Raw genomic sequence first — 57671 nt, forward strand, 5'->3', positions numbered from 1 at the left:
CAATATTGAGCCTACCTTTAAGCTGGTCAATGGAAAGCTCACCAAACTCTAAGTGGTAGTCAATTTTGTCCACTCTCAGGGATTCGATATGAATGTGTGTATCCTCTGAGACAGGTGAAGCTGGCGCAGACATTTTTTGCTCAAGAGCGGTGAGTCTTTTTTCCAGCTCGATGACAGATGGGGCTGGACTGGATTCCATTTTTTTAAAGAGTGATTGAATGAAATGTTTCAAGTAGACCACAACCTTTTCTTCGCCTTGCTCTAGTCTATGGAAAAGCTGCCCGGTATATACTTATAGAGATGACAAGAAAGGGGAGAAGCACATGCTGCCTACTCAGATTCACATTGCCCATATGAAAACGAATTCGATTGGCCCAGGATCATCTATGACGTTTGGCTCGACGTTTGTTCGCAATCATTGCAGTACGATCAAACGAAACAATGGCTTTGGGGAACAGAATGCGGATGGCGTGATCACGATCCTTCCGATTGAAACAATTGATGATCGTGATCAAATAGACGCAGTGAGTATCAATATTCGTCATCTATGATGATAGCAGTTGCTTTTCCTTCATCCTTTTGCAGGCGGATGTAAAGTACACCGTCTTTAAAGGCAGCATTCATTTGACCAAGAATCATTTCTGGAAGGCGGATTTTCTTTTCAAACGGACCATACTTCCCTTGCTTTTGGCGAAAGTCCTGCTCGTTAAAAAAGGAAACACGGTGTCCTTTCACAACCAAATATTCACCATATGATAACACCTGTACATCTTCCTTTCGGTAGCCAGGTAAATAAATTAAGTACTGAATTTCTGTAGGGGTTTCCACCATGTCGATTGGTGGAAACGACGTATCAGTTCCTCGCTGATCTTGCTGCGAGAATGTAAAGGGAGACGGACCATTCGCCATAAAGGGAGATCTTTGCTCATCATCGAATATCATTTTCCAAAAATCATCTCCATGCATTTGCTGGGCAATGTCCATCCACTGCTTCATTTTTTCGAAGTCCATGTGAAGACCTCCTGTTAACATACTTGATGGGTGCTTGCATATACCTATAAAAAGGAGGTTTATCTGTGGTTCAACCAACTCCGTATATCAATATTAATATTTTCATGTTAAAAATTAATTCCTTTGAAAATGCGTCGGCGGTGAATGTCGGACAAAATTTGTTAGCAGAGTGGCAAAACTCAGATAAAAAAAATCAGGGGTACGGACAGAATTTTGGAGATGCCAGCGGTTTTGTCGGGACAAAAAGCCATGTAGATGATCGAGATCAAGTGGACTCACCTGCCTCTTTTTCGCCAGCAGCTAAACCCATTCAAAGGAAGTGACGTGTGATGTTATTCTCACCCTCAGTCGTCAATGTCGGTGCTTTTAAGATCAATGCAATGGATCGGGGGGCATCACTGACGCTAGGTCCTTATCAGCAGGTCGATTATTTTCTCTCCATGAAACTGAACCAAGGCTTTGGAGAGGACAATGGAGATTGTTCACCGCTTGTCATTCCGATTTCAAGCGTATTAGATCCAGATATGATCGACTCGAATTCAGTTAAAAACAGCGTGATTTAGGCAAAAAAAAAAGAGACCGGGAATCCCCGTGTCTCTTTTCTAATGTGTTTGATTGAGATGGCTTTTTCGTCTTGCATAGGTGAAATAGACAACAACACCAATGGCTACCCAAATGAGGAAGGCCCGCCAAGTCTCCCATTTCAGTGTGGCAGCCAATATCATACAAATGACCGCACTGATTATTGGAAGAACAGGTACAAATGGTACTTTAAAGGCTGTCTTCATATTCGGATGTTTTTTCCGTAGTACGATCACAGCGATAGAGATCACCGTAAAGGCCGCAAGTGTCCCGATGCTGACTAAATTAGCAAGCGTTGATAAATTGACAAATCCTACGATACAAGCTGCAACAGCGCCTGTCAGCCAAGTGTTGGCAACCGGTGTTTTCGATTTTGGATGAACGTTTGAGAAAATTTTCGGCATGAGTCCATCTCGGCTCATCGCAAAGGTTAAGCGAACCTGCGCATAGACAAGTGCAATCAAAACCGTCGTGATCCCGATAATCGCACCGGCGGATATAATGCCAGCGACACTATTCAGGCCAACCACTTGAAGAGCAAAAGCGACAGGGTCACTGACATTCAGCTTCGTATAGTGAACCATGCCTGTTAAAACAAATGAAACACCGATGTATAAAATGGTACACACACCGAGCGCACCAATGATTCCGATTGGCATCGCCTTTTGCGGGTTTTTGACCTCTTCTGATGCATTGGCGATTGCATCAAATCCAAGGTAAGCAAAAAAGACAGTTGCTGCCCCTGCAATCACGCCATGAAAGCCCATTGGCATAAAGGGTGTCCAGTTTTCAGGTTTGACGTAAGCGAAGCCTGAAATGATAAAGAGAAGGACAATGGCGATTTTGATCAGCACGATGATGTTATTTAGCTTTGTGCTTTCTTTCACGCCTCTTGAGACAATAAAGGTAATGAGTAAAATAATGAGCGCGCCTGGAAGATTAAAGACGGCGCCATCAGCGGCTCCAGGTGCAGCCGATAAAGCCTTCGGTATGTGCAGGCCGAATCCACTGAGCAGTGATTGAAAATAGGACGACCATCCACTTGCCACAGCAGAGAGCGCGACAACATACTCAAGCATTAAATCCCAGCCCATTAAAAAGGCGAGGAACTCTCCAAGTGTTGCGTAAGAATACGTATAGACGCTTCCTGACACTGGAATGGATGAGGAAAATTCAGCGTAGCAAAAAGCAGCAAGGGCGCATGCGATCGCAGCCAAAATAAAAGATATAATAATCGCAGGTCCCGCATCTTTCGCAGCAGCAACCCCTGTAATCACAAAAATTCCAGTCCCGACCACACAGCCAATGCCAAGCAAGATTAAATCAAATGTATTCAAAGAACGGCTCAGCCGCTTCGTTTGACTTTCAAGCATGAGCTGGTCGAGAGACTTTTTTCGAAATAAAGAACTCATGTTGACCTCCTAATGGATAAATCTTTTCGTAAGACGAATGTTAGTATATGCGTAAATGACAATTTAGTCAATTGGTTGAAAAACGCTTTAAATCACTAAAGTGTTAAATGTCACAAACGAAGCAGCGTACAAAAAGAGACATCCGCCGGCAAGCTTTCGAGCGGATGCGGTAAAGAATGATCTATGTCTGTTCAGCAAATATTTTTTCATTGTACAGCACACTCGGATGAGTCGGATAATGGGCGGAGGAAGCAAGGTGATGTGTTTTGGCTTGATCCAAATCGCCAAGCTGATAATAACAATAGCAAAGCTGAAGGTGCGGGTACCACGTTTTATATTGTATGAGGGTAAAGGCTGTATCGTTTTCAGGAGCCTTCAGAGCGTGTTCATACCAAAAGATCGCAGCTTGATGTTTATGTTGCGCTTTGAAATGATCCCCGATTCGGCAGCAAAATTCTGGGCGGGGCTGATCATATAAGAAGGAGCGTAATAATGAGGATAAGGCCGCTTCCTCGAAGCCTACCGCATAATAGCAGTCCGCTAAATAGAGGCATGTGCGAATTTCATCCTCAATCCAGCACTGTTTTGTGGCTAAAAATTCATGATAAAAACGTATCGCCCTGACATGCTGCTTATTGTCTCTTAATTCATTGGCAAAGTAAAAGAGATCACGAGGCGTCATTTTCTCTCCTTTAGCCAGCATGTTTTCATAAATTCGCAGGTTGCGTCCAGGCTCGCCAGCGGTTGTTTTCTTACGCTTTTGATGGGTGACGGCTATATCGGCTGGATGGATGTTCCCATACACCTGAAGAAACTCATGAACGGCCCCGTACCACTGAAAGTTTAAGGCACGCTTCACGAGCCGGTTTCTTCTATATTTAAAATTCACCCGGCCATCCGCATCAAATCCAACGTGATAAAGCATAGAGACGGCATCTACTGCGGGATCAAGTGTCTGCTTGAGGTGAAGAAGTTTTTTCTGGTCTTCTTCAAGCAGGACATCGTCAGCATCGAGCCATAAGATGTACTCTTTGGTTGCATGTGAAAAAGCGAAATTGCGTGCTTTTGCAAAGTGCTGAACCCACTCGAAATCCAGCACCTTTGCTGAAAAGGAATGAGCCATTTCCTTCGTTCGATCTGTTGATCCTGTATCAACGATGATCATCTCATCGACAATGTCTTGAACAGAAGAAAGACAGTCCGCTAAAACCTCCTCTTCATTTTTCACAATCATACATAAGCTTATGGTTATCACCTTTAGATCACCTCTTCATAGTGTATCGAGCATCAAAAGGAAACATTCTTTTCAGCCGCTGGTTTTTTAAAACTAGTTTTCTGCTACTGGCTGATTTAAAATAAAGGAAGAATCTATGTAAGGGCTGATAAAATGAGTTTATTGAATGTAGAAGGATTATATAAAACCTATGGCGAGAAAACGCTGTTTGATCATATTTCTTTTCATATAGAACCAAAGGAACGAATCGGATTGATTGGACCTAATGGAACAGGAAAGTCAACGCTCCTAAAGGTCATCGCAGGTCTCGAATCGTTTGAGGAGGGTGACATCACGAAGGCAGGGACACTTGATATCGAATTTCTCGAGCAAGAGCCTGAAATGGGCGGGAATGAAACGATTCTTGACTACATTTTTTCTGGAACGGCACCAATGATTCAAACGATGAAGGCGTATGAACAGGCGCTCGCCGAATTAGAGCATGATCCGCAAAATGAGGCAAAACAAGAAGCGCTGATGCGCATGCAAAATCGAATGGATCAGGAAGATGCATGGGATGCGAACCTTTCAGCAAAAACGATTTTAACAAAGCTTGGTGTCAAAGATGTAAGCCGCTCTGTTCATGCGTTATCAGGCGGACAGAAAAAGCGTGTCGCGATTGCTAAAAACTTAATCCAGCCTGCGGGGTTGCTGATTTTAGATGAGCCGACCAACCATCTCGATAATGCAACAATCGAATGGCTTGAAGGATACTTAAGTCAATATAGCGGTGCTGTCATTCTTGTGACACATGATCGTTATTTCTTAAATCGTGTCGCCAATCGGATTTATGAATTAAATCAAGGGCAGCTCTATACGTATAAAGGGAATTATGAAGTCTTTTTAGAAAAAAGAGCGGAACGAGAAGCAGAAGCTCAGGTGAAAGAAACGAAGCGTCAAAACCTGCTTAGACGAGAGCTTGCATGGCTGCGGCGAGGAGCAAAAGCAAGAACGACAAAGCAAAAAGCACGCATCGGTAGAGTCGAAGAGCTGAAGGAGCAAAAAGGGCCAGATGCGAAGGGAGAGCTTGATTTTGCTATCGGCTCACACCGCCTAGGAAAACAAGTGATAGAGGCAGAAGACTTGTCGATTTCATTTGCTGGCCAGACCCTTGTGGAGCGGTTTACTGATTTAGTCGTGCCGGGTGACCGTATTGGCTTGATTGGACCGAATGGAGTCGGCAAAACCACTCTACTTAACTGTCTAGCGGGTAACATTGAACCGACCACCGGACAATTAACGATTGGACAAACAGTCCGCATTGGCTATTACACGCAGGAACATAAAGAAATGAATGAAGAGCTGACCATCATTGAGTACATCAAGGAAACAGCAGAAATCGTCAAGACATCTGATGGCGCCATAGTGACAGCAGAGCAAATGCTGGAACGGTTCCTATTCCCAAGATCCATGCAGCGTACTTTTATACGCAAGCTGTCAGGCGGAGAGCGTCGCAGATTGTATTTATTGAAAGTTTTGATGGAAGAGCCGAATGTTCTCTTTTTAGATGAGCCGACGAACGATCTTGATACAGAGACGCTCAGCATTTTAGAGGATTATTTAGAGCAGTTCCCAGGCGTTGTCATCACGGTGTCGCATGACCGTTACTTCCTAGACCGAGTCGTTCATCGCCTGCTTGTTTTTGAAGGAAATGGACGCATTTCACACTTCCAAGGCGCTTACAGCGATTACATGGAGCAAGAAAAGGAAGAGAAGCGAACAGAGGCAAAGCCTGCTGAAAAACAAGTGGAAGCAGCACCTAAAAAGAGAAAAAAACTTTCCTACAAAGACCAGCTTGAATGGGACGGGATTGAAGACCGGATTCAGGAATTAGAGGAAAAACATCAGCAGCTTGAAGCCAGCATTGCTGAAGCTGGCAGTGATTTTGGGAAAATTCAAGAGTTGATGGACAAGCAAAAAGCAGTCGCTGAAGAATTAGAACAAGCGATGGACCGCTGGACAGAGCTGTCGCTGATGATTGAGGAATTAGAAGGGTAATGAAAAAAGGATTGAAACAAAAAACTGTAGAGTTGCTCTACAGTTTTTTTGATAAGAGCATTTGGCATAGGCATCATGCTGGTGAATGGACTCCTCATTTCGACACTCGACTTGAAAGCCTCTGATCCATTGCTGTTCATATAATTCGATGGCAATTAACCTTGTGACATCTTCTACAAAGCGTGGATTTTCATAAGCCTCTTCTGTTACTTTCTTTTCATCAGGTCTTTTGAGAACGGGATACAGCGGTGCACTCGCATTAGACTCCATGATATGCAAAAGAGCGGCTTTCATATCGTCAGGATGCAATGTGTGTTCAAACAACTCTACTTGAATGGAAACAGATCCGCGCTGATTATGTGCGCCGTATTCACTGATTTCCTTGGAACAAGGACATCATGTGGTGACCTGTGCATCGCAGCCAACATGACAGGTCCATCCGTGCTTTTCATGAAAATGGACGTCATATGTCATAGTCGCGTGCATCAAGCCTGATTTCCCAGTGACTGGGCTCTTTTTTTCTATGTACCAAGGGAAGGAAGCTTGAACTGAGGCAGATGACTGATTCATTTGCTGGGCAAGCAGTGCTGTCAATTCTTTTAAAGAATTCATATCAAGCGGCTTGCCGCTCTCATAAAACGAGTGCAGGTGTTCGGTGAGGCGGCTCATATGAATCCCTTTTTGATGAGCTGGCAAAGATGTACTTAGTGCAAAGTCAGCGGGAGTGGTTTGGTGCTGTGGTGCCGTTTTAGAGACGATATGTACTGGATAGGACATACGGCAGATGCCCACTTGTTCAAGATCAAAATAAAAGTTCTGCTCAGTATTCTGTATGTCAGTCATGTCCTCTTTTTGACAAGGCTTCGTTCCAAGGCTTGGTGGTACAGATCCAAATAGCTGATGACGGTTTTTTTTAGGCGGGAAAGAAAACATGTCATGCCTCCTTTAAATCGAAATGATTACTATTTATTTTGCATTAAATGATAAAGGAAATCAATATCAAATACTTTAACGTTTACGTTAAGGTTATGGAGGTGTATAATAAAATATGAATTGATGAGCAGGAGGCACTGGCGATGGAATGGATGAAAATTGATCAAGTGGCGAAAAGAAGCGGACTGACAAAACGGACGATTCGTTTCTATGAAGAGATTGGTTTATTATCAGCACCAAAGCGAACAGAGGGCGGCGTCAGACTTTACTCAGAGGACGACATGGAAGAACTAGAGAAAGTGATGCAGGCGAAAGAGGTACTCGGCTTTTCTTTACAAGAGCTTCAATCGTTTATGGAAATAGGAAAGCAGTTAGAGCTGAATAAAGAAGGTTACTTGCTCTCACTTGATCCGAAGGAACGATTAGAGAAGCTGTTAGATATTGATGCGCAGCTGAACGAACAGCATCAATTGATTACAAAAAAACTTGAAACGATTCAATCCTTTAAAAAGGACCTTGAAACGATGAAGGAAAGAGCGGCTCATGCGATTGAGCAATTACAAAAATAAACACCTCTGCGTGTTTATTTTATTTTGTCAACAATTGAAGGAAAGGTTCTGATGGAATGAAGGAAGAAGAAGTATTGAAACAGCGTACAAGTCTGCTTAGGCAGCCAAAGGCCGTTTGGGCTGTTGCCTTTGCGTGTGTGATTTCGTTTATGGGAATTGGGCTCGTAGATCCGATTTTGCCAGCCATTGCCTCACAATTACACGCATCTCCAAGTCAGGTCTCTCTTCTATTTACAAGCTACTTGCTTGTGACCGGCTTTGTGATGTTTTTTACCGGCTTTATTTCTAGTCGTATTGGGGCGAAATGGACGTTATTAGTTGGACTTATCTTTATTATTGTCTTTTCTGCTCTAGGCGGTACCTCTTCAACGATTCATGAATTAATTGGTTTTAGAGGTGGATGGGGTATTGGGAATGCCCTATTTATTTCAACTGCACTCTCTGTCATTGTTGGTGTATCTGTTGGAGGAAGTGCAAAGGCCATTATTTTATATGAGGCTGCTCTAGGTCTTGGGATTTCGGTTGGACCGCTCCTTGGCGGTGAGCTTGGAACGATCTCATGGCGCGGCCCATTCTTTGGCGTTGCGGTGTTAATGCTCGTCGCTCTTTTAGCCATTACGTTAATGCTTCCACCCGTGCAGAAGCCTCAGAAAAAAGTGAAATTATTCGAGGCGGTTGGGGCTTTAAAATATAAAGGGCTTTTAACGATGGCATCTGCCGCTTTCTTATACAATTTCGGTTTCTTTGTTCTTTTAGCGTATTCGCCATTTGTGCTACATCTGGATGAGCATGGTCTTGGTTATGTCTTTTTTGGATGGGGACTATTTTTGGCTGTGACATCCGTTTTCTCAGCGCCGGTTATTCATCGCAAGCTTGGAACATTGACTTCCCTTGTGGTTCTTTTTGCTTCGTTTGCTGTGATTTTATTCGGTATTGGGGTATGGACTTCGCATATTGTGGTCGTGATCTGCGGAATTGTCATTGCTGGGGGAATTCTTGGCATGATCAATACAGTACTCACGACGGCTGTAATGGGGTCTGCACCTGTCGAGCGTTCAATTGCTTCATCCTCTTACAGTGCTGTACGGTTTATTGGAGGCGCCATTGCTCCTTGGATTGCCGGCGTACTCGCTGAAGCCTACACAGCAAGCACGCCATATTATGTAGGGGCTGCTGTTGTGCTCTTAGGAATGATCATCCTACTCCTTGGACGTAAGCATTTGGTGAATATACAGGCGGGCCATTAAATCAAGAAAAGCCTTATATCTTATGAAGATATAAGGCCTTTTTGTGATTACAGCACTTTTGTCGTCCAAGATTCGCAATTCCAAGTTTCAGTTGCAACATCCTGATAAAATTCAGGTTCGTGGGAAATCAATAAGACACTGCCTTTATATTCTTTTAACGCACGTTTTAGTTCTTCTTTGGCATCGACATCTAAGTGGTTTGTCGGCTCATCGAGAACAAGCAAATTCGTTTCTTCATTGATCAGCTTGCAAAGACGAACCTTTGCTTTCTCTCCTCCGCTTAAAACAGACACGCGACTTTCAATATGTTTTGTCGTTAATCCGCATTTTGCAAGAGCGGCTCTCACTTCATATTGCGTGTAAGAAGGGAAGGTACTCCACACCTCTTCAATACAGGTGTTGCTGTTTTGCTCTTTTACTTCTTGCTCAAAGTAGCCAATGTGCAGGAATTCTCCTCGTTCCACCTCACCAGAAATTGGCGTGATTTCTCCAAGAAGACTTCGCAGCAACGTCGTTTTCCCGATACCGTTTGCACCGTATAACGCAATTTTTTGCCCGCGTTCCATTTTCAAATTCAATGGACGAGAGAGCGGCTCATCATAACCAATGACCAAATCTTTCGTTTCAAAAATCAGTTTCCCGGAAGTACGTGCCGGCTTAAAGTGGAATTCTGGTTTTGGCTTTTCTGACGCTAATTCAATCATGTCCATTTTATCCAGTTTCTTTTGACGAGACATGGCCATATTTCGAGTGCTGACACGTGCTTTGTTTCTCGCGACAAAATCCTTTAATTCAGCCACTTCCTGCTGCTGCCTTTTATAGGCTGCTTCTAGCTGCTGCTTTTTCACTTCGTACACTTGTTTAAATTGATCATAATCACCAACGTATCGCGTGAGTTCTTGATTTTCCACATGATAAATCAAGTTAATGACACTGTTTAGGAACGGAATATCATGTGAAATGAGGATAAACGCATTTTCATATTCCTGCAAATAGCGCTTCAGCCATTCAATATGCTGTTCATCTAAATAGTTGGTCGGCTCATCGAGAAGAAGAATTTCAGGCTTTTCTAACAGCAATTTCGCAAGCAATACTTTTGTACGCTGTCCACCGCTCAGCTCCGTCACATCACGGTCCAGCCCGAGATCCGTTAACCCAAGACCTCTTGCAATTTCCTCTACCTTGGAATCAATAATATAAAAATCATTATTCGTTAGGGCATCCTGAATGACACCGACTTCTTCTAAAAGCTTTTCCAGCTCATCAGGATCTGCTTCACCCATTTTTTCGTAAATGTCATTCATTGCGGCTTCCATGGAAAATAAATAATGGAATGCATCTTGAAGGACTTCACGAATTGTTCTTCCTTTTTCAAGCACGGTATGCTGATCAAGGTAGCCGACACGGACATTTTTCGCCCATTCGACCTTTCCTGCATCTGGCTCCAGCTTGCCAGTAATAATATTCATAAACGTTGACTTTCCTTCACCGTTGGCGCCAATTAAACCGACATGCTCGCCTTTTAATAAACGGAAGGAGACTTCGTGAAAAATGGCTCTGTCGCCAAAGCCATGGCTTAAATCTTTAACAGATAATATCATTTTTTACACCTCAAATAGTTTCAAAACGGCTAGTGCCTCTCATGATTATATCGAACTGTTCGGCTCGATAAAAGCATCAAAAGAAAAATTGCGTTTCAAAGCTGATTTTGAGATACTTAAGGATAGATTGAATGAGGATAAAGGAGATCGACATGACGGAAAATTGGGCATTTTTGAAAGAAGCAAAGCCATTTATTCAAGAAAACTTTCAAGCGGCTGGCTTCGAAAAACCAACAGCTATACAAGAACAAACAGCAGAATGGATTACGGAAAAACGTGATGTGATCGCAGAATCACCAACTGGAACAGGGAAGACACTTGCGTATGTGTTGCCGCTTTTAAATAAAATTGATGTGAATATCAAACACCCGCAAGTCTTAATCTTGGCACCTTCAAGAGAGCTTGTGATGCAAATTTTTGATGTCGTGCAAGCGTTCAAACAAGGATCAGACATCAAAGCCGTCTCCTTGATTGGCGGAGCGAACATCAAGAAGCAGCAGGAAAAGCTAAAGAAACATCCGAACATCGTGGTGGCGACACCTGGCCGCGTACAAGAATTAATCAAAATCAAGAAACTGAAAATGCACGAAGTCAAAACGGTCGTGTTAGATGAAGCAGATCAGCTTCTTGTGCCAGAGCATATGAAAACGATCCAAGCGATCATTAAGTCCACATTAAAAGAAAGACAAATCCTTTGTTTTTCTGCGACTTTGAAAGAGGAAACGATTCAACTAATCAAAGAAATGACATCTGAGCCAGAGGTATTGAAAATTGCTAGAAGTGAGGAAGAAGCGCAGAAAGTAGGTCACTATTATCTGTTATGTGATCAGCGTGATAAAGTGAAATTACTGCAAAAGCTATCACGAATTGAGGCCATGCATGCACTCGTTTTTGTGCGTGATATTACGAACTTAAGCATTTATGCAGAGAAATTAGCGTATCACCATGTCGACCTTGGTGTGCTTCATAGTGAAGCGAAAAAGGCTGAGCGTGCTGTCATCTTAAAAGCATTTGAACAGTGTGAATTCCCGCTTCTTTTAGCAACAGATATTGCAGCAAGAGGTATTGATATTGATGATTTGCCATACGTCATTCATGCAGATTTGCCAAATGAAGAGGGCTACATCCACCGTTCAGGTAGAACCGGACGCGCAGGAAAAGAAGGGGCTGTTATCAGCCTTGTCACACCTCAAGAGCAATCAATGCTGAAGAAAATGGCGAAAAAGCTGAATCTTTCGCTTGAGGAAATTGTTTATAAGCAAGGCCAGCTCCAGCTCGTTCCGCAGCAGGCATAAGAAAAGGACCCTTCCGCATGAAGGTCCTTTTAGCGTGTAGACAGACGCTTGCATTGTCAGTCCTGCGTGCCGTTTTTCTAGATTTCAAAGATTTTCATATCACGCTGAAAAGAAGAAAAAGGGCTGAAATCAAGATCATTTCAGCCCTTTTTCGTTATGAAATTTTGACAAGCTGTTTTCCGACATTTTCACCTTTGAATAATCCAAGGAATGCATCAGGAATGTTGTCAAAGCCTTCAATGATTGTTTCTTTATATGTGAGTTTGTCTTCTTTTACCCATTGTGCGAGATCCTTCGCTGCCTCTCCAAAACGATCTGAATAGTTGCCAACGATGAAGCCTTGCATCAATGCGCTTGTTTTGATAAGTTTTGTTTGCACACGCGGTCCGATGTCCTCGCTTGCGCTAATGTTATAAGAAGAAATAGCGCCGCACACTGGAATACGTGCAAAGCGGTTCAAATGATTCATCACGGCATCAGAGATTTCGCCGCCTACATTGTCAAAATACACATCGACACCGTTTGGACAGGCCTTTGCAATGGCATCATCTAGATCATTTGTTGTTTTATAATTAATCGTTTCATCAAAGCCCAGCTCTTTTAAATAAGCCAGCTTATCATCAGATCCGGCAATTCCAACGACGTGTGCGCCTTTGATTTTAGCGATTTGTCCAACAACGGAACCAACGGCACCTGCGGCTCCAGAAATGACAACGGTCTCGCCTTCTTTTGGCTGGCCAATTGAAAGAAGTCCAAAATAGGCTGTTTGCCCAGGCATGCCCAAAATCCCTAAGTAATAGGATAATGGCGCAATGGATGGATCAATTTTTGTCAGCGACTCAGCCTTGGCAGTCGAATATTCCTGCCAGCCGAGGAATCCAAGGACAAAATCACCTTTTTCAAATTGAGGCGATTTTGACTCGACGACCTCTCCGACAACACCACCCTGAATCACTTCATTTAGCTTGAACGGAGGTGTATAGGATTTTGTATCCTGCATTCTTCCTCTCATATAAGGGTCTACAGACACATATTTCGTTTGAATCAAGACTTCGCCATCTTGCGGCACAGGTATATCAACTGTTTCAAAATGAAAAACATCTTTTGTAGGTAATCCTTTTGGACGTTTGGCTAATTGAATTTGCTTTTGCTGACTCATGTCAAATCCTCCCTTTCACTTGCATCCTAGATTTACATTAACATGATGCTTCTTTTCATTCAAAACATACGGTCTTTTCAAAACACATACAAAAAAGCAGCCACCATCTAAAAGAATGGGACTACTTTTTTTGAAAAGAGACAGAGAGGAGCGGCGGGAGACAACCCAACAGCTGATATACGTCCGCATCACGTTCTTTTAATAAATATTCATTGGCATTTTGCATGGAGGCTTTTATCATATCGCGTGTCACAAAAGGAAAAAGGATATTCAAGTATGAGGACAACAGGTCTTGTGGATCATGTTCAATCGACTCGATATCTCCAATGTTAATAATGATGGAAAAGAGATAATCAATGGAGATGCAAAAGTGCTGTTCAGCAAACAATGTAAGCGGCTGTGCTTTTGCTTCTTCGGGCTTCCACTTTTGAAAAAGCTGTTTGACCAAATCACTGACTACCCAAGCATTAAACTGCTGCTCAGCTGAAAAATAATACATCAGCGCTACCTCATTTCTAGCCTCCAGTATCAAAATTGTACAACAAATCAACAGGAATGAACATAATATTTCAGAAAATTTAGTCATTTTTACAGAGATTTTGACAAAAATAAGTCAATAGGCACGATCAATCCATGCGGCAAAATGGATGTGCTGTTTGAAGGTTTAATGACAAAAGTGATGGGTAAAAGATTCGTAAGACATTAAAGGAGGAATATTAAATGAAACCTGTTGTAAGAGAGTATTCAAATGATGAAACACTTCAAAGAGATGTAGAGCAATTAAAATCACTCGGTGTTGCAAGAGAGGACATTTATGTTCTGTCCCATGACGATGATCGAACAGAACGAATTGCAAGTAATGCAGATGCCAATACGATAGGTCCAAGAGAAGTTGGACTCAAACATGCTGTTGGGAATATCTTTAGTAAAAAGGGCGATGAACTCCGCAATAAAATTCATGAGATTGGATTCTCTAAAGAAGAAGCGGAAACCTTTGAAGAACATTTAGACGAAGGAAAAGTTCTTCTATTTGTGACAGATCATGAAAAAGTGAAAACCTGGGCGTAAACGCCAACTTTAAAACGCTTTTTTGCTAAAGGGCTAAAAGGATGCTTTCGTTTAACTCTTTGGCATCCTTTTCAGCGTAACATGAGTACCTTTTCAGTCTAGGAAAGGCGAGCACCGGAGCAAAGCGAATGGCACATTCGTGAGCACTGGACCGCGAGACCTAACAAAGAATACGAGAGTTATCTATACACTGAGCCTCTTACTTTTGTAAGGGGCTTTTTTTCATGTCATCATGTCTTTGATCAGAAACCCATCTTTTTTACCATAATAAGAAAGGTCAATAGATTGGAATAAACAGTCAAACATTCTAATTGAAAATGTAGAAATACCAAAGGGAATCATTAAAAAACAGAAAAAATAGTTAAAATATCACAAAAAATCATTCGGGAAATAATCATTATATCTTTCACATTTGTCTCAAAATGAAATAAAAATCTTGTGTAATTTAGTAGATAAATTTCTTAGTTCTATTGGTGTAAGTTGTATTTTTGTGTAGAAATAAGTGTTTTGAGGTCAAAAAACCACGAAAAATACCTGTATTTTCAATTAGAAAATTCATTCTAATGTTTAGGAAATAATTTGTTGACAAAATAATCTAAAAACAATATATTTGGCTTAATCCAGTCATTATGGAATTAGTTGTTAAAAAACTGGTGGGTTTACTCGATGTGTATTTTAGTGAAAGGTGGTGCGTGCAGCAAAGGGGGCAAGCGTTTCTGAAAGATAAACATGTTCTACTAAACCAGAGAAAATATCTTTTACTTGAAGAAGACATGAAAGAATAATAGTTTTTCTAAACAATAGCTTGACCTTTCTACTATGATCAATTTGTAAGAGGTATCAAAAAAATGAGCGTTCTTGTAAAAGCTGATCAGAGGATTATAAAAGAGAAAGCGGTTTCAATAAAGCCTTTGGAATGATCGAACATTGAAGGAGGTGAACTCATATGAAAAAAAGAGACAACAAGCTGAGGCGCCGTATCTTTCGAATCGCTGCATGTGAGGGTGAGTGCTGAAAAAGAAGAGTGAACATGTGGGGTGCTTCTCTTCTTTTTCAGAAAACAGATTTCCTAAAAAATCCATCTTCCATTCTATCATAAGGCTTTTTGCTTGAAAACCATCTCTGCCAGAAAAGATGATTTTGAATTGAAGGAGGTCCCGTGATGAAAAAGGCTTTGTACCATGAAGACAGTGGGTTGTATTTAGAAAAAATGCGTACGGCATTTCAAGAGCATTATGAGCAAAGAACAGATATGTGGTCCACTGATCCGTCATTAACGGACGCAGCTGTGATGTCATTAAAGGCATGGCGCTCAAGGGAAAAGGATGCACTTGCTTCTGTGCTGGATATCGGGTGCGGGAACGGCCGGGCACTTGAACATTTAAGCGGGCTCTCTCTATATGTCGGCATTGATCTGTATGAGCATGAGGAGTGGGAAGGGTTAAAGAAAAGAGAAACAGTTCCTGTCCATTTTGTTCATCAAGATTTTATGTCATGGTCAATGGATCAGGGGCGCGGGATGCAGTTTGATTTAATTTTAGATCATGGCTGTTTTCACCATCAACATCCTGATGATCACGAACGTTACTTAAAGCAGGTATCTTCTTTACTTCATGAAGGTGGCGTCTTTTCACTTGTTGTATGGGGAGAAGAGTGGAAAACAGGATTAATCGGAGAAGATGGCCGATTTCATTTTTCATTTTCAGATTCTCAGCTTGGAGAAAGAATTTGTACATCAGGTCTTGAGCTTGTATCGATTGCACCATTAAAAGCAAAGGCTGGAATCAGCCAGCATCATGTCATTGCCGTCAAAATCTAGTACAAAGGAGGATAAACGCGAAGCATGAGGTGATGGTTCAAGCGAGTTAAGTGATGCAATCCTACTAGCTAAAAAGAAGTATCATCTGTTCATTAATGATGAATGGAGAGCTTAGATGGGACGCATTGATGTGACCAAAAGCATTCGAAGAACCAGCGCTTCTAGTAAAAGATAGAAAGCAGCTCGAAGCTTACGGAGGTATTCTTTTAAGAAAAAGCATGCATGCTCCATTCAGCAATCACCGGATCGTGTCACTGCTTTTACAGAGAATACAGTGTATGAAGCTCGATTTCTGCTCCTTTGTACTTGACACTGGACAAAGGCCAGATCGTAAGTGAAATCGTCAGTTCTTCAGGCATCAAAAGAAGTGAAAATGAAGATTCTTTTACGAAAATAAAGGTACTAAACGATGAGAGGCATTGTGCATCCATGGAGCGAATGTATGCAGCCGGTATTTGTACAGGCATTTTCTCATAAGGCGTGATTGCAGCTGGAAACGGGTGCCCAGGCTATGGGAGTGCGTACACATATTCATCACTCCATCACTGCGCTGCCAAAATCGAATTGGGTGCAGTGATGAATAGGGGGGAGACAAATGAACAAGTTTGTAGCTGAATTGCAATCGATGATTCATCAATTTTCATTTCAAGAAAAAAACTATTTGCTCGTGGGGCCAGTGAACCTGCCGATCTCTATTCAACATGAAGAAGTGCTGTTTAAATGGTACGCCTTCACGCCTGTTGAACAGGATACAAAGCCAACGATCGAATCTATTGTACAAATGAGTACCATGCAGCAAACATTTTCCTCTTGTCTCCTATTTGGTGACTTTGAAAATGAGGTGCCGCCACTTGTGCGCATTCATAGTGTCTGCCAAACAGGGGATGTGTTTGGGTCACTAAAATGTGATTGCGGTCCGCAGCTGGCGTTATCGCTGAAGAAAATCACAGAACATGGAAAAGGGATGCTCGTGTATATGGCCAATCAAGAAGGACGGTCCATTGGGCTGATGGCTAAAGCACTGACGTATAAATTGCAGGAAATGAACCTCGATACATTTGAGGCCAACCGCCTGATCGGCTGCGGAGATGATGATCGGCATTATGAGGAAGCGGCGGCTGTATTGCACTATTTAAACAAAGGGAAACCAATGCACCTCCTAACAAACAATCCTGATAAAGTCGACTCCATTGCGGCTTACGGTCTTCCGGTTTTACGGTTTGATCATACGGTAGAAGCCTCACTCTATAACGAAGCGTATTTAAAGGCAAAAGCAGCCTCAGGACATATGGTCGATGAGAAGAAATTAATTAATCAGTAGATGAGTTTATTTAAAGAAGGCGGGAGAAAAACGTGAAACCTGATATCAATTGGATTCAAATCCCAAGCGGCTATGCAACGATTGGAAGCAACGAAGAAGATATGAAAAAGGCATCAGAATTTTGGAAGGACAAGCTACTCAATCCAACCTACGGCCGTGAGAAAAAGTTTCAAAAATGGCTGTACAAAGAATTTCCATCGTATCAGCCGTATATCAATGAATTTTTTATCTCAGATACGGTCGTCACCAATGAATGGTATCAAAGCTATTGTGATGAGACAGGCAAGACTTATCCGGAAAGCTTAACAAACGGGGAGCTTGGCGGGGGCAAAGATCATCCAGCTTGGGGCATGGACATTGAGGAAGCCTTTTCGTTCTGTCAGTGGCTGAGCGGCAAGCTTGGATATGACGTTTCAATCCCTACTGAAGAGGAATGGGAGTATGCTGCCCGGGGCAATACGAGAAATCAATACCCGTGGGGAGATGAGTTCGATCCTTCTTACTGCAATACGTACGAATCACATATCGAAAAAACGACACCTGTCCGTCATTACGAAAAGGGCAGATCCCTATTTGGGCTTTATGATATGGGAGGCAATGTCGAGGAATGGGTCAACACCAAATATCATGTATATGAAGGCGGGATCGAGGTCGTAGATGATTTAACGGAAACACTCGGCAGCGATTACTACATTCTAAAAGGCGGATCCTTCGCAAGAGGCGGAGATTTATGCAGAGTCGCAAGAAGACACGGGAAGCATCCGGACCCCGTTTTTCGATTTACTGGTTTTCGTCTAGTTACTCGTCAAAAATAACATATGAAGATAGGAGTGTAAAACCATGCATAGAGGACCAATTACATCTGTTTTATCAACTCAGCATGATCAAATTGTCTACACTGGCGGTTATGACCGCTGTATTTATAAGTGGGAACGAGGAACAAGAGAAGGAACGTTTATTGGCAGTCACGAGCATATCATCAACTCTCTATCACTTTCTGAAAATGGAAAATACTTAGCGAGTGCATCGTCAGACTATACCATTCAATTATTTGATACGGACACTCATACTCGAATTCGTACACTATATGGTCATGCGGATGATGTGGAAGCTGTCGCCTTTGCCAAACAGGATACCTTGCTCGTATCGGTATCAAGAGATAGAAGATGCTTAGTCTGGGATATCGAAACGGGAGCGATTTTAAGAGAATTTCATGGACATAGTAAGGATGTATTAGCTGTATGGATACATGGGGATAAAGCTTATACAACAGGTGATGATGGTTATGTCCTTGTTTGGCTGTATGATACAGGAGAAATTGTAGGGGAAATTGGACCGTTTGATTATGAGCTGGACACCATCAGTGGAAGCAATCAAAAAGAAGTGTTTGCACTTGGCAGAGATGATGGCACCGTCATCATTTATGATGCTTCAACTTTACAGGAGAAAAAAATCATCAAAGCCCATTTACAGGGCGTCAAGCGTGTGAATTTTTCACCAAGCGGAAATTACTTGCTGACAGCAGGCTATGACCATTTAATTAAGCTGTGGAATTATGAAACGGGTGATTTAGTCGATACGCTACTGCCTCATAAATATCAGTGGGAACGCTCGCTTGTCTGGACGGAGGATGAGAAGTCAATCCTTGGAGCCAGCTTTGGAAAAACGTATTGTGAATGGTCGATAGAAGAGGGGAAAGTCGTATCTGATGAAATCGAAATGGCGACACCGTCTATTAATGATATTGCGTTAACTGATGCGGGGGATATCATCACAGCATCAGATGACGGAAAATTCAGAAAGAACGGGATCGAAATTGCAAAATCGACAGGTGTTTTAACAAATGGAGTGGCTGTTGCACGGGATGGAAGCTATTATGCATGGGGAGATCATGCAAGTCAGGTGCATATTGTACACGAATCATTGCAGCAAATGGTCTCTTTTGACCTCAATACAGGGCCAGTCAACAGTGTGTATTTCCACGAGGAAGACCGGCAATTCTATATTGGGACTTACGGTGGTTATGTGCATGTGATTTCGACAGAGCACTTAAAGGAAATCGGCCGTTCCAAAGCACATGATTGTGCTGTCAAAGCATTAAAGGTAGAAGGAGATCATATCATCACAGCCGCTGTTGAAGGAACCATCTGTCTTTTAGATAAGAAAAGTTTGTCCTTAAAAGCGGAATACATCGGTGCGACAGAGCTGCTCAATGATGTCTTTATTGATAGCAAAAGAGACCGTATTGCCATTGTGAGCCGTGACAAGAATGTCAGATTGTTTGATTTGCATACAGGTAGAATTTTAGATCAGCACAATGAGCATCAATATTCTATTAAATCAGTCACTGTCACAGATTCTGGCTATATTGTGAGCGGAGATTATTGGGGATACATCGTTGTATGGAATCCAGAGCTAGGTGTCAATACAGGACCAATCAGAATTGCACAAAATGGGATTAGTGCCATCAGACAATTAGGAAATGATGTATATGCAAGCTCATATGATGGCGGTATTTATCACATTCGAGAAGATGGGACGCATACGGAAGTACTGCGCTTATTTGAACAATTTCCGAAAGAAGTAATCTCTCATTAAGAAAAAGAATGTAAGCGGGGGATTCTCATGATAAGTGTTTGCAAGGAACATATGAAAAAGGGTCTAACTGTACTCAATTGTCCGCATGTGCTCCTCATTAATAAATATGAATGTCGCAAATGCTGTTTTTGTAAACAACGAGCATCGTATAAACTTTTTTATTCCTTGCCTTACTATGATCGATCTGAAAAGAAACGGATGGAAAAAATATAGCACATGAGAATAGAACTCCTTCATACCCTGAAGGAGTTCTTTCCCTTGAAAGAGAAGAAAGGAGACTCACATGAAAGACGATGTTTTTTATATGAAGCTAGCCATTGCTAACGCAGAGGCCGTAAAAGGACAAACCTCGCCAAATCCGCTTGTCGGTGCAGTCGTTGTAAAGCGTGGTGAGATCGTTGGAATTGGTGCGCACCTGAAGGCAGGCGAGTCGCATGCTGAAATTCATGCGCTGCAAATGGCAGGGGAAAAGGCGAAGGGAGCTGACATGTATGTGACGCTCGAACCTTGTTCGCATCATGGGAAAACAGGCCCTTGCACAGAAGCCATTATCAAAAGTGGTGTGAAACGTGTAGTCATTGCGACGCAAGACCCAAATCCGCTTGTAGCAGGTAAAGGGATGACCATGTTGAAACAAGCAGGGATAGAAGTAGAAGAAGGAATATGTAAACAGGAGGCGGACCGCTTAAATGTGCCCTTTTTTCATTTCATTCAATCAGACCTTCCTTATGTCATATTAAAAACAGCTATTTCAATAGATGGGAAAATTGCAACAGCGCATCAAGAAAGCAAATGGATCACAGGAACAGAAGCCAGAAAAGAAGTGCAGCGATTACGTCAAGAAGCAGATGCCGTGGTTACAGGAGTTGAAACGATCATTCAAGATGATGCAGGTTTAATTGTGAAAGATTCATTCATGACCCAGCCCATTCGTGTCATTTTAGATTCAACATTAAGGATTCCACTTCATGCAAAATGCTTAACAGATCATATGGCAGAAACCATTATTTGTACTTCGCAAAACTACGATCAAAAAAAGTATCATCAGCTGATAGAAAAAGGGCATCAAGTATTTGTCACAAGCGGAGAACTCCGGACAGATCTCCATGATGTGTTACACATGTTGAAGAAGCGCGCTGTGATGTCAGTACTTGTAGAGGCAGGAGGTAGTGTAAGCGCGTCATTTTTAGAAGCGTCCCTTGTGAATGAAGCCGTCATTTATATGGCACCTTTATTGATTGGTGGAAAGGATGCACCTACTTTTTTTGAAGGAGAAGGTGTGAAAAAACTAAAAGAGGCGATCCGTCCAGCGGATATTGAATATAGTATGGTAGGAAAAGATTTAAAAATGACGATGAGATTTTAAAAAAAGAAAGACCTTGTGCATGGAGCGCAAGGTCTTTTCGATCTACCTAAATAAAAATAAAAATGGACATACACCTTTCTAAGATAGGCTGAATACGATGGATGGGGGTGATTCTATGCGAAGATGTAGACAATGTGGAAAAACCTATCCGACTCATCCTAAAAGTCGTTACCAATCAGAAAGCTGGTACGATGCGTATAAGGATGATGGATGGGAGTGTGATAGTTGTAAGAAGGGGGAATCTGGAAAATCGGTGGAAAATCCTTGCTGCGGAAAAGACCCGTGTGTTTGTAGAATACAAGGTCTTTCAGAAGGGATAGGAAGAAGAAAAAGTCAAGTAGGCCCTCTGGGGCTAGCAAGTCCGTCAGGCGTAGGGATAACTGGTATTGTGGATTTCGATCCAGCGGTAGCAGCGACCTATCCAGTAGGTCAAATTGTGACATATAATGGTAGTACATATGTAGTAAATAAAGCACTGCCATCAGGAACGCCAAGTACATCAATTGATTACACGATATTAGCTGCTGGTGAAACAGGTTTAGGTTTAACTGGCATAGTGGATGTTGATCTAGTGGCGGGTTCGACACATCCGTTAGGTCAAGTGATGACATACAATGGCAGTACGTACGTATTGAATACATCGCTGCCAATGGGTATACCTGACACATCACCAGACTATACGTTGTTAGCAACAATGGGAGAAACAGGAGTGTCAGAAAATCCCGGAGCAACGGGAGTAACAGGGGAAACGGGAGATACGGGTGCAACAAGAGCCACGGGAGATACAGGTCCAACGGGAGCGACCGGAGTCACGGGAGCAACAGGAGCAACCGGAGATCCCGGAGCAACAGGGGCCACCGGAGCAACAGGAGATACGGGTCCAACGGGAGATATGGGTCCAACGGGAGCCACGGGAACCACGGGAGCAACCGGAGCCATCGGAGATACGGGTCCAACAGGAGTAACCGGAGTCACGGGAGATACGGGTCCAACAGGAGTAACCGGAGTCACGGGAGATACGGGTCCAAAGGGTGCTACCGGAGCCGCGGGAACCACGGGAGCAACAGGAGCGACCGGAGATACAGGTCCAACAGGAGTAACCGGAGTCACGGGAGATACGGGTCCAAAGGGTGCTACCGGAGCCGCGGGAACCACGGGAGCAACAGGAGCGACCGGAGATACAGGTCCAACAGGAGCAACAGGAGCGACCGGAGATACAGGTCCAACAGGAGCAACCGGAGCCACGGGAGATACGGGCGCAACCGGAGCAACCGGAGTAACCGGAGCCACGGGAGATACGGGTGCAACGGGAGCGACCGGAGATACAGGTCCAACGGGTGTGACAGGATCGAGTGCAATAATCCCATTTGCATCAGGTACTCCTGCTGTACTGACGACAATTGCCGGCGGTCTCGTTGGAACAACTAGTTTGGTCGGATTTGGTAACTCAGCGACAGGTGTCAGTATTGTAGGTGGAATCATTGATTTAACAGGGGCCGCAGGAACATTACTAAACATGGCGTTCTCTGTTCCGAGAGCTGGAACCATTACGTCATTTGCCGGCTATTTTAGTACGACAGCAGCCCTTTCTTTAGTTGGCACGAGTATTACTGTTACAGCTAGTCTGTTTGCTTCACCGACACCAGATAACAGCTTCACTCAGGTAGCGAGCGTCACATTGGCCCCAGCGTTAACCGGCATTTTAACGATAGGCGCTATTTCAAACGGCATTGCTACGGGTCTGAACGTACCAGTCACACCGCAAACAAGATTGCTTGTCGTATTCTCTGCAACAGCTACGGGTCTTTCCTTAGTGAATACCGTAGCAGGCTATGCGAGTGCTGGTTTATCGATCACGTAATCAACACAGAGGGATGACTTGATTTTAAGTCGTCCTTTTTTGTTTGAATGAATTTTTTCTTAACTTAGTGAGAAAAAATGATATGATTTTCTTAGAGTCTATTCGGGTGAATCTACATGAATTAGGGGTTGTGGCGGTGAGGATGGGCAAAAGGAAAGTCACTTTACAAACGAAAATTTTGGGGTTAATCATCGGGCTTTTGCTTGTTGTCATTGCGTTATTGACCATTTGTTTTGGTTTTATGCAGACCTCAGAAAGACAGCGGCAAGCTGAACAGCTGGCGGTGCAAACCGCTAGAACGATCTCATATATGCCGCCTATTAAAACATCGGTGGCCACATCAGCATCACAAAATGAAGAACAGGCAGTGCTTGAGCAAATGAAGGAGCAAGTAAGAGCACATGCCATCTTCATTACCAATCAAAAAGGCAAGGTCCTTTTTCATACGAATCATGAGCATGTTGGGACAACCATCAGTGTATCTGAAGGAAGAAGTACTCTCCTATTTGGAGGAACCTCCATATCGACTGGTGATTCTGATGGTGAAACCGTTGTCAGAGGCAGTGCCCCGATTATGAAAGAAACAGGACAGCATGAAGAAATTATTGGAACAGTCACCGTCGAGTTTTTAAAAAAGGAAATTGACCAAGCGACAGCTCATCAACTAATCAGACTAAGTTATATCGCTCTTCTTGTTTTGCTGCCTGGTATATTCGGAGCCATTTTTTTAACAAGGAGCATTCGCAAAGATACATTAGGGCTTGAACCGCATGAAATTGCTTCACTATTTCGAGAAAGAGAAGCGATGCTACTTGCCATTAAAGAGGGGATCATTGCGTTTGACCGCAAAGGTGCGATGACGATGATGAATACATCAGCCGAACACATGCTGCGCGTTTCATCAGAGCTGCCGCTTCATATTGATCAAGTCTTGCCAAATGCTAATCTCCTTTCCTATTTAAAGGAAGAGACGATTGAACCTAACATTGAAACAGTCGTCAATGATAAAACCTTTGTGTTAAATGTGAAAAAAGTGGTTCAGGACAATCGGGTATTCGGAGGAATTGTGAGCTTCAGGGAAAAAACAGAGCTGACGAAGCTGCTTGATACATTAACAGAGGTCAGTCAATATTCAGAAGACCTTAGAGCTCAAACACACGAGTTCTCCAATAAACTGTACGCCATTTTAGGCTTACTTGAGCTGAAACAAGTGGATGAAGCCATTGACTTAATAAAGGAAGAATATACGCTGCAAAATCGTCAGCATGATTTACTCATGAAGCAAATTCGTTCTCCTAAAATACAAGCCATCTTACTCGGAAAGCTAGGAAAGGCATCTGAGAAAAAGGTTCAATTCCACATTGATGAAAATAGTTCATTGGAGCCACTTCCAGCTCATTTGAGTCTATCTCACTTTATCACCATCATTGGCAATCTCGTAGATAATGCCTTTGAGGCCGTCTTAAATAAGGAGAAGCGAGAGGTAAGCTTATTCATCACCGATATTGGATTTGATATTATCATAGAGGTTTGTGATTCAGGTGATGGGGTGAATGAAAAAGAACTGTCACATATTTTCACAAGAGGTCATTCGTCAAAGGGAGAAGGGCGAGGCTATGGGCTAGCGAATGTGAAAGAAGTATTGGACGAACTTGGGGGCTGGATTGAAGTCGCAAACCAAAAAGAAGGCGGTGCCATCTTCACTGTATACATACCGAAAGGCACAAAGGGGGAATAGATGGTGATTAAGGTACTCATTGCAGAGGATGATTTTCGAATCGCTGCCATTCATGAATCCTATATCCAAAAGATACAAGGCTTTCAAGTCGCTGGAAAGGCAAAGAATGCAAAAGAAATGTGGGAGGCGCTCGAAAATGACCAGGTCGATCTCATCTTGCTTGATGTGTACATGCCCGATGAGCTCGGTACAAACCTGTTACCGCTTTTAAGAGAGCGCTATCCTGGAGTAGATGTAATCATTATTACCGCTGCAACGGAAACGATGCTTCTAAGAGATGCCCTTCATTATGGAGTGGTTCATTATTTAATCAAACCAGTGACAGCCCAAAAATTCACGCAAGTCTTAACCGAATATAAAGAAAAGGTAGACATCATCAACTCAAAGGATGAAGTCAATCAAACGATGATTGATCTGTTTTTTGGACAAATGCAGGAAGAACCAAAACAAAAGAGTGACCGGGACCTGCCGACAGGTATCAATTCAATTACTTTGGAGAAAGTGAAAACATTGATGGCATCGGAGAACAATGGAATTACAGCGGAAGAACTTGGAGAAAAAATGGGCGCATCAAGGACAACAGCGAGACGGTATGTAGAGTATCTCGTGACAACGGGAGAATGCCGGGCAGAGCTTGCATACGGGATCATTGGCAGACCAGAACGAAAATATTACCCTGCCAATAAACAAGTGGAGTCATAAAAGATGAAAAAAGGAATGCTCCTAGTCCTCATCATCTTACTTTCTATGACGCTCAGCTTTAATGAAAAAACAGCAGAAGATTCCTTCCTGCAGCACAGTCCATTATATATTGTGGTGTCTGGTGTACCAGACGGTGGTTTTGACCAAACAGCTCAAGTGATGAAATCAGTGCTTGAGCAAGAAAAGCTGGTGAAGCAGCCAGTGAACATCCTTTATCAAAGAGGCGGGACGGTGGATAAAGGGTGGACATATATGATGGAGCGAGATGCCAATTACATTAGTTTAAATTCAAGCTTATTATTGAGCCGTAATTTGCTTGGCAGCAGTAACGTGACAATGAATGATGTCACGCCACTCGCCATTCTTGCAGAAGAGTGGCAGGTCGTTGCAGTCCCTGTTGATTCTCCATTTTCAAATGGAAAGGAACTGCTGGACACCCTAAAGAAAAAAACAGATTCCTTAAAAATTGGTTTTGCCCCTGACTTTGGGAATGACGATCAAATCTCGTTCGCCCGTGCAGCGGAAATGGCAGGGATTAACCCTTACCGCATTCAATTTTTGAAATTTGACAGTGCAGATGATTTATTTCAGGCGCTCATTGATCATGAGGTGGATGCAGCAACAACCACCATTACAGAGGTTCGTCATGATTATGAAAAGAAGAGGCTAAAGCTCATAGCGACCACAACCAATCAGCGTTTAGAGGGATTTGAAGATGTGCCCACTTGGAAAGAGCAGGGAATCCCGCTTGTTTTTTCTCATTGGCGCGGTGTCATGGGACCTAAGCAAATGAATCAGCACGAGATTCGTGAATGGGATCAGCTTCTTCAAAAAATGACTCAAACCAAGTCTTGGAAAAAACAATTAAAGCAAAAGGGCTGGACAGGTCGTTATATGAACAGCAAAGAGGCGAAGATCTTCATGGAAGATCAATTAAGGCGATATGAGCAATTTATACAAGGAGAACAAGCGGTCGAGTGAGATCGCTTTTTTTATGAAATCAAGAAAAACCAACGTTTGCACAAAATGAACAAAAAGCACTTATCGACCGAAAAAGAATTAAAATTCATAATATTTACTTCAATTTCAACGTCATATATGATGACAGAAAGGGTTGGAAATGGGATACCAACAATTAATGAAAGCGTATACAACATAAGGGGTGAACAAAGTGTTAGCAATCTTAGGATTTCTTATGATGGTTGTATTTATGGTTTTGATTATGACGAAACGTATGTCTGTATTAACGGCATTGGTATTAACACCAATTGCATTTGCTCTTATTGCAGGTTTTCATTTTACTGAAATTTCAGACATGATTGTAAAAGGTGTGCAGCAAGTCGCTCCGACAGCGGTCATGATCATGTTTGCGATTTTGTACTTTGGCATTATGATTGATGCGGGTTTATTTGATCCGATGGTGGCGAAAATCTTAAAAATCGTCAAGGGCGATCCGTTGAAAATTGTTGTCGGAACAGCTGTCTTGACCATGCTGGTCGCACTTGATGGTGACGGGACAACGACATACATGATTACAACAACAGCGATGCTTCCGTTATTTACGCTGCTTGGCATCAGGCCGATTATTTTAGCAGGAATTGCCGGAGTTGGCATGGGAATTATGAATACGATCCCGTGGGGCGGTGCAACACCAAGAGCGGCAAGTGCACTTGGCGTTGATCCATCACTTTTATTTGGCCCAATGATTCCAGTCATTGGTGCAGGGGTTTTGAGCATGATTGTGGTGGCATACTTTCTTGGGAAGTCTGAAAGAAAGCGTCTTGGTGTCATTGAGCTCGAACAGCCGATTCATGCAAATGAAATGGCAGCGGCATTGCAAGATGACATCAAACGACCGAAACTTTGGTGGTTTAACCTAACGCTTACGTTGTTATTGGTGCTCCTTCTCGTCTCAGGAAAAGTCAGCTTAACGGTCCTATTTGTTCTTGCTTTCTGTGTGGCGATTATCGTGAACTATCCGAACTTAGAACAGCAGCGTGAGCGGATTGCGGCTCATTCAACAAACGTATTAGCGATTGCTTCTATGATTTTCGCGGCAGGTGTTTTTACAGGCATTTTAACTGGAACGAAAATGGTCGATGAAATGGCGATCTCCATTGTGTCTGCAATTCCAGAGCAGCTTGGCGGATTTATTCCAGTCATTGTCGCATTAACAAGCGGGATATTTACCTTCTTTATGCCGAATGATGCATACTTTTACGGGGTCCTGCCAATCCTATCAGAAACAGCGGCAGCATACGGTGTCGATAAAATTGAAATTGCTAGAGCCTCTATTATTGGCCAGCCGATTCATATGTTGAGCCCACTTGTACCATCGACTCATTTACTTGTTGGACTTGTTGGGGTATCACTGGATCAGCATCAGAAATTTGGGATGAAATGGGCTGTACTTGCAGTTGTTGCGATGACCGTCATGGCGGTTCTTATTGGAGCCATCTCCATCTGGTAAATAAAAGAGTGTCTGCTGCCAGAGCAGGCACTCTTTTTTAGGTCATATTGCTTGGCAGCTCCATTCGTTTGCTCGATCTAAAGACATACCTGTTCCTCCAAAAGATATATTTTTGAAAAATACTGACACTTTTGCTGTTTTTTTCTTTATAATGCAAATCAACGAAGGGAGAGGATAGCATGTCCAACCGAAAAGGCACGATTCTTTTAACTGCTGTATGTCTCATAACAGGCAGTTTGTTGATGATGACCCCAGATTCAGCTCATGCAGACACCCCTTATTATGGAAAGAATTATGAACAGCCAGCCTCAGTGAAAAAGCGATACCCTGAGCCTGACGAGACGTTTGATACCCCTGCCTTTCAGAAAAAAGGAGACGCATTTACGACACAAGAAGAGCTTCAAGCTTTCTTACGTGACATTGTCCGCAAAAGTCCTTACGCTACGCAAAAACAGATTGGAACATCCATTGATGGTCGGTCCATTCCAGCCCTTTACTTTACAAAGGACCGTCATATTTCTCCACTTTCAAAAAAGCCAACGATCTGGCTTCAAGCACAAATACACGGAAATGAACCGGCCTCCGGCGAATCTGCCCTTGTGATTGCGAAACGACTAGCAGGTGAAGAAGGAGAGCGTATACTCAATCATGTCAATATCATCATTGTCCCTAGGATCAACCCTGATGGCGCATATGCCTTTGACCGCAGGCTTGCCAACGGAATGGACGGAAATCGTGATCATATGACATTAGAATCTCCAGAACTCACAGCCCTGCATCAAGAATTTAATCGTTATGCGCCAGAGGTTGTCATTGATGCACATGAATACGATGTAGGCCAAAAGCAGTTTGAAGATATCGGCTCATCAGGCGCTCTCAAATATCACGATTTGCTGATCTTATCAGGGAAGAATTTGAACATCCCTGAAAGCATTCGTCTAACGTCAAATGAATTATACGTCAACGGAGTTCGGGAAACGCTGACGAACAAAGGGTTTTCTAATGATTTATATTATACAAACACAAGAGGAAAGGATGGGAAAATTGACCTTTATGAAGGGGGAACGGATGCACGAATTGGGCGAAATGCTCTTGCACTCTCGCCAGCTCTGTCATTTCTTGTAGAAAGCAGAGGGATTGGAATTGGAAGAGAGGACTTTACCCGCCGCGTCGCTGCCCAAGTCACTACTCATGAAAAAATCATTGAGACAACGGTGAAGCATGCGAAGCAGGTGAAGCAGCAAATGGTGACGGAGCGGCTGAAGCTGGTGAAAAAAGGTCTTCAACCAAACGATGACGATCAAGTGGTCATTCAAGATGATTTCAAGGCGCCTGTAAATGATTCACTGGAAATGGTTGATATTGAAAAAGGACAGACCATCAATGTCCCTGTGCGCTTTCACAGTGCGAGCGATGCGGTTCCTGTATTGACGAGAGAGCGTCCGACAGCTTATCTCATTCTTCCAGGGCATGAAGGGGTAGAGAGGAAACTTAGAACATTAGGGTTAAAAAGTGTTACATTGCCTGTTGGCGTGAAAGTGCCGGTACAAGCCTATCAGGTGACACAGCGAGAGGAAAAGAGCAAAACAGACATTCAGCTTGAAACAAGACTTGTTGAAAAGAAACGTCAGCTGCCAAAAGGAACGAAGGTATATGTCACGGCGCAACCACAAACCAATCTGCTGTCACTTGCCCTTGAACCAGAATCAAAAGACAGCTATATGTCATCAGGGTTTATTGCTTCGAAAGTAGGCGATGAGCTGCCAGTATACCGTTTCCTGCTTCATCAGAAGACGTTAGGGATTAAATAAAAAAGGGCTAAAATGATTTTAGCGCTCTGTCAACAATCTAGAAGCGGCACAAGGCGTGCCGCTTTTTTTATTTTCGTCCAGCTCTTATCTCGTCTGTCATGCCTTCATACGGTGCTTCTGCGATAATGGTTTCGTCATTTACACCTGCATGGTTGATGTACGTAATGTCTGCGAATTCTGGCACAACATATTTCGGATAGGTTTCATATTTTTCGCGAGATTCTTTCATGAGATCGATGTAGTCGTTTTGATAGCAAACGGTGATATCTGGACGTTCATGCACCCATTTTGGGAAGAAGATGACGCCATGCATGCGTTTTTCCTCAGGCATAAAGTTCAGAGAAACGTCTGTCCCTGTTGGTTCTGTCCAAGAGACTTTGTAGACGCCTTTTGTCAGCTTTACAATATTCACTTCTTGATCACGGACCCATCGGCCTCCGACCATTCCGCTATGAATGCGGTAATCAATGGTATGATCATTTTTAATGTAAATCTCATATTCCCAGCCATTTTCATACGTATAAATCATATGAAGTCCAACGAATTGATCCATGTTTATTCCTTCTTTCATTAGAATGATGTTATTTCAAACATGTCATGATTTACATGTTTATTTTAAAGTCTATGGTATACTATTGTCAAAGAATATGCGTTGGAGGCACATCATGAGAGTACTGAAATATGTCATTCTTGGCTTACTCGATCAGCGTGAGCTGACAGGATACGATATCACAAAACACTTTAAGGATTCCCTTGGACAGTTTTGGAGTGCCAAGCACAGCCAAATCTATCCCGAGCTGAAGCGTCTAACTGAAGAAGGGTTTATTGAATTTGATATTCACATACAAGGAAAGAAGCTGGAGAAGAAGGTCTATCAAATCACAGCGGCAGGCAAAGTGGAGCTTCATCAGTGGCTAAGGACAAAGGACCCTATTCCAGAAACGACAAAGGATGAATTTATGCTCAAAACATTTTTCATCTCTTCTATGGACAAAAAAGAAGCGGCGGACCTGTTTACACATCAACTGCTAGAGCGCACGAAAAAAGTAGATATGCTTGAACAAAAGCTGCACGCTTTAACGGAGGAAGACCCTTCCGCCGAATCGCTGCATTCAGCACAATTTGGGCATTATTTAGTGCTGACAAGAGCCATTGAAAGAGAAAAAGGGTATGTTCATTGGCTTCGAAAGACCCTTGAATTGATTGATTCATCCATTGTCTAAGGACAATGGTCGGATGATATGATAAAAAATGGCTTGAAACAAGTGAATTTATTAATAGAAACCGCTACAATGGATATATTCGTATTAAAGTGAGGCGAGTATGTTTGAGTAACCAAGAAGCGTTGTGGAATGAAGCAGAAGCTTTTGTTTCTTTATGCTATGAAGAATTAAACAAATCAAATGAAGAGAAAGCAGCACGTCTGCATGAAATAAAAAAAGAAATAGAGTCTGAAGGTATATACACCCATACACCTGAAGAACTAGCTCACGGGGCGAAAATGGCTTGGCGCAACAGTAACCGCTGCATTGGCCGTTTATTTTGGTCAACCCTGCATGTTCACGACTGCCGGCATGTGAAGACAGAGGATGAGGTGAAAGAGGCGCTCTTTCATCATATTAAGTATGCGACAAATGGCGGGAAAATCAAACCGTCCATCACGATCTTTCCCCCAGAGCAAGAGGGACGGAAGGATGTCGTCATTTATAATCATCAGCTTGTTCGTTATGCAGGCTATGAAACGGAATATGGCATCATCGGCGACGAGGCATCCCTTGAATTAACAAAGTTGTGTGAAGCCTATGGCTGGAAAGGGGAGGGGACGCATTTTGATCTTCTGCCGCTTATGTTTCAGCTAAAAGGTCAGCCGCCTGTTCTATACGATCTTCCGAAAGAGATCGTCCAAGAAGTCGAGATTACCCATCCTGAATATGAAGCCTTTCGTGATTTAGGGCTGAAATGGTACGCTGTTCCGATTATTGCGGATATGAAATTAGAGATTGGCGGTATTCATTACAATGCTGCACCATTTAACGGCTGGTATATGGGCACAGAGATTGGCGCACGTAACTTAGCGGATGAAAACCGCTACAATATGTTAAGAAAAGTCGCTTCTATTTTAGGACTGGACACGACAAAAAATGCGTCACTTTGGAAGGACAAAGCCATTGTCGAATTGAATGTGGCAGTTCTCCATTCTTACCGCGAAGCAGGGGTGACCATCGTCGATCACCACACAGCAGCACATCAATTCAAGCAGTTTGAAAAGCAGGAAGAAAAGGCTAACCGCAAGCTGACTGGAGACTGGACATGGCTGATTCCGCCCGTATCACCAGCTGCCACTCACATTTTCCACAAGCATTACGACAATACCATTATGAAACCGAACTATTTTTATCAGGAAAAGCCCTATCATAGGACAGAAAAAGCCTAGCGAAATGAAAAGCTAGGCTTTTTTGTATAAAATGAATCATTTGAATGATGTTTAATATGGTAATTTATGGTTTAATGGCGATGAAATCAAAAAGGGAGGGTTATAAATGAAAAAAATCACATGGCTAATACTCGCGGTTTTATTAAGTATCATCGGAGGTTTATCGCTAGGTGCTGAAAAAGTAAAAGCAACTGATAGGAAAGCGATGGTACAAAACGTAGTCGATTTGAAAGTCTCAACGGATCGTTCAAGTTATTCTTCTCTTCATCCTCAAATTCACGTTAAAATGACAGCGGCAACAAATGAAACACTCTATTATACAGCGAGTATTCGTAAGCTTACGTTCCCAGTAACTTCTGTCTACTCACACCAAGGGTCTATTTCTGGACAAGCAGCTTTCACAGCACCAACTCATTTGTTCCTTCCTAGCAGTGGTTCAGCAAATTATGATGTTCATGTGAGCCTCTACAAAGATGCTTCACGTACGACGCTGATCGGATACTATGTGGCTAACTCTTTTACTGTTGTGAAGTAAAAAGACACACCGACATCAACTAACCTCTTATTCGAAAATCTTTATAATGACCTAACCCGGTGAGCGGCTCCATCTGCATATCTGTTACCTTTGAAAAAGGGCTTCCTTTCTGGACTCTGTCTAAGAAGTCAAGCACTGCCTGCTGCTCACCTTCTACCTTTAACTCGACATGACCTTCATCCGTGTTGCGCACCCAACCTTTCATCCCTCGATTGATGGCTTCTCCCTGAACAAAATAGCGAAATCCGACTCCCTGCACCCGTCCTTTGACAATGGCATGATAGTGTATCAATGTCATCTCTCCTTTTTTCTCATCGTACCATAGCCTGCATCTGACCTTCATGCATCGACTATGATTTGGCTGTCAAACGATGTAAAATAAAACAATCAGACAACCAAAGGAGATGGCCATGGTGGGACCAAAAAGGTATGACTTAGAGGGAATTCAAGTAGGACAACCTATTACCACTAATGTAAATGGAAAGGAAATCAAAACAGCCATCAATAAAAGGCGTATTCATGAGCCTGTGTATTTGAGCAAGCTCAATTTTGAGGGAGATGGCCAGGGGGATTTGGTTCATCACGGAGGCTATGATAAAGCCGTCTGCGTTTTTCCATATGATCATTATGCTTACTTTGAGCAATTTTTAGGTGTTTCGCTTCAGGAGGCGGCCTTCGGAGAGAATTTGACAGTACATGAGCTTGTAGAGACAAAGGTGTGCATTGGCGATGTGTTTCAGCTTGGAGAAGCGCTTGTTGAGGTTAGTCAGCCAAGACAGCCTTGTGTGAAGCTATCTCTTAAGCACGGCAACACAAGGCTTGTGAAAGAGGTGCAGCACACAGGGTATACAGGCTTTTATTTACGTGTGTTAAAAGAAGGAAGGGTGTCGCCTGATGCATCTCTTATATTAGTAGAGAAAGCGCCCCATCAGATAACGGTCCATGAAGTGAACGAAGTCAAATATCGTCAAACAAGTCCAGAGAGACTGCAAGCTGTTCTTGAAGTAGATGCCTTAGCAGATGTGGTGAGGAAGTCTTTACAAAAACGAATTCAACGCATTTAAAAAAGCCGTACATCAGCACAAGATGTACGGCTTTTAAGCGCTTATGAGCTTGGTTTCTTTTGCTCTAGAAGATTTGCAAGGAAATATGTTTTTAAGCTTTGAAGCTTTCTTCCCTCATGCTTGGTCACACCAAGCTTCTTTAATTCTTCGACATACCAGCCTTTGCTACCATAATGCATGATAGAAAACTCCTTTCAATTGGAACTGCCTGCATTGTAACATCTCAAAAAAAGAGGTGAAAAGTGTGCAGGTGTTAAGAAATGAAAACTAATTCTATCTGCCTATGATCTATGTATATGCTGGAAATGATCATTTATGAATTTGGCGGGTTGAGGGTGACAATGATCATGCCAATCGTCATAATCATGATGACAACACCAAGATACGTCATCATGGATTGTTTTTTCTTAATACCTATAACCGTTAAGATAATACTTTCAATGAAAAAGATAACACCGATGATGATGAACCACATATCAAATAAGACCCCTTTCGCATATCTTTGCCTATTTTACCACAGGCATTTTTGTTTAGTCGTGACAGATTTACGAAAAAATCCCCTCCAATGAAAGGAGGGGATCAATGAACTTACAGCTTTGTTAAAATAATCGGTTCGTCTTTTGTGATCACAATGGTATGTTCAATCTGTGCGACTAGGCTTTTATCTGGTGTTTTAAATGTCCAGCCATCATCAGCCTGGTAAATGGATTCAGCATTTGTTGATATAAAAGGTTCAAAGGCAATGACTGTGCCATTTTTAAACAAAGCATTATCGAATGGATCATAATAGTTCAAAATATGGTTAGGTGCTTCGTGCAGACTTTTCCCAATGCCGTGTCCTGTCAGGTTTTTAATCACAGTAAAACCTTGCTCTTTGGCAGTATTGTAGACCGCACGGCCAATTTGATTTTGTCTTTTACCAGCTTTGGCATGCTTTAACCCTTCAAGGAAAGCATCCTCGGCACATTGGCATAATGCTTCAAGTCGAGCATCACCAGTACCTAATACGAATGAAATTCCAGTATCGGAATAATATCCGCCAAGCTCTGCTGAGATATCAATATTAATGAGGTCGCCCTCTTGTAAAATGTTTTTTTCACTTGGAATACCATGTGCGACTTCATCGTTCACACTGATACAAGTGGTACCAGGGAAGTCATATTCCTTTTCAGGCGCTGAATTGGCTCCGTGCTCTTCTAATATTTTTTTCCCAATCAAATCTAATTCCTTTGTAGACATGCCTGGTTTCGCTTGGTTTTTCATTTCTTCTCTTGCCAAAGCGACAATTCGGCCGACTTTTTTTAAGGCTTCTAACTCATGATCATGTTTGACAATCACTGTTCATTCCCGCTTTCTATAACTTCATTCTATTCAATAGCTTACCACATTTTACGTGAAAAGAGTAAAGGCGGAATTCCGAATCGATGTGGACAAATTGGTATAGATAACTAGATGTGCATATGATATATTTTTTATGAACATCATGAGAAATTTGGTCATGATGATGACAAAGGGGGGAGAAAAGAGATGGTGTTTCAGTTTTTTCAAAAGTTAGGGAAATCATTTATGCTTCCAATCGCTGTACTTCCAGCAGCAGGGATTATTTTGGCTATTGGGCGGGAGGATGTATTCAATATCCCATTTATTTATGCGGCAGGGAATGCAATTTTTGCGAACTTGGCTTTAATTTTTGCAATGGGTGTCGCAATCGGCATTTCAAAGGATGGTAACGGTGCAGCGGCGTTATCAGGGGCGATCTCTTATTTTATTTTGTCAGCCGGTACAACGTCGATTAACTCAACCAACAATATGGGGGTATTGGGCGGTATTTTATGCGGGCTTTTGGCAGGTTACGTATACAATCAATTCAAGGATACGAAACTGCCGGAATACTTAGGTTTCTTTAGTGGAAGACGGCTTGTGCCGATTATGACAGCACTTTTCACCATTTTATTAGCAGCCGTTTTCGGATATGTATGGCCTCCGATTCAAAGTGTGATCAATGATTTGGGGGAATGGATTTTAAGTCTTGGTGCGACGGGTGCGGGGCTGTTTGGATTCTTTAACCGATTGCTGATTCCACTAGGACTTCATCATGTGCTAAATAATTTATTCTGGTTTCAATTTGGGGATTTCAATGGGGCAACTGGGGACTTGGCGCGATTCTTTAAAGGAGATCCAAGTGCAGGTGTCTTTATGACCGGATTCTTCCCAGTGATGATGTTTGGTCTGCCAGCGGCATGCCTAGCCATGGTTGTGACAGCAAAACCTGAAAAGCGAAAAGCAACAGCTGGATTGATGATTGGGATGGCGCTAACGTCATTTATAACAGGGATCACTGAACCAATTGAATTTTCATTTATGTTTTTATCGCCACTTTTATACGGTGTCCATGCAATATTAACGGGTCTCTCGCTCTTTATCGTAAACACCCTCGGGATTCATAGCGGCTTCGCCTTTTCTGCAGGTGCGATTGATTACGTCTTAAGCTTTGGCATTGCACAAAAACCGATCATGCTGCTTGTGGTTGGGGTGATGTATGGCGTTATTTACTTTGTCGTCTTCTATTTCCTCATTAAACTGCTCAATCTGAAAACACCGGGCAGAGAAGATGATGAGCTGGAAGATATTCCAGCTCATCATGCAAATACTGCCGGAGCGAATATGCTCGTAGAGGGGCTTGGCGGCAAAGACAATATCACCACCATTGATCATTGTGCCACCCGTCTTCGCTTAACAGTAGAGGATACAAATTTATTAAACGAGGGTACATTGAAAAAAGCAGGAGCCAAAGGGATACTGACTTCAGGGAAAACATCCGTACAAATCATCATTGGAACGAATGTCGAATTTGTCGCAGATGATCTCCGCAAGGAAGTCGATCGAGATTAAAAAAGCGTTCAGCCAGGTCAAATGGGCTGAACGTTTTTTTGTTTGCGCTGTTCGATGACAAGAACGATGCTGATGACAACAAGCAAGAACCATGAGCTGATTTTCCCTAGATGAACAAGTGACCAAGCTTGCTGTTGATTTGGATATTGCCATGCCCCTAAAAAGGTGGTGACATTTTCGGCAATCCAAATGAAAAAGCCAATCAAAAGAAATGAAACCACTAGCGGCATTCGAAAGGTAGATGAACCGACCTGAAAGGAAACCGTCGTTTTCCGGAACACAACAACAAGAAGCAATGTCAGCCACCAGCGGAGATCATAGATCCAGTGATGCGTAAAGAAATTCAGATAAATACACATACTCATTCCAATTGAAAGAATCGGATGAGGCCAGGCAGTCACCTCTACGCGAAGTCGTGAAAGTGCCTGATAAATATAGCTTGCGACGCTCGCATACATAAAGCCGCTATACAGAGGAACCCCAAAGACTTTCGTAAAAGCATCCTCAGGATAGGACCAAGAACCCATATGTACTTTATAGATTTCTAAACCTATTCCTATGAGATGAAATAAACAAATGACCTTCAGCTCTGTCCATGTCTCCAGCCGCAGCGTCAGCATGAGGATCTGTGCTATGAGACAAAGCAGAAGAATGAAATCATAGCGATGAAGAAAAGGAATAGATACCGTCTTAGATAGTGCAAGTGCTGCAAAGATCATGACGGGGAATAGACACGATATGGCCTGTAAATAAGCGAAATGGCATAATGTTTTCATGCATGCTCAAACCCCTTTTATCTGTCTGAAATAACTTAGACGGTTAAATGAAGGGAAAAGTTTACCTCAACTAGATATTCGTGAACAATTTGTGAATATATATGTGAAAAAGATCACAAACGAGATGTTATATAGTATGATAAGACCATAAATAATATGTGAAACATTTCACATAATTTAAAAGGGAGGCATCATCATGTTTACAAAATTCTTACAAACGAATGTATGGGCAGCCGTGATACTTTTGGCAGCAAGACTTTATATCGGATGGACTTGGCTGACATCTGGTATTGGAAAACTAACAGGCGGATTCGATGCATCAGGATATTTGCAATTTGCAATATCTGAACCCGTTGTCAAGGATGGCCATCTTGTGTATCCGTTCTATGTATGGTTTTTAGAAAATGTCGCTTTGCCAAATGCTGGACTATTCAGTGCCATGGTCATGTGGGGAGAAATCTTAGTTGGTCTTGGATTAATTGTTGGATTGTTCACAACAACGGCAGCCTTTTTCGGTAGCGTGATGAATGTCTCTTTCTTACTTGCTGGTACCGTCTCTGTCAACCCACTCCTTCTTCTGATTGCGGTCATCATCATGGCAGCGAAAGGAAATGCCGGAAAATTTGGTCTTGATTATGTCGCAGGTCCAGTCCTCAAACGAACAATGAAAAGAAAGCCGCATTTAGAAGTGGCATCATAAAGAAAAGCATCCTGAGCGAGAACTCAGGATGCTTTTTATTTAGGAACTGGCTTTGATGAGGTTGATATGCACTACTGTTAGCTCATGCTCACTTATATCTGGATCATGTCCCACGATAAATTCGAGCTCATAATCACCGGTCTGATAAACGTATTTCTTCTCGTTTGTTTGCGGGATGGTGCTCACTGTATCGGCAGGCCCAAGCTGTTTCTTCAAAAGAGATGGAGTCATTCCACCGATATTCGTTTCTTTTTCTACATTTGTTCCGAAATAACGGATTTCGTTAATCTTGCCTTTTTTGTCATAGTGAAAAGCAAATCCAGGATTGCCCATCTCAGCGTGATACAAGTCAAAGCCGCTTTGACCCGTTTCTGGATAAGGTTTCCCTAGTTTATGATGAACGTCTTTTTTTGATTGAACTCCTATTTTGAGCCCTTCTGCATAGTAGGGCATTTGTCCATTATGTGCCAGCTTGTAAATACTGTTTAGTGCGGCTTTTGGACCTTGAGGAACGGATGGTTCTGCTGCTGTTTTGGTCATGGCGTGTGCGGATAGCGCAGGGCTGAAACCGAATAGGGCGGACGACGCAAGTGAGGCAGTTACGACAAAGGCTGTTGCTTTCTTCATGAAAAATCCCTCCTTGTTTTCCTATACCCGGTGTAACAATCATCAAACGTGAAAAAACCAGCTGATCAAGGATCGGCTGGTTCTTTCATTGAGAAAGTTATTTTGAAGAAGAACTGGATTCATCTTTGGCGGAAGAGGAATCTTCTTCATCCTGTACTTTCTTTGTATAGTCATAATCATTTCGGTCAATCGGTGTAAAGCCTTTAGGCTTGTAGAAACGGAGTAAATCTTCGGTGACGATTTTATCAGATGTCTCAAGCATCTTTTTCACCGTTTCATTTTCTTGTGATGCCTTGTCAGTTGGCTCGATTTTCTCGCCTGTTTTGTTGCTGTAATAGTTGTTGCCTACTTTCGTGTAGTCCTTCGACACGAAGTCCCCGTTTCTAAATGGCACAAGCTCTTTGAAGTTCTTCGATAAGATATCAGAACCAGACATTAAATAGTTCTTCGTATCATCGCCAAGCAGGTGCAGAAGGGTTGGAGCGACATCGACTTCACCAGAGTATTTATGAATTTGTCCGCCTTTCACGCCTGGCACATGGATAAATAGCGGTACACGCATAAGCTGGGCATTTTCATAATCTCCAATTTTTTCTCCTGTCACTTTTTCCATCGCTTCATTATGATTTTCAGAAATGCCGTAATGGTCTCCGTACATAATGACGACTGTGTTGTCATAGAGACCTGACTTTTTCAAGTCATTGAAGAACTGTTCAATGGCTTCATCTAAATAATGAGCAGATTGGAAGTAGTTATCGACGACAGAATCTCCGAAGTCACCTGGTTCGAAATCGGTATCACCTTCATCCATACCAAATGGGAAGTGGTTCGATAACGTAATGAATTTCGAATAAAACGGCTGCTTTAGGTTTTCAAGCATCGGCATGGATTCTTTGAAGAACGGTTTGTCTTTCAAACCATAGTTCTTCGTATCTTGCTCGTTCATATCATAATACTCAGAATCGTAAAATCTGTCATATCCAAAGGACTTAAACATTTCATTACGGTTCCAGAAGGTTTTCGTATTCCCATGGAATTCTGCTGACGTGTATTGATCCTTCTTTAGAATGCCAGGAAGTGCCTGATACGTATTTTGCGCTTTGTTAATAAAAACAGAGCCTTGTGATAATGGGAATAGCCCGGTATCCATCATAAATTCAGCATCAGACGTCTTTCCTTGTCCTGTTTGATGGAAGAAGTTATCAAAGTAAAACGTCTTGTTGTCGTGAGCTAATGAATTAAGGAATGGCGTCACTTCTTTTCCATTCACCTTATAGTCAATGACAAAGTTTTGCAGAGATTCAAGAGAAATCGTAATCACGTTCATGCCTTTCGCTTTCCCGTAATAAGCAGGGTTAGGATCAGCGCTGTTCGCTTTTAAATAGTTCTCTACATCTGTCACGTCATTTGAATTGGCTAGAGCACGCTGGCTGTTTGATTTCACATTTTGAATGGCATCAAACACAGTAAAGTTATAAGCACCTAAATATTTGACTAAATAATTGCGGTCGAACGATCTTGATAAAAGCTCTGGTCGATCAATCTCTGCAGCAACTAAGTTGACAACAAAGATCACAACAGAGGACACAAGGACGAGTCTAAACGATTTTGACTTTTGAACAGGTACAGTGGCTGTACTTGTTTGCTGCTGCCTTTTCATGCGGACTGCGAGTACGATCAAGATGATTGTATCGATAAAGTAAAACACATCAGTCCAACGCATGAGTGAAAATGCACTATCACCTAATTGTCCGCCATTCGTTCCTGCCTGCATCACAACAGGCAGCGTGATAAAGTCATTGAAGAATCGATAGTACACGATGTTTGCGTAAAGTAAAAAAGACATGAAAAAGTGAATCACAATGATAGCGGCAGGCTGCCATTTTTTCTTGAACAATAAAGCAAAGCCAAGAAAGAACAAGCTGGAGCTAATAGGATTCACGAAAAGCAAAATATGCTGAAGCATATTTGATATACCAAGTTTAAATTCAATTAAATACGCTGAATACGTTTTGAGCCATAGTAAGATGACTGCAATGATAAAGAAGCCAAGACCTCTTTTTTGAATAAATGTTTTCATATAAACACTCCTTTTCTCCGTTAAACGGAAGAGGCGGAACGAAAGAAAACGAACCATTAGAATATACCACGAAATCCACAAATAGAAAAGTCATAACCGGTGAAGGGTATCAGCAGCCTGTCCAAGCAATAAAAGGAAAGGCATCGAAAATATTTGATCCTCCAAAAACTTTTTATGAAATTTATCCTAATAATAACAGAAAATTCAGTAATTTTACAGTTGCTATATCAATAAAACAGGCAAAAAGACACAAGTCTAAAGAATTAATTTAGTTTCTACAATGGTGATTTCGAGAAAATTTCCAGTGTTTATTAATGTTTATGCAGGTTAAGTAAAAAAAATGAGGAAATGAACTGCGAATACAGGTGGATAAAAATTCCTGATAGATAATATATCGATATATTTTGTTGTTTCACAAACAAAATGGTTTTGATGTATTTTGTAAGGGTTTTATTCATTTTGATGAATAAACAAATTATCTAAATATACTTAAGTGGACATTTTGACACTATAAACTTTTGAATTGGAGTCGATATAGACATTGACAGGAAATCTTCCATTGAAAGGATTGATAGTATATGACTGTACGAGCAGAGAACCTCGTTCAGAACTGGTTTCCGAGTGAGGACGGAAATGCAGAAGACCGGAAAGAACTCGTCAAATTAATGGAACAGATTATTTCAGGGGTCGATGACCTGAAGGATCCGAACCGTGCTCACCTAAAGGGTGAAAAGAATCGTGGGGAGAATTTTTATCAAAAGCTCACTGAAACAAGTCAAATTCCGGTGAACGGCCAACAAGCGGAACTTGTGAATGAAGAATTACTCAAGCTTTTACATAATCATCCATACCACACAAAGTATTTCTTCACCAACATTTTGCCAATGGCAAGTACACCAGGAATTCTAGGCATGCTGACGGCTATGCTGGTAAATGGAAACAACCTATGGGATGTTTACGGACCAGCAGGAGCGGAAGCTGAGGTCAGAGTGGTCTCAATGATGTCAAGGCTCATCGGATATGACCCAAATGTGAGCGGGGGATACACAACATGGGGAGGTCAGGGGGCTATTTTCTCAGGACTTCGTTTAGCAATTGCGAAAGTCGCACCGGAGTCACTGCGAAAAGGCGTCCCGCAAAATCTTTATGCGTTTTGTTCTGATGCCGCACATTACAGCTTATTTAAGTCAATGGAAGCAACAGGACTCGGCACAGACAATTTAATCAGAATTAAAACGAATAAAGATCATTCAATGGATATGGAAGATTTGCGTTGTCAAATGGAACATGTTGCACAAAATGGCGGAATCCCCGTTTATATTGTGGCAACAACCGGAACAACAGATGCCATTGCAATTGATGATGTAAAAGGGGTACGTGAAACAGCAGAAGCCATTGCTGAGAAGTATGGTCTAAAGGTGCCGCATATTCATGCAGATTCAGCGCTGGGCGGATTCTTTGCTTTCTTTAATGAGTATGATCTAGCTGAAAACAAGCTGCAATTCTCAGACGGTGTTCTTCGTATGCTAAAAGAAATCAAAGCGAAATTCGAGCATCTTTCTCTTGCAGACACAATGTGCTTTGATTTTCAGAAGCTCGGTCAAACACCTTACACATCCAGCTTATTCTTAGTGAAAAATGCTGCAGACTTAAAGCGTTTGGACCTAGAAGAACAAGAGACACCATATGTCGGACATAGAGGCTATGGGGAATACCATACGGGCTATACACTTGAATGCTCAAGAATGGGAAGCTCTATCAGCATGCTGAGTGTGCTGTTAACGTTTGGGATTGAAGGCTATCAGCGCCTGCTTGGTCAATTTTTAGAGGTGAACCTTGCATTCAGAAAAGCACTCAGTCAAGAAATTCCGCAAGCAGAAGTTGTCAATGATGACAATGTGGGAATGGCTACATTGTTTAGAATTTATCTAGACGGCTCACCGCGCTTTCAAGAAGAAATTTCAGGCGAAGCAACTTCAATGGAAATTGAGCGGAACAATGAATTGAACAAAATGCTGTTTGAAAAGCTTGGAGAGAAAAGAGACGAAATGTTCTTTGGCGATACAACAAAGTTTTTACTTGTGAATGCGAAGGAAGGTCAAGAATTCTATCTAAGTGTTAGTAAGTTTTTTGTTATCTCACCTTATACGTTACCGGAACATATCCCTCATATCGTATCTTATTTAAAAGATGTGATTGCATCTGTCTGTGGACAATTTGAAAGTGTACATGCTTAAATCAAATCTGAGAGTGGAGATGTAGAAAAAATGGCGAAACAAAGGAAATTTGGAGGACTCACGATATCCTCCAAAATCATGTCAGTCGTTGTCGTAACATTACTCGCAACCGTTGCATTATTCGTTCTAACATTTTATCTAGTCAGCCAGGATTTATCATCCCAGTTATTAAAGCAATTTGATTATCGATTAACAACAGATATTGATACAGCAAAGAAAGAAATCGATAATATGGATGGAAACGTCCTTAGCATTAGCGGGAAGGATGATCCCCTTTATGTGAAGATCAAAGAGAAATTCACAGAGCTTCAAGAAGATCATACGCTTGAGAACTTATACGTGTTATCTAATAAAGGCGGCAAAGAAAGAATTATTGTATTAACTGGGGAAGACAATGATTTTGATCAAGACTATACGTTTTCAGATGAGATGAAACAGGCTCTTTCTGAAGATAAGATGGTCAAAAGTGATATTTATCAGGATTCATTTGGCACACATAAATCAGTCTTTTTACCAATCAAGGATTCAGGCGGTGAGCTGACGGGAATCTTAGGGATTGACTTAGATGCGTCAGTTGTTCCAGCCACAACGAAGAAGCTGACGATCTATATCACAATTGCATCTGCCCTTGTGCTCATCGGCGGATTACTCTTCTCCTTTATCATGGGTAGAAAAATTGCGAAACCAGCTCGTTCCTTGATGGAATCAGCGAACCGAATTGCTGATGGAGATCTCACTGGAATGGTAGAGGTTCAAAGTAAAGACGAGATCGGTCAGCTAGCCGCTTCCTTCCAAAAGATGCAGGGGCGGATCAAAGAGCTTATTGGGAAGATCTCAAACTCATCAAGTGAAGTATCGAAAATGTCTTCACAGCTTCGCACCGTGACGAACGAATCAAGTCAAAGTGCGCAGCAGGTGTCAGAAGCGATGACGAATATGAGTGAAGGGATCAATGATTCTGTAGCCAATATTACAGACTGTACGACATCTGTAGCGGAAATCGATACCCAAATCGAAGGCGTCACAAAAGAAGTAGATGAAATGAAATCTGTTTCATCAAAAGTACAAGAGCAGTCAGAATCTGGTCAAAAACTAGTGAATCATGTGCTTGAGCATCTCAACATGCTACATGACAAAATGACAAACTCAAAGCAGGCAGCAGAAGAATTACAATCACATTCTACAGAGATTGAAAGTGTCATTTCCATTATTACCGACATTTCAGCGCAAACGAATTTACTTGCACTGAATGCTTCAATCGAAGCGGCACGTGTTGGGGAAGAAGGAAAAGGGTTTGCTGTTGTGGCAGATGAGGTACGTAAGCTAGCTGAACAATCAGCTGATGCGGCTAAAACCGTTTCAGACCTAGTAATCGGCACACAGGAAAACAGTCAGCGTGTCCTTGAAAGCGTAGAGGAAAGCAGTAAGGCAGTGGAAGAAGGACGCGAGCAAATGAAAGGCACCTCGCAGAACTTCGCTGGTATTTACGACGGAGTGTCTCAATTTGCAAGCAGAACGAACAATTTGCTTCAATCCATCAAACAGGTAGAACGAGCCTATCAAACAATTTCTACATCGATTGAACAAATTTCGGTTGTATCAGAAGAACATGCGGCCAGCTCTCAAGAAGTAGCGGCAGCAACGGAACAGCAAAGCGCTGGCATGCAACAAATTTCAAGTGCGATTGAACAGCTCTCTGATATGTCAGAGGACTTAGCGAAGATGGTATCCACCTTCAAAATCGACAATAAATAACGAAAAAGCTGGCTCTTGTGAGAGAGTCAGCTTTTTTGCTATGCTTAATCAAATATATTCGGCTGAAAGGAGAAACACAATGGATTTTGCGCAGAGATTGTCAGAAGAACGGATCAAAAAGGCGATGGACAATGGAGCTTTTGAAGGATTATCTGGCTTTGGGAAACCTCTGCCAAAAGATGACGCTGCTCATGTACCTGAAGAGCTAAGAATGGGCTATCGTATGATGAAAAATGCCGGCTTTGCTGGGGAAGAAACGGCACTGAAAAAAGAACTCATGACCGTCAAAGCGTTACTCAAATCGAGTATAGATGGAGAGGAAAGAAAAAAGCTTGCTCTCATATGTGAAGAAAAACAAAAACGCTTGGATGAACTGACATCAAAGCGCCAAACGTTTGCCCGTCCAGCCTCCTCCTTTTACAAAAACAAGGTCTACGAAGCATAAAAAAAGATGATGACACGATGCCTCTCCTCAGCACATTGAGGGGCTTTTTTTATGAAAGCGCTACATTTTGTTGTTGACTACATGTTATATACAAATATAAAATATGAAGTAAACATGTATATACAAGTTTTTTGGTTCTTTTTTCTTATAAAAAACGATCTCGGAGGGGATAGCATGGCTGATTATCAGGCAGCAGCAGATCAGATTGTGAAAGCCATCGGCGGAAAAGAAAACATTGATCAAGCAACACATTGTGTAACAAGGCTTCGCTTTGTTTTGAAAGATGAAGGAAAGGTTGATGAGAAAGCACTTGAACAAATTGAAGAAGTGAAGGGATCTTTCTCAGCGAACGGTCAATACCAAGTTGTCATCGGCCAAGGGGTCGTCAACCGAGTATACGCCGAAATGGTCAAACAGACGGGAATTGGGGAAGCCACAAAAGAGGACGTTAAACGTGCCTCTGATCAAAAATTAAACCCATTGCAGCGTGCTGTGAAAACGCTTGCAGATATCTTTATACCGATTCTTCCTGCTATCGTCACAGCCGGGTTATTAATGGGAATTAATAATATCTTAACAGCGCCTGATATTTTCTTTGATCAAAAATCGATTGTGGATGTGTATCCGGCATGGGCTGATTTAGCGAATATGATCAACTTGATTGCGGGCACCGCTTTTACCTTCCTACCAGCATTAATTGGCTGGTCGGCTGTGAAACGGTTTGGAGGCAATCCGCTTTTAGGAATGGTCCTTGGACTGATGCTTGTGCATCCGGACTTGTTAAATGCGTGGGGCTATGGAGCGGCTGAAAAGACTGGTGACATTCCTGTCTGGAATTTGTTTGGACTTGAAGTGCAGAAGGTAGGCTATCAAGGACAGGTTCTTCCGATACTCGTTGCCTCCTATTTACTTGCAAAGCTCGAATTATTTATCACAAAACGGACACCAGAAAGTATTCAGCTGTTAGTCGTTGCACCGATTACGTTATTACTGATTGGATTTTTATCCTTTATCGTCATTGGTCCTATTACATTTGCGGTTGGAAACGTTTTAACCTCTGGTCTAGTAACCGTATTCCAGCAATTCGCAGCACTTGGCGGCCTATTATACGGAGGTTTATATGCAGCGTTAGTGATTACAGGGATGCACCATACGTTCCTTGCTGTCGATATTCAATTGATTAACTCAAAGCTGCATGGCACGTTCCTATGGCCAATGCTCGCACTGTCTAATATCGCACAAGGATCAGCTGCACTTGCGATGATGTTTGTGTTAAAAGATGAAAAGCAAAAAGGACTCTCGCTCACATCAAGTATTTCCGCTTACTTAGGAATTACGGAGCCAGCAATGTTTGGAGTCAACCTGCGCTATCGCTTCCCTTTTATTTTTGCACTGATCAGCTCAGGGTTAGCCGGTATGTTTATTGCCTCTCAAAGGGTGCTGGCAAGCTCGGTCGGTGTTGGAGGTATTCCAGGGATTTTCTCAATCATTCCGAAATACTGGGGTGCATTTGCAATAGGAATGGTCATTGTTCTTATCGTTCCATTCATTGGGACCCTTTTATATGCAAAGCTAAAAAAGAAGAAGGATTTTTCACAAGAACTTAACTAGTGGTGGTGAAGGAAATTGAATCAACAAACAAACGAACCATGGTGGAAAAAAGCAGTGGTCTATCAAATTTATCCGAAGAGCTTTTTAGATACAACGGGCTCTGGTACAGGGGATATCAATGGCGTAACACAAAAGCTCGATTATATCAAAGAACTCGGGGCAGATTGTATTTGGCTCACGCCAATGTATGAGTCCCCGCAGTATGACAACGGCTATGATATTAGTCATTATACAAAAATTCATGATATGTACGGTACAATGGCTGATTTTGAGCACATGCTGAAGGAAGCGCATGAACGAGGAATACGAGTCATCATGGATCTAGCCGTCAATCATACATCCATTTTCCATGAGTGGTTTCAAGCCTCGCGCAAGTCAAAGGATAACCCATATCGAGATTATTATATTTGGAAGGAGCCAAAGGCGGATGGATCGCCGCCAAATGATTGGCAGTCAAAATTTGGCGGCCCAGCCTGGGAGCTAGATGAAACAACTGGAGACTATTATCTTCATCTATACGATGTCACCCAGGCGGATCTCAATTGGGAGCATGATGAGGTGCGCAGGCAAGTATATGATATTATGCATTTTTGGTTTGAGAAAGGAATTGATGGATTTAGGCTGGATGTCATCAACAACATCTCGAAGGATCAACGCTTCCTAGATGATGCCGGGCAATCAGTGCAGGGGGACGGCCGTATGTACTATACGGACGGTCCAAGAATTCATGAGTTTCTGCATGAAATGAATCAGGAGGTTTTTTCGAAATATGACAGCATGACCGTTGGGGAGATGTCTTCAACGAATATCGCAGATTGCATTCGGTATACAAGACCTGATCGGCAGGAGCTAGATATGACGTTTAACTTTCATCATTTAAAGGTGGATTATCCAAATGGTGAAAAATGGGCCATCGCGCCATTTGATTTTCAGGAATTAAAGTCGATTCTGTCTGAATGGCAGACGAAAATGCATGAGGGTGGCGGCTGGAATGCGCTGTTCTGGTGCAATCACGATCAGCCGCGTATCGTCTCAAGGTACGGTGATGATGGCACGTATCATCAGGAATCAGCGAAGATGCTGGCGACCACAATTCATCTCATGCAAGGGACTCCGTATATTTATCAAGGGGAAGAAATTGGCATGAAGAATCCCCGCTTTGAGAACATTTCGTCTTACCGCGATATTGAATCATTGAATATGTACGAAGTCATGCTTGAAAAAGGAAAAACAGAGGAAGAAGCACTAGCAATTCTACAGGTCAAATCAAGAGACAACGCCCGGACACCAATGCAATGGACATCAGAAAAAAATGTAGGCTTCACCAAAGGAACGCCTTGGATTGAACCAGCCAATCATGATATTTCAGTGGAGGCCTCATTAAAAGACAGGACCTCGATTTTCTATCATTATCAGGCTCTTTGCAGGCTGCGTAAAGAATATGATGTGATCACGTATGGCAGCTTCACATTACTCTTGGCAGAAGATCCAAAGGTTTTTGCCTATTTGAGAGAAAGCAATGATGAGAAGATCCTCGTGATCAACCACTTTTATGCAGGGGAGGCGGAATTTACGCTTCCTGATGAGCTTATGCAGGCTATAGATGAGATGGAGGGGCAGGTCCTGTTATCCAATTATGAGGATGTGCCGGCAGATATCAAGGGATTTACGTTGCGTCCATATGAGTCAATCGTTTATCATTTAACCAAACGCTAGAAAAATGGGGCGGAGGGAAAATGAAAGAGAATAAGTTCCGAGTGATTTATGATCAGCTCGCAAAACGAATTGAACAAGGTGAATGGCAGGATAAAGGCATCCTCCCATCAGAGCATGAGCTGTCCTTAATGTATGACACGTCCCGTGAAACGGTGAGAAAGGCATTAAATATTCTTGTGCAAAATGGCTATATCCAAAAAATCCGCGGGAAAGGCTCTGTATTGCTGAATCGCGAGAAAATGCAGTTCCCTGTGTCAGGTCTCGTCAGCTTTAAAGAGCTTTCTCAAACGCTTGGCCGGAAGACGGTCACAACGGTTCATGAATTTGGTTTAATCAAACCGGATCAATATATTCAGTCTCAGCTGAAAATAAGTGGGCAGGAAGACGTCTGGGAAGTCATTCGCTCTCGCAATATTAGCGGGGAAGAAGTCATTTTAGACAAGGATTATTTTTTGCAAAAGCATGTGCAGACACTGTCTAAGGACATATGCGAAGGATCGATTTATGAATATATTGAAGGAGAACTCGGTGTATCGATTAGCTATGCTCAAAAGGAATTTGTGGTAGAGCCATGTACAGAAGAGGATGCCAAGTATCTTGATTTAAATGGGTTTGACCATGTCGTAGTGGTGAAGAATTATGTATTCTTGGAGGATACGAGTCTATTCCAATACACAGAAAGCCGTCACCGATTAGACCGCTTTAGATTCGTCGATTTTGCAAGAAGAGAAAAAATGGACAGAGTATAGGCTCTGTCCATTTTAGGTTTTGGGAGAAACATGGGGAGATAGAACGAATAGATCACTATTTTCAGGAGGAAAGATGATTAGACTAAATAGATCACTAAAATTACGGGATTTAGAAATTTTTAACGTGATGAAAGATCATCAAATTTTATGTTACGTCATTATTGAAGATACTCGAAAACCATTTACGGAAGAGGATAGAAAACTAGAGCCGTTATGTTATATGGATGAAGAGGACATTCAAGCGTATTTGAATGTGTTTCATATTTCCATTATTAGTGATGAAACATTAAGTGAAGAGGATTTAACGCTTGTCAAATCGTACTTTGCTGATTTTGTCAATAATACGAACTTAACGAATTTTATAACGAGAGAATATGTTCAAAAGGATTTATATGCCATCGATGATGAAGATGACATCACGTTCTTTAATAGAATGCTGCGTCATATAGGGTCAGATGATGTGAAAGAGTTTGATGACCGCAATTGGATTTATTTATCCCAAGATTGATAGTGAGATGCAAAAAGGACAGAGCCGACGCTCTGTCCTTTTCTTTTAAGATGATACTTTGTTCCGTGTGCGCTTGCGCTGGTAGTAATAAAGGATACCGCCAGAGGCGAGCATGAGCAGGCCAATCAATACAGCTGTATACATCATCGTTGCGGTATTCGGCAGTGTGCCTCCTGGCATGCCGCTTCCATCCTGACCTGGATCCGATCCGCCTGGAGCAGAAGTTCCGCCGTCTCCACCAGTTTCATCTGGCGCTTGTTCAGCTGCTTCGCTTTGATTGAGTACGGTGTATTCGCTAAAGTGCTTGGTTTGACCTGATACGACCCCATTTTCGAACGATCCGTTACTTGTTTTGGTATAACGATTTTTCTTACGATCTACATAATAAACACTAGGTTTCTTCGCTTTTTCAGGCTCGTCTAAAGTAAAGGAGAGCGTAACAGGATCTTTAAAGGTAGAAACCTTTTTCTGGTCTTGTTTGATTTGGAAATCATACGTATCCGTTAATGCGTTTTTCACCTTAGCTGTCTTTGTCATCTGTATATCTGCGTTTTTCTCTGACAAATTGGAAAGCGGTAATGTGAGTCCCGCCTTGTCATGATAGATAGTGACGTTTGGATCTTGCTCTCTTTTCTTCAGCTCGGCTACTTGCGTTTTTGATAGAGACAATTGAACGTTCTTCTCTTTGCTCGCTTTGTCTAAATAGAGCAATGCTTTGTTTGTATGCTGCACATACGTTTGGAATTTCTCATCATCTTGAATGTCATAGGCGCCTTTTCCTTTCGCGCGAGGAAGGAACACTTCTTTCACCCGATGATCGATGACAGGAGAAATATGACCGTCTGCTTTTTCAATTTGCTGTTTAAAGATTTCATAGTCAACATAGCCTAAATCTTCTCCATGAGAGGCTTCTGTAAAGACACTGTATCCGTCACCGCCTGTGCCAACAAATGCGTTAGTCGCCACGCGGTATGTTTTCTGATCATCAATGTCAGTCAGGTTGCCCTTTTGATCCTTCAGTTTGACATCAATCAGTCTACTGCCAGCTGGTTTACTCAGTGTAAACGTATATTCAATTCCGGCCACATGAGGGAATGCGCCTCCGCCTTCCTCAATACCTGACAGCCCCTGTTCGAGCGCTTTCTTAATTTGACTGCCCTTTAAATCTGCGACATACAGTGTGTTTCCGAAAGGCATGACCGTTAAAATATCACCTAAAGTGATATCGCCTTTTTCAATGCTACCTCGAATACCACCACCGTTTGTGATGGCAAGGTCAGCACCAGCAGATTCCTGCGCTTTCTCAAGCATACCATCGGCAATAAAGTTCCCAAGATTCGTTTCCTTCGCACGGACGTGCTCACGTTGTCCGTCTAAGAGGACATCGGTAGACCCGACTTTTTCTGTTTTTAAATCTTGAATATCTGCTTTGTACTGATCAAGGATCGCTTTTGCGTCCGCATCTTCTTTGACAGAGTCATCAATCGTGATGAGGTCAAATGAGGATTCTTTTGGCTGTACGATCCCTTTTTGATCAAAGGCCACGTCTACTTTCCCTAAAAATTGTCCGTAGTCTTTCACCTGCGCGACAATCGTCGGTTCTTTCTTATTGACGACCTTTAATTTTTCAACAAGGGTGTGCGTGTGACCGCCAATAATTAAATCAATGCCATCCACTTTTTGAGCCAGTTCTAGATCACGGTTATAGCCGATGTGTGTTAAAGCAATGATTTTATTGATTTTTTCTTCTGTTTGAATGGTGTTGACTGTGTCTTTTGCTTTCTTGTACGCATCTTTAAATTGAATGTTAGGGCCGCTGCTTGATGTAATGGCGGTATCTTCAGTGGTTAAGCCAAATACTGCCACCTTTTCACCGTTTACATCAAGCAGGATGTAAGGGTAAATCCCAGCTTCTTTTTTCTCACCAGCTTTAAATGAGGCTGGTTTTTTCACTAAGTCGCTTAATTGTTTTTCCTTAGAGACATCAACGTTTGATGACACGACCGGGAATTGAGGCTTTTCAAATTGATGACGGTTTTTCGCATCTACATCGGATGCATCACCTGTCAGGAATTGACGAAGAACAGAAGGACCTTTGTCAAATTCATGATTACCAAACGTCATGGCATCGTATTTCATTAGGTTCATCAATTTCAGGTCGGCAAGTCCTTGCCATTTTGTGAAATAGAGGTCACCAGAGAAGACATCCCCAGCATCTAATAAAATATTGTTTTCGCTTTGGGCACGAACTTCTTTAATCTTTGTGGCGCGTCTTGCCGCATCATCAAGGTGGGCATGCGTATCGTTTGTATGCATCACCGTTAAATGCCAGTTGTCTGTTGCAGGCGGTTCTGTTGTCCCATCTTCTTTAAAGGCTAGCTTGTACACGCCAAGTCCGTCTGTGCTGGCATTACGAACAAAGTCTACGCTACTTGATTTTTCAGCAAATGGTTTTGCCAATACAGATGATTCAAAAGTGACTGTCGCGCCTTTTATTGGTGCAATGGACCAGTTTTGATCCGCACTTGGGTTAATGGTTTTTTGTTCAATAATGTAATCCATCAGCACTTGGCGGTTCTCATCTGCTGAGGCGAGCACGACTTTATCTTGCGTGAGATGCGGGAAGCCTCCGCCGCCAGATGCACGATAGTTGTTTGTCACGACTAAAAATTCTTGATTGTCAGAAACAGGTTTTCCATTGTAAGACAAGTTTTTGATGCGGTTCGCACTAGCGTTAACAAGTGTGCCTGTTGTGCTGTATTTAGCAGGCTGCGTCACATCGACTTGATAGGTGACACCATCGATCACATCAAAATTATATGAGCGGTATTCTTCGTTTAAAATAGGCTGTTCTGTTGAATCGTTTGGTTTGATTTGGTTAAATTGTCCGGCAGACATCTCTAACCAGTCTTTCACTTCACTACCTTTCAGTTTCACTATCTGTACAGTGTTATCGTAAAGGTAGAGATCACCGATGTTTTTAATCGCTAAATCACCTTTTGCGATATTTGTATAATAGTTCACACCATTGCGTCCGCCGGCTTTAAATGGCGCACCCGCAGAGAGGATTGGCAAGTTTTTGTACGAAGTATCTTTCATTTTTTCTTGTGCATACCATTTCTGGGCATCTGTCACGATTTGAATGGAAGGGTCATCCATCACTTGAGCAAAAAAGCTGTTAATGTCTGCCTCTGTTTTACCAACAGGCTTTCTGACGTAATCCAGGGTGTTTTGGTGAGTTGTTTGAATGGCATCTTTCACTGTACTGTTTTGAGATGTCACCCCAGCAACGGATTCGATTTTGCCTGTTCCGTCTGTGACTTTCCAGTTGCTGCCGTCTGGCTCTAATGTTAAATCAATGACCCCGAGATAGCTTCCCCAGTTTTTTGACATGACGACAGGAATGCCATTAATGGTTCCCTTTGCGACATCAAATTTGTCTACCCCGCTATATTCAGCACTTGGGAATGTGCCATGCTGGTGACCAGACACAATCGCATCAATGCCTTTTGTTTTCGTGGCAAGGTCAAAAATCATATTTTCTGATCCTTTAGGAGAAGCCGTTTTTTCAATTCCTGTATGGGCAAGAGCGACGATGACATCTGCGCCTTTTGCCTTCATTTCAGGGATGGTTTCATTGGCAGATTCGACGATATCCTGCACTTGAACTTGTCCATCTAAATGCTTTTTATCCCACGTCATAATTTGTGGTGGAACGAATCCTATGTAACCGACTTTCACAGTTTGTGAGGCTCCGTTTGCATCTTTAAACGTTTTATCTTGGATCACATAAGGCGTGAATCGGTGTTCTCCATTTAACTTTTTGACGTTCGCATTAACAATCGGGAAGTTAGCGCCCGAAATGGTCCCGTCAAGAAAGGATAAACCGTAGTTAAATTCATGATTGCCAAGTGTTCCTGCATCGTATTTTAGTTTGTTGAGTGTATGAATAATGGGGTGAACCTTTGATTGATTGATGATGCTGTCTTTCTCATTTTTATAAACGTATTCTCCAAGAGGGGTTCCTTGAATCAGGTCTCCGTTATCAACAAGGAGTGTATTAGGATTTTGTGAACGGTGTTTTTCAATCAGTTCAGCTGTTTTCGCCAAACCAAATTCATTTGTTTCTTTGTCGCTGTAATAATCGTAATTCATCATGTTTGCATGAACATCCGTTGTGGCTAAGATGCTGATCTTTACGGCTTTGCCGTTTTCTGTTTCTGCATGAGTAGGTACTGCTGGGAGAATGAGACTAATCATCATAATGGAAGTGAGCAGAATAGACAGGTTTTTCCTTCGTTTAGACCTATGTGTTAGCTTCTTCACCTGATCTCCGCCTTTCTAATTTTTTTGACCACAATACCTATTGTAGAAATGTTTCGTTAACTTTTGTAGTTATTTTTTGCAGATTATTGTAAAGATAACATAAATCATACGAATTACCTTGTTAAGGGAAAGGGAATGAGTCTTAATACTTATTTTTATCATAAGGGGTTTTCTGATAGGGATAGGATGTTTGATTTTATCGCGGCCGGGTATATTATGTAGTGTACACGATAATCAAGCAGGAGGGTTTCTACATGGGTAAGAAAATTGCAGTTGTATTAACAGATTACTTTGAGGATGTTGAATTCACCGAGCCTGCAAAAGCCTTTAAAGACGCAGGCCATGAAATCACAGTCATTGAAAACGAAAAAGGCAAAACAGTGAAAGGGAAGCAAGGAGAGGCAGAAGTAAGAGTGGATGCGTCCATTGATAACGTGAAGCCGGAAGACTTCGATGCACTTCTGATTCCTGGCGGTTTCTCACCAGACATTTTGCGTGCAGATGATCGCTACGTTCAATTTACAAAAGCATTTATGGACGAGAAAAAACCAGTATTTGCGATCTGCCACGGACCGCAATTGCTCATTACAGCGAAGACGCTCGAAGGCAGAGGAGCAACTGGCTATACATCCATTCAAGTAGATATGGAAAACGCAGGCGCCAAATTTAAAGACGAAGAAGTTGTCGTTTGTCAGGATCAGCTTGTGACAAGCCGGACACCTGATGATATTCCAGCATTTAACCGTGAATCATTAAAACTGCTTGCGAAATAAGGAGTAGTTATGACAGGATAAAAAAGCCAGCACCTTGCGGGGGTGCTGGCTTTTTCTTCATGATTTAAGGAAACTCCTGGCAGACCGCAAAGAAGGTCCCTGATGCATCATTATTTTCTTAAGTTTTTCAGTTCGCTTGCGATGGCTTGCATTTCACTTGGGCTGAATGAAGATTTTTTCATCACCATTTGGTGAAGAAATTCGATATCTTCGTACTTGTCTGGACTGAAGTCCTCGGCTTTGATGACCCCAATGTTCAGCATATTTAACTTTTGCGAAATGTCTTCAATCAGCTGATTGACTTCAGCCGCTTTTTGCTCTGACAAGGGCGGCACGTCCTTTCCTACATATGTGTCGAATAATATGTCTATTTTAACAGAAATGAAAAAGAATAAAAGGGCTATTAAGACGACACGGAGATGTTTTTCTCCTTTTTCTCCTGCTTGATCTTCTCAATGATTCGTTTCGATTCAAACACGACAACCCCTGATAAACCAATCAGTCCAATTAAGTTTGGAATGGCCATCAGCCCATTGAGCATATCTGCCAAGCCCCATACGAAGTCATTCTTAAATACGGCACCGAAAAAGACGGCCATCACAAACACGATCCGATAATACATGACATACGAATCCTTCGCCAAATATGTAAAGCATTTCTCTCCATAATACGACCAGCCAATGATGGTTGAATAAGCAAACAAAAGTAGCCCGATTGCCACAATGGTTGAACCGATTGGACCAAGAAAATGAGCAAAGGATACAGAGGTCAGGGCATCGCTTTTTTCTGTTAAATACATATCTGCCATGACAATGGTGATACCAGTAATAGAACAAACAATGATTGTATCAATAAATACTTGTGTCATAGATACGAGAGCTTGCCTTGCAGGCATATCCGTTTTGGCAGCAGCTGCCGCAATTGGTGCGGATCCAAGACCTGCTTCGTTTGAAAAGACTCCTCGTGCTACACCCCAGCGAATGACAGTTCCAATGGCACCGCCTGCCACGGCTTGACCAGTAAAGGCATCAGAGAAAATGAGACCAACTGCTCCCGGCACAAGATCAGCATTCATGACAAGAATGATGAGTCCGCAAATGACATAAAATAAAGCCATGACTGGTACAAAAATAGATGTGACACGGCCGATGCTTTTAATTCCCCCTAAAATGACAAGTGCCGTAAAAGCCGTAATGATGATACCTGTCACCCAGGTTGGAATTTGAAAGGTGGAATTCATAACCCCTGAGATTGAATTTGATTGCACTAGGTTGCCGATTCCAAAGGCAGCACTGGCACCAAAAACGGCAAATAGCACCCCGAGCCATTTTTGCTTCAAGCCATGCTCTAAATAATACATAGGGCCACCAGACATTTCACCTTTTTCATTTTTGACCCGGTATTTAACGGCAAGAACAGCTTCCGCAAATTTAGTGGCCATCCCGAAAAATGCAGCAAACCACATCCAAAATACAGCACCAGGTCCACCAGCGATGACAGCTGAAGCAACACCTACGATATTCCCTGTACCGACAGTTGCAGCAAGAGCCGTCATTAACGCTTGGAAATGGGAGATATCTCCTTCTGAAGTTTTGTCTTGTTTAGAAAAAGCGAGCTTTAAAGAATAAGGAAGTAATCTAATTTGAATGAAGAGAATCCGAAAGGTGAGGTATATTCCAGTACCAACAATTAAAATCAACAGGGGAGGCCCCCACAAAAAATTGTTCATCGTCGTGACAAACTGCTCAATAATTCCCATCAAATATCCCCCTTTGTTTATGTAATTCTACTAAAGTTTCTCCTGTCTTTGTATATTTTGTCAATGCCGATGAGAGCTTTTCTTGCAAAGTTTCCAAAAGAAAAAGGGCTTGGTATGATAGAGAAAAGGTTTTCGAAAGAGACTCTTAGGGAAAAGATAGGAGGAGAATGAAGGATGATTCATGTATTATTCGTGTGTCTTGGCAATATTTGCAGGTCACCGATGGCAGAGGCTATGTTTAGAAAACGAGTAGAAGATGAAGGGCTGAGTGAACACTTTGTCATTGATTCAGCAGGCATTGGCGGCTGGCATCAAGGCAGCCCTCCGCATGAGGGAACAAGAAAGCTGCTTGAAGAAAAAGGCATCAGCTATGAAGGGATGACGGCAAGACAAATCATGGATGAGGACATCAAAACATACGATTATATCATTGCAATGGATGCTGAAAATGTAGGAGCACTCCGCAGTATAGCCGGCTATGGGAAACATCACTTTATTGGCCGTCTTCTTGACTTTGTAGAAGACGACGATCGAGATGATGTGCCAGATCCTTATTACACAGGGAACTTCGAGGAAGTACATGATTTAATTGAAACAGGAATTGACCATTTTTTAACGTATGTAAAGAAAGAGAAACACCTTTAACTGAAAGGAGATCAGACGAGATGGAAGAGAAAAATCAAATCGTGCTTCGAGGAGCTCTTATAGGAGCTGCGTGCGGTGCATTGCTGACATTATTTCATCGACCAACGAGAATCGCGCTCAAAGACAAATGGAATGACTGCCAGCAAAAGCTGGAAGAATACCGGCAAGAGCCAGGCAGAGTATCTGCTTGTGTGAAAGAAAAAAT

Annotated in this window: 53 protein-coding genes and 1 pseudogene (2 of these 54 cut by a window edge); 35 read left to right on the plus strand and 19 right to left on the minus strand. The window is 42.3% G+C overall.

Annotation, left to right across the window (positions count from 1 at the left end):
* On the minus strand, positions 1–232 hold the 5' portion of the coding sequence (locus IEE86_RS13455; RefSeq protein WP_191097673.1) for a hypothetical protein. It extends 173 nt beyond the left edge of the window; the window shows 232 of its 405 coding nt (coding positions 1–232); its start codon is at positions 230–232; its stop codon lies beyond the left edge, outside the window.
* Between the two features lie 91 nt (positions 233–323).
* On the opposite strand from IEE86_RS13455, the gene IEE86_RS13460 reads away from it, so the two are divergent.
* A complete protein-coding gene (locus IEE86_RS13460) occupies positions 324–551 on the plus strand; it encodes a hypothetical protein (RefSeq protein WP_191097674.1) in 228 nt (75 codons plus the stop codon).
* On the opposite strand, the gene IEE86_RS13465 is transcribed toward IEE86_RS13460, so the two are convergent.
* The gene (locus tag IEE86_RS13465; protein ID WP_191097675.1) at positions 532–1011 is read right to left on the minus strand and encodes an Hsp20/alpha crystallin family protein; all 480 of its coding nucleotides are present in this window, start codon (positions 1009–1011) and stop codon (positions 532–534) included. The genes IEE86_RS13460 and IEE86_RS13465 overlap by 20 nt on opposite strands.
* A 65-nt stretch (positions 1012–1076) precedes the next feature.
* Here IEE86_RS13465 and IEE86_RS13470 point away from each other — a divergent pair, with 65 nt between their 5' ends.
* Entirely contained in the window at positions 1077–1334 is a 258-nt protein-coding gene (locus IEE86_RS13470) for a hypothetical protein (protein ID WP_003213975.1), read from the plus strand.
* A gap of 6 nt (positions 1335–1340) precedes the next feature.
* Positions 1341–1574, plus strand: coding sequence for a hypothetical protein (locus tag IEE86_RS13475; RefSeq protein WP_191097676.1), 234 nt, complete (start codon positions 1341–1343; stop codon positions 1572–1574).
* Positions 1575–1613: 39 nt separating this feature from the next.
* Here the strand turns inward: IEE86_RS13475 and IEE86_RS13480 are convergent, their stop codons facing one another.
* Positions 1614–3005, minus strand: coding sequence for a branched-chain amino acid transporter BcaP (locus IEE86_RS13480; protein WP_191097677.1), 1392 nt, complete (start codon positions 3003–3005; stop codon positions 1614–1616).
* A gap of 181 nt (positions 3006–3186) precedes the next feature.
* On the minus strand, positions 3187–4260 hold the full coding sequence (locus IEE86_RS13485) for a glycosyltransferase (protein ID WP_191097678.1): 1074 nt from the start codon (positions 4258–4260) through the stop codon (positions 3187–3189).
* Between the two features lie 132 nt (positions 4261–4392).
* On the opposite strand from IEE86_RS13485, the gene IEE86_RS13490 reads away from it, so the two are divergent.
* Entirely contained in the window at positions 4393–6276 is a 1884-nt protein-coding gene (locus IEE86_RS13490; protein ID WP_191097679.1) for an ABC-F family ATP-binding cassette domain-containing protein, read from the plus strand.
* Here IEE86_RS13490 and folE2 read toward each other — a convergent pair.
* Positions 6265–7209 (minus strand): annotated as a pseudogene (folE2, locus tag IEE86_RS13495) (GTP cyclohydrolase FolE2). The gene IEE86_RS13490 and the pseudogene folE2 sit on opposite strands and share 12 nt — an antisense overlap.
* Before the next feature lie 143 nt (positions 7210–7352).
* On the opposite strand from folE2, the gene IEE86_RS13500 reads away from it, so the two are divergent.
* On the plus strand, positions 7353–7778 hold the full coding sequence (locus tag IEE86_RS13500; protein WP_191097680.1) for a MerR family transcriptional regulator: 426 nt from the start codon (positions 7353–7355) through the stop codon (positions 7776–7778).
* Positions 7779–7834: 56 nt separating this feature from the next.
* Positions 7835–9025, plus strand: a complete 1191-nt coding sequence (locus IEE86_RS13505) for an MFS transporter (protein WP_191097681.1) — start codon at positions 7835–7837, stop codon at positions 9023–9025.
* Between the two features lie 47 nt (positions 9026–9072).
* Here the strand turns inward: IEE86_RS13505 and IEE86_RS13510 are convergent, their stop codons facing one another.
* Positions 9073–10626 (minus strand): ABC-F family ATP-binding cassette domain-containing protein, encoded by a 1554-nt coding sequence (locus tag IEE86_RS13510; protein WP_191097682.1) that lies wholly within the window; start codon positions 10624–10626, stop codon positions 9073–9075.
* Positions 10627–10778: 152 nt separating this feature from the next.
* Here IEE86_RS13510 and IEE86_RS13515 point away from each other — a divergent pair, with 152 nt between their 5' ends.
* Complete coding sequence (locus tag IEE86_RS13515; protein ID WP_191097683.1) at positions 10779–11921, plus strand: DEAD/DEAH box helicase; 1143 nt, start codon at positions 10779–10781, stop codon at positions 11919–11921.
* 154 nt (positions 11922–12075) lie between these two features.
* On the opposite strand, the gene IEE86_RS13520 is transcribed toward IEE86_RS13515, so the two are convergent.
* Together IEE86_RS13520 and IEE86_RS13525 are read right to left on the minus strand one after the other, a co-directional pair.
* Positions 12076–13080, minus strand: a complete 1005-nt coding sequence (locus IEE86_RS13520; protein ID WP_191097684.1) for an NADP-dependent oxidoreductase — start codon at positions 13078–13080, stop codon at positions 12076–12078.
* A 121-nt stretch (positions 13081–13201) separates the two neighbouring features.
* The gene (locus tag IEE86_RS13525) at positions 13202–13579 is read right to left on the minus strand and encodes a YfmB family protein (protein WP_191097685.1); all 378 of its coding nucleotides are present in this window, start codon (positions 13577–13579) and stop codon (positions 13202–13204) included.
* Positions 13580–13800: 221 nt separating this feature from the next.
* Here IEE86_RS13525 and IEE86_RS13530 point away from each other — a divergent pair, with 221 nt between their 5' ends.
* The 12 genes from IEE86_RS13530 to IEE86_RS13585 all read left to right on the plus strand — a co-directional run bounded on the left by IEE86_RS13530 (position 13801) and on the right by IEE86_RS13585 (position 29834).
* A complete protein-coding gene (locus IEE86_RS13530; protein ID WP_191097686.1) occupies positions 13801–14148 on the plus strand; it encodes a YflT domain-containing protein in 348 nt (115 codons plus the stop codon).
* A 1162-nt stretch (positions 14149–15310) separates the two neighbouring features.
* A complete protein-coding gene (locus tag IEE86_RS13535; protein ID WP_191097687.1) occupies positions 15311–15967 on the plus strand; it encodes a class I SAM-dependent methyltransferase in 657 nt (218 codons plus the stop codon).
* Between the two features lie 595 nt (positions 15968–16562).
* Positions 16563–17288 (plus strand): GTP cyclohydrolase II, encoded by a 726-nt coding sequence (locus IEE86_RS13540; protein ID WP_191097688.1) that lies wholly within the window; start codon positions 16563–16565, stop codon positions 17286–17288.
* A 32-nt stretch (positions 17289–17320) separates the two neighbouring features.
* Positions 17321–18103 (plus strand): formylglycine-generating enzyme family protein, encoded by a 783-nt coding sequence (locus tag IEE86_RS13545; protein WP_191097689.1) that lies wholly within the window; start codon positions 17321–17323, stop codon positions 18101–18103.
* Positions 18104–18128: 25 nt separating this feature from the next.
* Positions 18129–19886 carry a WD40 repeat domain-containing protein gene (locus IEE86_RS13550; RefSeq protein ID WP_191097690.1) on the plus strand — a complete coding sequence of 586 codons (1758 nt, stop codon included), beginning with the start codon at positions 18129–18131 and terminating at the stop codon, positions 19884–19886.
* Positions 19887–20169: 283 nt separating this feature from the next.
* Positions 20170–21252 carry a bifunctional diaminohydroxyphosphoribosylaminopyrimidine deaminase/5-amino-6-(5-phosphoribosylamino)uracil reductase RibD gene (ribD, locus tag IEE86_RS13555; protein WP_191097691.1) on the plus strand — a complete coding sequence of 361 codons (1083 nt, stop codon included), beginning with the start codon at positions 20170–20172 and terminating at the stop codon, positions 21250–21252.
* A gap of 115 nt (positions 21253–21367) precedes the next feature.
* Positions 21368–23113: an exosporium glycoprotein BclB-related protein gene (locus IEE86_RS19375; protein WP_318010289.1), complete on the plus strand. Its 1746-nt coding sequence runs from the start codon at positions 21368–21370 to the stop codon at positions 23111–23113.
* Between the two features lie 142 nt (positions 23114–23255).
* Positions 23256–24851 carry a sensor histidine kinase gene (locus IEE86_RS13565; protein ID WP_191097754.1) on the plus strand — a complete coding sequence of 532 codons (1596 nt, stop codon included), beginning with the start codon at positions 23256–23258 and terminating at the stop codon, positions 24849–24851.
* A 3-nt stretch (positions 24852–24854) separates the two neighbouring features.
* A complete protein-coding gene (locus IEE86_RS13570) occupies positions 24855–25553 on the plus strand; it encodes a response regulator (RefSeq protein WP_191097755.1) in 699 nt (232 codons plus the stop codon).
* Positions 25554–25556: 3 nt separating this feature from the next.
* Positions 25557–26534, plus strand: a complete 978-nt coding sequence (locus IEE86_RS13575; RefSeq protein ID WP_191097693.1) for a tripartite tricarboxylate transporter substrate-binding protein — start codon at positions 25557–25559, stop codon at positions 26532–26534.
* A 190-nt stretch (positions 26535–26724) separates the two neighbouring features.
* On the plus strand, positions 26725–28023 hold the full coding sequence (locus IEE86_RS13580) for an Mg(2+)/citrate complex secondary transporter CitM (protein WP_191097694.1): 1299 nt from the start codon (positions 26725–26727) through the stop codon (positions 28021–28023).
* A gap of 179 nt (positions 28024–28202) precedes the next feature.
* Entirely contained in the window at positions 28203–29834 is a 1632-nt protein-coding gene (locus IEE86_RS13585; RefSeq protein ID WP_191097695.1) for a M14 family metallopeptidase, read from the plus strand.
* 67 nt (positions 29835–29901) lie between these two features.
* Here the strand turns inward: IEE86_RS13585 and IEE86_RS13590 are convergent, their stop codons facing one another.
* A complete protein-coding gene (locus tag IEE86_RS13590; protein WP_191097696.1) occupies positions 29902–30387 on the minus strand; it encodes a phenolic acid decarboxylase in 486 nt (161 codons plus the stop codon).
* A 112-nt stretch (positions 30388–30499) separates the two neighbouring features.
* Here IEE86_RS13590 and IEE86_RS13595 point away from each other — a divergent pair, with 112 nt between their 5' ends.
* The 3 genes from IEE86_RS13595 (at position 30500) to IEE86_RS13605 (ending at position 32803) form a co-directional block, all read left to right on the plus strand.
* The gene (locus IEE86_RS13595; RefSeq protein WP_191097697.1) at positions 30500–31057 is read left to right on the plus strand and encodes a PadR family transcriptional regulator; all 558 of its coding nucleotides are present in this window, start codon (positions 30500–30502) and stop codon (positions 31055–31057) included.
* A gap of 104 nt (positions 31058–31161) precedes the next feature.
* Positions 31162–32268 carry a nitric oxide synthase oxygenase gene (locus tag IEE86_RS13600; protein ID WP_191097698.1) on the plus strand — a complete coding sequence of 369 codons (1107 nt, stop codon included), beginning with the start codon at positions 31162–31164 and terminating at the stop codon, positions 32266–32268.
* A 106-nt stretch (positions 32269–32374) separates the two neighbouring features.
* Complete coding sequence (locus IEE86_RS13605; RefSeq protein WP_191097699.1) at positions 32375–32803, plus strand: hypothetical protein; 429 nt, start codon at positions 32375–32377, stop codon at positions 32801–32803.
* A gap of 19 nt (positions 32804–32822) precedes the next feature.
* Here the strand turns inward: IEE86_RS13605 and IEE86_RS13610 are convergent, their stop codons facing one another.
* Positions 32823–33095 (minus strand): acylphosphatase, encoded by a 273-nt coding sequence (locus IEE86_RS13610; protein ID WP_191097700.1) that lies wholly within the window; start codon positions 33093–33095, stop codon positions 32823–32825.
* 121 nt (positions 33096–33216) lie between these two features.
* On the opposite strand from IEE86_RS13610, the gene IEE86_RS13615 reads away from it, so the two are divergent.
* Positions 33217–33867 (plus strand): MOSC domain-containing protein, encoded by a 651-nt coding sequence (locus IEE86_RS13615; protein ID WP_191097701.1) that lies wholly within the window; start codon positions 33217–33219, stop codon positions 33865–33867.
* Between the two features lie 41 nt (positions 33868–33908).
* Here IEE86_RS13615 and IEE86_RS13620 read toward each other — a convergent pair whose 3' ends face one another.
* The 3 genes from IEE86_RS13620 to map form a co-directional block, all read right to left on the minus strand.
* Positions 33909–34046 (minus strand): YflJ family protein, encoded by a 138-nt coding sequence (locus IEE86_RS13620; protein ID WP_003214303.1) that lies wholly within the window; start codon positions 34044–34046, stop codon positions 33909–33911.
* A gap of 134 nt (positions 34047–34180) precedes the next feature.
* On the minus strand, positions 34181–34342 hold the full coding sequence (locus tag IEE86_RS13625; protein WP_191097702.1) for a hypothetical protein: 162 nt from the start codon (positions 34340–34342) through the stop codon (positions 34181–34183).
* A 113-nt stretch (positions 34343–34455) separates the two neighbouring features.
* Positions 34456–35205 (minus strand): type I methionyl aminopeptidase, encoded by a 750-nt coding sequence (gene map / locus IEE86_RS13630; RefSeq protein WP_191097703.1) that lies wholly within the window; start codon positions 35203–35205, stop codon positions 34456–34458.
* 189 nt (positions 35206–35394) lie between these two features.
* On the opposite strand from map, the gene nagE reads away from it, so the two are divergent.
* Positions 35395–36759, plus strand: coding sequence for an N-acetylglucosamine-specific PTS transporter subunit IIBC (gene nagE / locus IEE86_RS13635; protein ID WP_191097704.1), 1365 nt, complete (start codon positions 35395–35397; stop codon positions 36757–36759).
* Between the two features lie 17 nt (positions 36760–36776).
* Here the strand turns inward: nagE and IEE86_RS13640 are convergent, their stop codons facing one another.
* Positions 36777–37535, minus strand: coding sequence for a DUF817 domain-containing protein (locus IEE86_RS13640; protein WP_191097705.1), 759 nt, complete (start codon positions 37533–37535; stop codon positions 36777–36779).
* Between the two features lie 196 nt (positions 37536–37731).
* On the opposite strand from IEE86_RS13640, the gene IEE86_RS13645 reads away from it, so the two are divergent.
* The gene (locus IEE86_RS13645; RefSeq protein WP_191097706.1) at positions 37732–38235 is read left to right on the plus strand and encodes a DoxX family protein; all 504 of its coding nucleotides are present in this window, start codon (positions 37732–37734) and stop codon (positions 38233–38235) included.
* A 39-nt stretch (positions 38236–38274) separates the two neighbouring features.
* Here IEE86_RS13645 and IEE86_RS13650 read toward each other — a convergent pair whose 3' ends face one another.
* Positions 38275–38862 carry a YjgB family protein gene (locus IEE86_RS13650; RefSeq protein WP_191097707.1) on the minus strand — a complete coding sequence of 196 codons (588 nt, stop codon included), beginning with the start codon at positions 38860–38862 and terminating at the stop codon, positions 38275–38277.
* Positions 38863–38959: 97 nt separating this feature from the next.
* Positions 38960–40942, minus strand: coding sequence for a lipoteichoic acid synthase (gene ltaS / locus IEE86_RS13655; RefSeq protein WP_191097708.1), 1983 nt, complete (start codon positions 40940–40942; stop codon positions 38960–38962).
* A 578-nt stretch (positions 40943–41520) separates the two neighbouring features.
* Between ltaS and IEE86_RS13660 the strand changes: the two genes are divergently transcribed.
* The 7 genes from IEE86_RS13660 to IEE86_RS13690 all read left to right on the plus strand — a co-directional run bounded on the left by IEE86_RS13660 (position 41521) and on the right by IEE86_RS13690 (position 49963).
* Positions 41521–43179, plus strand: coding sequence for a pyridoxal phosphate-dependent decarboxylase family protein (locus tag IEE86_RS13660; RefSeq protein ID WP_191097709.1), 1659 nt, complete (start codon positions 41521–41523; stop codon positions 43177–43179).
* Between the two features lie 30 nt (positions 43180–43209).
* Positions 43210–44934: a methyl-accepting chemotaxis protein gene (locus IEE86_RS13665; protein ID WP_191097710.1), complete on the plus strand. Its 1725-nt coding sequence runs from the start codon at positions 43210–43212 to the stop codon at positions 44932–44934.
* Between the two features lie 79 nt (positions 44935–45013).
* Positions 45014–45379 (plus strand): DnaJ family domain-containing protein, encoded by a 366-nt coding sequence (locus tag IEE86_RS13670; protein WP_191097711.1) that lies wholly within the window; start codon positions 45014–45016, stop codon positions 45377–45379.
* A 174-nt stretch (positions 45380–45553) separates the two neighbouring features.
* Complete coding sequence (treP, locus tag IEE86_RS13675) at positions 45554–46990, plus strand: PTS system trehalose-specific EIIBC component (RefSeq protein ID WP_191097712.1); 1437 nt, start codon at positions 45554–45556, stop codon at positions 46988–46990.
* Positions 46991–47005: 15 nt separating this feature from the next.
* The gene (gene treC, locus IEE86_RS13680) at positions 47006–48706 is read left to right on the plus strand and encodes an alpha,alpha-phosphotrehalase (RefSeq protein ID WP_191097713.1); all 1701 of its coding nucleotides are present in this window, start codon (positions 47006–47008) and stop codon (positions 48704–48706) included.
* 20 nt (positions 48707–48726) lie between these two features.
* The gene (gene treR, locus IEE86_RS13685; protein ID WP_191097714.1) at positions 48727–49455 is read left to right on the plus strand and encodes a trehalose operon repressor; all 729 of its coding nucleotides are present in this window, start codon (positions 48727–48729) and stop codon (positions 49453–49455) included.
* Positions 49456–49528: 73 nt separating this feature from the next.
* Entirely contained in the window at positions 49529–49963 is a 435-nt protein-coding gene (locus IEE86_RS13690) for a terpene synthase (RefSeq protein WP_191097715.1), read from the plus strand.
* 45 nt (positions 49964–50008) lie between these two features.
* On the opposite strand, the gene IEE86_RS13695 is transcribed toward IEE86_RS13690, so the two are convergent.
* Positions 50009–54289 (minus strand): multifunctional 2',3'-cyclic-nucleotide 2'-phosphodiesterase/3'-nucleotidase/5'-nucleotidase, encoded by a 4281-nt coding sequence (locus IEE86_RS13695; RefSeq protein WP_191097716.1) that lies wholly within the window; start codon positions 54287–54289, stop codon positions 50009–50011.
* Positions 54290–54543: 254 nt separating this feature from the next.
* Here IEE86_RS13695 and IEE86_RS13700 point away from each other — a divergent pair, with 254 nt between their 5' ends.
* Positions 54544–55062, plus strand: a complete 519-nt coding sequence (locus tag IEE86_RS13700) for a type 1 glutamine amidotransferase domain-containing protein (protein WP_007496591.1) — start codon at positions 54544–54546, stop codon at positions 55060–55062.
* Between the two features lie 110 nt (positions 55063–55172).
* Here the strand turns inward: IEE86_RS13700 and IEE86_RS13705 are convergent, their stop codons facing one another.
* The gene (locus IEE86_RS13705) at positions 55173–55388 is read right to left on the minus strand and encodes a DUF1128 domain-containing protein (RefSeq protein WP_003214000.1); all 216 of its coding nucleotides are present in this window, start codon (positions 55386–55388) and stop codon (positions 55173–55175) included.
* Between the two features lie 77 nt (positions 55389–55465).
* Positions 55466–56821, minus strand: coding sequence for an alanine/glycine:cation symporter family protein (locus IEE86_RS13710; protein WP_191097717.1), 1356 nt, complete (start codon positions 56819–56821; stop codon positions 55466–55468).
* Positions 56822–56995: 174 nt separating this feature from the next.
* Between IEE86_RS13710 and IEE86_RS13715 the strand changes: the two genes are divergently transcribed.
* On the plus strand, positions 56996–57466 hold the full coding sequence (locus IEE86_RS13715; protein ID WP_191097718.1) for a low molecular weight protein-tyrosine-phosphatase: 471 nt from the start codon (positions 56996–56998) through the stop codon (positions 57464–57466).
* A gap of 20 nt (positions 57467–57486) precedes the next feature.
* A protein-coding gene (locus tag IEE86_RS13720) for a YtxH domain-containing protein (RefSeq protein WP_191097719.1) crosses the window boundary here: on the plus strand, positions 57487–57671 show its 5' portion. The gene runs 148 nt beyond the window's last position; only the first 185 of its 333 coding nucleotides appear in the window; it begins with the start codon at positions 57487–57489; the stop codon falls past the right edge of the window.

Source organism: Bacillus crepusculi (genome assembly GCF_014764715.1).
Taxonomy (GTDB): domain Bacteria; phylum Bacillota; class Bacilli; order Bacillales; family Bacillaceae; genus Bacillus.

What these genes read in the sequence shown, in the direction of transcription:
- IEE86_RS13625 (WP_191097702.1), bottom strand. Translation starts at nt 34,342, where the DNA reads ATGTGGTTCATCATCATCGGTGTTATCTTTTTCATTGAAAGTATTATC.
- IEE86_RS19375 (WP_318010289.1), top strand. Translation starts at nt 21,368, where the DNA reads ATGCGAAGATGTAGACAATGTGGAAAAACCTATCCGACTCATCCTAAA.
- treP (WP_191097712.1), top strand. Translation starts at nt 45,554, where the DNA reads ATGGCTGATTATCAGGCAGCAGCAGATCAGATTGTGAAAGCCATCGGC.
- IEE86_RS13530 (WP_191097686.1), top strand. Translation starts at nt 13,801, where the DNA reads ATGAAACCTGTTGTAAGAGAGTATTCAAATGATGAAACACTTCAAAGA.
- IEE86_RS13710 (WP_191097717.1), bottom strand. Translation starts at nt 56,821, where the DNA reads ATGGGAATTATTGAGCAGTTTGTCACGACGATGAACAATTTTTTGTGG.
- IEE86_RS13715 (WP_191097718.1), top strand. Translation starts at nt 56,996, where the DNA reads ATGATTCATGTATTATTCGTGTGTCTTGGCAATATTTGCAGGTCACCG.
- IEE86_RS13475 (WP_191097676.1), top strand. Translation starts at nt 1,341, where the DNA reads ATGTTATTCTCACCCTCAGTCGTCAATGTCGGTGCTTTTAAGATCAAT.
- IEE86_RS13650 (WP_191097707.1), bottom strand. Translation starts at nt 38,862, where the DNA reads ATGAAGAAAGCAACAGCCTTTGTCGTAACTGCCTCACTTGCGTCGTCC.
- IEE86_RS13535 (WP_191097687.1), top strand. Translation starts at nt 15,311, where the DNA reads ATGAAAAAGGCTTTGTACCATGAAGACAGTGGGTTGTATTTAGAAAAA.
- IEE86_RS13515 (WP_191097683.1), top strand. Translation starts at nt 10,779, where the DNA reads ATGACGGAAAATTGGGCATTTTTGAAAGAAGCAAAGCCATTTATTCAA.
- IEE86_RS13525 (WP_191097685.1), bottom strand. Translation starts at nt 13,579, where the DNA reads ATGTATTATTTTTCAGCTGAGCAGCAGTTTAATGCTTGGGTAGTCAGT.
- IEE86_RS13480 (WP_191097677.1), bottom strand. Translation starts at nt 3,005, where the DNA reads ATGAGTTCTTTATTTCGAAAAAAGTCTCTCGACCAGCTCATGCTTGAA.
- IEE86_RS13540 (WP_191097688.1), top strand. Translation starts at nt 16,563, where the DNA reads ATGAACAAGTTTGTAGCTGAATTGCAATCGATGATTCATCAATTTTCA.
- IEE86_RS13595 (WP_191097697.1), top strand. Translation starts at nt 30,500, where the DNA reads ATGAGAGTACTGAAATATGTCATTCTTGGCTTACTCGATCAGCGTGAG.
- nagE (WP_191097704.1), top strand. Translation starts at nt 35,395, where the DNA reads ATGGTGTTTCAGTTTTTTCAAAAGTTAGGGAAATCATTTATGCTTCCA.
- IEE86_RS13520 (WP_191097684.1), bottom strand. Translation starts at nt 13,080, where the DNA reads ATGAGTCAGCAAAAGCAAATTCAATTAGCCAAACGTCCAAAAGGATTA.
- IEE86_RS13505 (WP_191097681.1), top strand. Translation starts at nt 7,835, where the DNA reads ATGAAGGAAGAAGAAGTATTGAAACAGCGTACAAGTCTGCTTAGGCAG.
- IEE86_RS13605 (WP_191097699.1), top strand. Translation starts at nt 32,375, where the DNA reads ATGAAAAAAATCACATGGCTAATACTCGCGGTTTTATTAAGTATCATC.
- IEE86_RS13500 (WP_191097680.1), top strand. Translation starts at nt 7,353, where the DNA reads ATGGAATGGATGAAAATTGATCAAGTGGCGAAAAGAAGCGGACTGACA.
- IEE86_RS13460 (WP_191097674.1), top strand. Translation starts at nt 324, where the DNA reads ATGCTGCCTACTCAGATTCACATTGCCCATATGAAAACGAATTCGATT.
- IEE86_RS13640 (WP_191097705.1), bottom strand. Translation starts at nt 37,535, where the DNA reads ATGAAAACATTATGCCATTTCGCTTATTTACAGGCCATATCGTGTCTA.
- IEE86_RS13670 (WP_191097711.1), top strand. Translation starts at nt 45,014, where the DNA reads ATGGATTTTGCGCAGAGATTGTCAGAAGAACGGATCAAAAAGGCGATG.
- IEE86_RS13660 (WP_191097709.1), top strand. Translation starts at nt 41,521, where the DNA reads ATGACTGTACGAGCAGAGAACCTCGTTCAGAACTGGTTTCCGAGTGAG.
- ltaS (WP_191097708.1), bottom strand. Translation starts at nt 40,942, where the DNA reads ATGAAAACATTTATTCAAAAAAGAGGTCTTGGCTTCTTTATCATTGCA.
- treR (WP_191097714.1), top strand. Translation starts at nt 48,727, where the DNA reads ATGAAAGAGAATAAGTTCCGAGTGATTTATGATCAGCTCGCAAAACGA.
- IEE86_RS13590 (WP_191097696.1), bottom strand. Translation starts at nt 30,387, where the DNA reads ATGGATCAATTCGTTGGACTTCATATGATTTATACGTATGAAAATGGC.
- IEE86_RS13490 (WP_191097679.1), top strand. Translation starts at nt 4,393, where the DNA reads ATGAGTTTATTGAATGTAGAAGGATTATATAAAACCTATGGCGAGAAA.
- IEE86_RS13510 (WP_191097682.1), bottom strand. Translation starts at nt 10,626, where the DNA reads ATGATATTATCTGTTAAAGATTTAAGCCATGGCTTTGGCGACAGAGCC.
- IEE86_RS13585 (WP_191097695.1), top strand. Translation starts at nt 28,203, where the DNA reads ATGTCCAACCGAAAAGGCACGATTCTTTTAACTGCTGTATGTCTCATA.
- IEE86_RS13690 (WP_191097715.1), top strand. Translation starts at nt 49,529, where the DNA reads ATGATTAGACTAAATAGATCACTAAAATTACGGGATTTAGAAATTTTT.
- IEE86_RS13465 (WP_191097675.1), bottom strand. Translation starts at nt 1,011, where the DNA reads ATGGACTTCGAAAAAATGAAGCAGTGGATGGACATTGCCCAGCAAATG.
- IEE86_RS13645 (WP_191097706.1), top strand. Translation starts at nt 37,732, where the DNA reads ATGTTTACAAAATTCTTACAAACGAATGTATGGGCAGCCGTGATACTT.
- IEE86_RS13575 (WP_191097693.1), top strand. Translation starts at nt 25,557, where the DNA reads ATGAAAAAAGGAATGCTCCTAGTCCTCATCATCTTACTTTCTATGACG.
- IEE86_RS13665 (WP_191097710.1), top strand. Translation starts at nt 43,210, where the DNA reads ATGGCGAAACAAAGGAAATTTGGAGGACTCACGATATCCTCCAAAATC.
- IEE86_RS13550 (WP_191097690.1), top strand. Translation starts at nt 18,129, where the DNA reads ATGCATAGAGGACCAATTACATCTGTTTTATCAACTCAGCATGATCAA.
- ribD (WP_191097691.1), top strand. Translation starts at nt 20,170, where the DNA reads ATGAAAGACGATGTTTTTTATATGAAGCTAGCCATTGCTAACGCAGAG.
- IEE86_RS13620 (WP_003214303.1), bottom strand. Translation starts at nt 34,046, where the DNA reads ATGCATTATGGTAGCAAAGGCTGGTATGTCGAAGAATTAAAGAAGCTT.
- IEE86_RS13700 (WP_007496591.1), top strand. Translation starts at nt 54,544, where the DNA reads ATGGGTAAGAAAATTGCAGTTGTATTAACAGATTACTTTGAGGATGTT.
- IEE86_RS13565 (WP_191097754.1), top strand. Translation starts at nt 23,256, where the DNA reads ATGGGCAAAAGGAAAGTCACTTTACAAACGAAAATTTTGGGGTTAATC.